At 35.0% G+C, this 56,859-nt stretch carries 60 protein-coding genes, 4 pseudogenes and 3 riboswitches (2 of these 67 running past the window's edge); of the genes and pseudogenes, 40 read left to right on the plus strand and 24 right to left on the minus strand.

All coding sequences use genetic code 11. The annotated features are described in order from the left end of the window. Positions 1-30, minus strand: the beginning of a protein-coding gene (locus ACM6HU_RS08315) for a nitroreductase family protein (RefSeq protein ID WP_016116139.1). 588 nt of this gene lie to the left of the window's left edge; only the first 30 of its 618 coding nucleotides appear in the window; its start codon is at positions 28-30; its stop codon lies off the left edge, out of view. Positions 31-395: 365 nt separating this feature from the next. Here ACM6HU_RS08315 and ACM6HU_RS08320 point away from each other — a divergent pair, with 365 nt between their 5' ends. The 4 genes from ACM6HU_RS08320 to ACM6HU_RS08335 all read left to right on the plus strand — a co-directional run bounded on the left by ACM6HU_RS08320 (position 396) and on the right by ACM6HU_RS08335 (position 4,131). Beyond that, on the plus strand, positions 396-1,688 hold the full coding sequence (locus ACM6HU_RS08320; RefSeq protein ID WP_033671492.1) for a GGDEF domain-containing protein: 1,293 nt from the start codon (positions 396-398) through the stop codon (positions 1,686-1,688). Positions 1,689-1,780: 92 nt separating this feature from the next. Continuing rightward, complete coding sequence (locus tag ACM6HU_RS08325) at positions 1,781-2,911, plus strand: serine hydrolase domain-containing protein (RefSeq protein ID WP_016116137.1); 1,131 nt, start codon at positions 1,781-1,783, stop codon at positions 2,909-2,911. Between the two features lie 4 nt (positions 2,912-2,915). Continuing rightward, the gene (locus tag ACM6HU_RS08330; RefSeq protein WP_003199866.1) at positions 2,916-3,794 is read left to right on the plus strand and encodes an NAD(P)-dependent oxidoreductase; all 879 of its coding nucleotides are present in this window, start codon (positions 2,916-2,918) and stop codon (positions 3,792-3,794) included. A gap of 4 nt (positions 3,795-3,798) precedes the next feature. Further along, positions 3,799-4,131 (plus strand): DUF3909 family protein, encoded by a 333-nt coding sequence (locus ACM6HU_RS08335; RefSeq protein WP_016116135.1) that lies wholly within the window; start codon positions 3,799-3,801, stop codon positions 4,129-4,131. Between the two features lie 138 nt (positions 4,132-4,269). Here the strand turns inward: ACM6HU_RS08335 and ACM6HU_RS08340 are convergent, their stop codons facing one another. From ACM6HU_RS08340 to ACM6HU_RS08365, 6 genes are all read right to left on the minus strand, one after another. After that, a complete protein-coding gene (locus tag ACM6HU_RS08340) occupies positions 4,270-4,545 on the minus strand; it encodes a hypothetical protein (protein ID WP_016116134.1) in 276 nt (91 codons plus the stop codon). 331 nt (positions 4,546-4,876) lie between these two features. After that, positions 4,877-5,389: a cupin domain-containing protein gene (locus ACM6HU_RS08345; RefSeq protein WP_016116133.1), complete on the minus strand. Its 513-nt coding sequence runs from the start codon at positions 5,387-5,389 to the stop codon at positions 4,877-4,879. Next, a complete protein-coding gene (locus ACM6HU_RS08350; protein WP_414848108.1) occupies positions 5,367-6,005 on the minus strand; it encodes a methylthioribulose 1-phosphate dehydratase in 639 nt (212 codons plus the stop codon). Before ACM6HU_RS08350 ends, ACM6HU_RS08345 begins: the two co-directional genes overlap by 23 nt. Beyond that, complete coding sequence (locus ACM6HU_RS08355) at positions 6,002-6,661, minus strand: 2-hydroxy-3-keto-5-methylthiopentenyl-1-phosphate phosphatase (protein WP_016116131.1); 660 nt, start codon at positions 6,659-6,661, stop codon at positions 6,002-6,004. Before ACM6HU_RS08355 ends, ACM6HU_RS08350 begins: the two co-directional genes overlap by 4 nt. Further along, entirely contained in the window at positions 6,658-7,902 is a 1,245-nt protein-coding gene (gene mtnW / locus ACM6HU_RS08360) for a 2,3-diketo-5-methylthiopentyl-1-phosphate enolase (protein ID WP_414848109.1), read from the minus strand. The genes ACM6HU_RS08355 and mtnW overlap by 4 nt, the downstream gene beginning before the upstream one ends. Positions 7,903-7,966: 64 nt before the next feature. Further along, positions 7,967-8,072, minus strand: a riboswitch (SAM riboswitch). 52 nt (positions 8,073-8,124) lie between these two features. Beyond that, a complete protein-coding gene (locus tag ACM6HU_RS08365; protein ID WP_414848110.1) occupies positions 8,125-9,315 on the minus strand; it encodes a pyridoxal phosphate-dependent aminotransferase in 1,191 nt (396 codons plus the stop codon). A 14-nt stretch (positions 9,316-9,329) separates the two neighbouring features. Between ACM6HU_RS08365 and ACM6HU_RS08370 the strand changes: the two genes are divergently transcribed. The 3 genes and pseudogenes from ACM6HU_RS08370 (at position 9,330) to ACM6HU_RS08380 (ending at position 11,251) form a co-directional block, all read left to right on the plus strand. Further along, positions 9,330-10,196, plus strand: coding sequence for a carbon-nitrogen family hydrolase (locus ACM6HU_RS08370; protein WP_033671490.1), 867 nt, complete (start codon positions 9,330-9,332; stop codon positions 10,194-10,196). A 74-nt stretch (positions 10,197-10,270) separates the two neighbouring features. Beyond that, positions 10,271-10,412: riboswitch (SAM riboswitch) on the plus strand. 90 nt (positions 10,413-10,502) lie between these two features. Continuing rightward, positions 10,503-10,907, plus strand: a pseudogene (gene mtnK / locus ACM6HU_RS08375) (S-methyl-5-thioribose kinase); the annotation flags it as partial. Between the two features lie 182 nt (positions 10,908-11,089). After that, positions 11,090-11,251, plus strand: coding sequence for a YvrJ family protein (locus tag ACM6HU_RS08380; RefSeq protein ID WP_414848111.1), 162 nt, complete (start codon positions 11,090-11,092; stop codon positions 11,249-11,251). A gap of 44 nt (positions 11,252-11,295) precedes the next feature. On the opposite strand, the gene ACM6HU_RS08385 is transcribed toward ACM6HU_RS08380, so the two are convergent. Then, positions 11,296-12,072 carry a 3-hydroxybutyrate dehydrogenase gene (locus ACM6HU_RS08385; protein WP_414848112.1) on the minus strand — a complete coding sequence of 259 codons (777 nt, stop codon included), beginning with the start codon at positions 12,070-12,072 and terminating at the stop codon, positions 11,296-11,298. Positions 12,073-12,250: 178 nt separating this feature from the next. Between ACM6HU_RS08385 and ACM6HU_RS08390 the strand changes: the two are divergent. Continuing rightward, positions 12,251-12,448: pseudogene (locus ACM6HU_RS08390) on the plus strand (hypothetical protein); the annotation flags it as partial. A gap of 150 nt (positions 12,449-12,598) precedes the next feature. Here ACM6HU_RS08390 and ACM6HU_RS08395 read toward each other — a convergent pair. Beyond that, positions 12,599-13,216: an ImmA/IrrE family metallo-endopeptidase gene (locus ACM6HU_RS08395; RefSeq protein WP_016116123.1), complete on the minus strand. Its 618-nt coding sequence runs from the start codon at positions 13,214-13,216 to the stop codon at positions 12,599-12,601. Between the two features lie 309 nt (positions 13,217-13,525). Here ACM6HU_RS08395 and ACM6HU_RS08400 point away from each other — a divergent pair, with 309 nt between their 5' ends. The 3 genes from ACM6HU_RS08400 to ACM6HU_RS08410 all read left to right on the plus strand — a co-directional run bounded on the left by ACM6HU_RS08400 (position 13,526) and on the right by ACM6HU_RS08410 (position 15,704). Then, positions 13,526-13,819: a DUF3928 family protein gene (locus ACM6HU_RS08400; protein ID WP_003199881.1), complete on the plus strand. Its 294-nt coding sequence runs from the start codon at positions 13,526-13,528 to the stop codon at positions 13,817-13,819. A gap of 119 nt (positions 13,820-13,938) precedes the next feature. Next, positions 13,939-14,388: an NUDIX hydrolase gene (locus ACM6HU_RS08405; RefSeq protein ID WP_016116122.1), complete on the plus strand. Its 450-nt coding sequence runs from the start codon at positions 13,939-13,941 to the stop codon at positions 14,386-14,388. 140 nt (positions 14,389-14,528) lie between these two features. Beyond that, positions 14,529-15,704: an acetyl-CoA C-acetyltransferase gene (locus tag ACM6HU_RS08410; protein ID WP_016133233.1), complete on the plus strand. Its 1,176-nt coding sequence runs from the start codon at positions 14,529-14,531 to the stop codon at positions 15,702-15,704. A 64-nt stretch (positions 15,705-15,768) separates the two neighbouring features. On the opposite strand, the pseudogene ACM6HU_RS08415 reads toward ACM6HU_RS08410, so the two are convergent. Beyond that, positions 15,769-16,170 (minus strand): annotated as a pseudogene (locus ACM6HU_RS08415) (AAA family ATPase); the annotation flags it as partial. A 233-nt stretch (positions 16,171-16,403) separates the two neighbouring features. On the opposite strand from ACM6HU_RS08415, the pseudogene ACM6HU_RS08420 reads away from it, so the two are divergent. The 3 genes and pseudogenes from ACM6HU_RS08420 to ACM6HU_RS08430 all read left to right on the plus strand — a co-directional run bounded on the left by ACM6HU_RS08420 (position 16,404) and on the right by ACM6HU_RS08430 (position 18,186). Continuing rightward, positions 16,404-17,142: pseudogene (locus tag ACM6HU_RS08420) on the plus strand (DUF4184 family protein). A gap of 25 nt (positions 17,143-17,167) precedes the next feature. Beyond that, complete coding sequence (locus tag ACM6HU_RS08425) at positions 17,168-17,920, plus strand: hypothetical protein (protein WP_033671444.1); 753 nt, start codon at positions 17,168-17,170, stop codon at positions 17,918-17,920. Positions 17,921-18,000: 80 nt separating this feature from the next. Then, on the plus strand, positions 18,001-18,186 hold the full coding sequence (locus ACM6HU_RS08430) for a hypothetical protein (RefSeq protein ID WP_016116117.1): 186 nt from the start codon (positions 18,001-18,003) through the stop codon (positions 18,184-18,186). Between the two features lie 41 nt (positions 18,187-18,227). Here ACM6HU_RS08430 and ACM6HU_RS08435 read toward each other — a convergent pair whose 3' ends face one another. After that, complete coding sequence (locus ACM6HU_RS08435) at positions 18,228-18,653, minus strand: DUF3997 domain-containing protein (protein ID WP_371388635.1); 426 nt, start codon at positions 18,651-18,653, stop codon at positions 18,228-18,230. A gap of 157 nt (positions 18,654-18,810) precedes the next feature. On the opposite strand from ACM6HU_RS08435, the gene ACM6HU_RS08440 reads away from it, so the two are divergent. The 3 genes from ACM6HU_RS08440 (at position 18,811) to ACM6HU_RS08450 (ending at position 20,219) form a co-directional block, all read left to right on the plus strand. After that, on the plus strand, positions 18,811-19,266 hold the full coding sequence (locus tag ACM6HU_RS08440; RefSeq protein ID WP_016116115.1) for an RDD family protein: 456 nt from the start codon (positions 18,811-18,813) through the stop codon (positions 19,264-19,266). A gap of 279 nt (positions 19,267-19,545) precedes the next feature. Further along, entirely contained in the window at positions 19,546-19,644 is a 99-nt protein-coding gene (locus tag ACM6HU_RS08445) for a hypothetical protein (RefSeq protein WP_016133232.1), read from the plus strand. Positions 19,645-19,709: 65 nt separating this feature from the next. Then, complete coding sequence (locus ACM6HU_RS08450) at positions 19,710-20,219, plus strand: SDR family NAD(P)-dependent oxidoreductase (RefSeq protein WP_016133231.1); 510 nt, start codon at positions 19,710-19,712, stop codon at positions 20,217-20,219. A 72-nt stretch (positions 20,220-20,291) separates the two neighbouring features. Here the strand turns inward: ACM6HU_RS08450 and ACM6HU_RS08455 are convergent, their stop codons facing one another. Beyond that, the gene (locus ACM6HU_RS08455) at positions 20,292-21,392 is read right to left on the minus strand and encodes an ABC transporter ATP-binding protein (protein WP_016116112.1); all 1,101 of its coding nucleotides are present in this window, start codon (positions 21,390-21,392) and stop codon (positions 20,292-20,294) included. 277 nt (positions 21,393-21,669) lie between these two features. On the opposite strand from ACM6HU_RS08455, the gene ACM6HU_RS08460 reads away from it, so the two are divergent. Then, positions 21,670-23,346 (plus strand): glycoside hydrolase family 13 protein, encoded by a 1,677-nt coding sequence (locus ACM6HU_RS08460; protein WP_016116111.1) that lies wholly within the window; start codon positions 21,670-21,672, stop codon positions 23,344-23,346. Between the two features lie 41 nt (positions 23,347-23,387). Here the strand turns inward: ACM6HU_RS08460 and ACM6HU_RS08465 are convergent, their stop codons facing one another. Continuing rightward, positions 23,388-25,148: an alpha-glycosidase gene (locus tag ACM6HU_RS08465; protein WP_016116110.1), complete on the minus strand. Its 1,761-nt coding sequence runs from the start codon at positions 25,146-25,148 to the stop codon at positions 23,388-23,390. Positions 25,149-25,465: 317 nt separating this feature from the next. On the opposite strand from ACM6HU_RS08465, the gene ACM6HU_RS08470 reads away from it, so the two are divergent. The 4 genes from ACM6HU_RS08470 to malR all read left to right on the plus strand — a co-directional run bounded on the left by ACM6HU_RS08470 (position 25,466) and on the right by malR (position 30,245). After that, positions 25,466-26,725: an extracellular solute-binding protein gene (locus ACM6HU_RS08470; protein WP_003199894.1), complete on the plus strand. Its 1,260-nt coding sequence runs from the start codon at positions 25,466-25,468 to the stop codon at positions 26,723-26,725. 77 nt (positions 26,726-26,802) lie between these two features. Beyond that, a complete protein-coding gene (locus ACM6HU_RS08475) occupies positions 26,803-28,104 on the plus strand; it encodes a sugar ABC transporter permease (RefSeq protein ID WP_016116109.1) in 1,302 nt (433 codons plus the stop codon). Continuing rightward, on the plus strand, positions 28,105-28,947 hold the full coding sequence (gene malD / locus ACM6HU_RS08480) for a maltosaccharide ABC transporter permease MalD (RefSeq protein WP_016116108.1): 843 nt from the start codon (positions 28,105-28,107) through the stop codon (positions 28,945-28,947). 275 nt (positions 28,948-29,222) lie between these two features. After that, positions 29,223-30,245, plus strand: a complete 1,023-nt coding sequence (malR, locus tag ACM6HU_RS08485) for a maltose operon transcriptional repressor MalR (RefSeq protein ID WP_016116107.1) — start codon at positions 29,223-29,225, stop codon at positions 30,243-30,245. Positions 30,246-30,258: 13 nt separating this feature from the next. On the opposite strand, the gene ACM6HU_RS08490 is transcribed toward malR, so the two are convergent. Then, the gene (locus ACM6HU_RS08490; RefSeq protein WP_003199898.1) at positions 30,259-31,422 is read right to left on the minus strand and encodes an aminotransferase A; all 1,164 of its coding nucleotides are present in this window, start codon (positions 31,420-31,422) and stop codon (positions 30,259-30,261) included. A gap of 101 nt (positions 31,423-31,523) precedes the next feature. Continuing rightward, positions 31,524-31,724 carry a hypothetical protein gene (locus ACM6HU_RS08495; protein ID WP_003199899.1) on the minus strand — a complete coding sequence of 67 codons (201 nt, stop codon included), beginning with the start codon at positions 31,722-31,724 and terminating at the stop codon, positions 31,524-31,526. Positions 31,725-32,034: 310 nt separating this feature from the next. Between ACM6HU_RS08495 and ACM6HU_RS08500 the strand changes: the two genes are divergently transcribed. Next, a complete protein-coding gene (locus tag ACM6HU_RS08500) occupies positions 32,035-33,309 on the plus strand; it encodes a sensor histidine kinase (protein WP_016116106.1) in 1,275 nt (424 codons plus the stop codon). Positions 33,310-33,607: 298 nt separating this feature from the next. Here the strand turns inward: ACM6HU_RS08500 and ACM6HU_RS08505 are convergent, their stop codons facing one another. Next, the gene (locus tag ACM6HU_RS08505; protein ID WP_003199901.1) at positions 33,608-34,351 is read right to left on the minus strand and encodes a DUF3967 domain-containing protein; all 744 of its coding nucleotides are present in this window, start codon (positions 34,349-34,351) and stop codon (positions 33,608-33,610) included. Positions 34,352-34,590: 239 nt separating this feature from the next. On the opposite strand from ACM6HU_RS08505, the gene nucA reads away from it, so the two are divergent. The 3 genes from nucA to ACM6HU_RS08520 are packed head-to-tail and all read left to right on the plus strand — an operon-like array spanning position 34,591 to position 35,642. Continuing rightward, positions 34,591-35,025, plus strand: coding sequence for a DNA-entry nuclease (gene nucA / locus ACM6HU_RS08510; RefSeq protein ID WP_016116105.1), 435 nt, complete (start codon positions 34,591-34,593; stop codon positions 35,023-35,025). 18 nt (positions 35,026-35,043) lie between these two features. Beyond that, positions 35,044-35,433: a competence protein ComJ gene (gene comJ / locus ACM6HU_RS08515; protein ID WP_033671489.1), complete on the plus strand. Its 390-nt coding sequence runs from the start codon at positions 35,044-35,046 to the stop codon at positions 35,431-35,433. Between the two features lie 44 nt (positions 35,434-35,477). Continuing rightward, positions 35,478-35,642 (plus strand): MFS transporter, encoded by a 165-nt coding sequence (locus ACM6HU_RS08520; protein WP_077293850.1) that lies wholly within the window; start codon positions 35,478-35,480, stop codon positions 35,640-35,642. A 107-nt stretch (positions 35,643-35,749) separates the two neighbouring features. Here the strand turns inward: ACM6HU_RS08520 and metE are convergent, their stop codons facing one another. From metE to ACM6HU_RS08535, 3 genes are all read right to left on the minus strand, one after another. After that, positions 35,750-38,038: a 5-methyltetrahydropteroyltriglutamate--homocysteine S-methyltransferase gene (gene metE, locus ACM6HU_RS08525; RefSeq protein WP_016116103.1), complete on the minus strand. Its 2,289-nt coding sequence runs from the start codon at positions 38,036-38,038 to the stop codon at positions 35,750-35,752. A gap of 128 nt (positions 38,039-38,166) precedes the next feature. Then, positions 38,167-38,356, minus strand: a riboswitch (cobalamin riboswitch). Positions 38,357-38,629: 273 nt separating this feature from the next. Next, positions 38,630-39,187, minus strand: a complete 558-nt coding sequence (locus ACM6HU_RS08530; RefSeq protein ID WP_016116102.1) for a PadR family transcriptional regulator — start codon at positions 39,185-39,187, stop codon at positions 38,630-38,632. A gap of 92 nt (positions 39,188-39,279) precedes the next feature. Then, positions 39,280-40,815, minus strand: a complete 1,536-nt coding sequence (locus tag ACM6HU_RS08535) for an MDR family MFS transporter (protein WP_016116101.1) — start codon at positions 40,813-40,815, stop codon at positions 39,280-39,282. Between the two features lie 437 nt (positions 40,816-41,252). Between ACM6HU_RS08535 and ACM6HU_RS08540 the strand changes: the two genes are divergently transcribed. Continuing rightward, positions 41,253-41,768 (plus strand): hypothetical protein, encoded by a 516-nt coding sequence (locus tag ACM6HU_RS08540; RefSeq protein WP_414848129.1) that lies wholly within the window; start codon positions 41,253-41,255, stop codon positions 41,766-41,768. A gap of 29 nt (positions 41,769-41,797) precedes the next feature. Here the strand turns inward: ACM6HU_RS08540 and ACM6HU_RS08545 are convergent, their stop codons facing one another. Then, on the minus strand, positions 41,798-42,031 hold the full coding sequence (locus tag ACM6HU_RS08545; RefSeq protein WP_016116099.1) for a phage holin: 234 nt from the start codon (positions 42,029-42,031) through the stop codon (positions 41,798-41,800). A 791-nt stretch (positions 42,032-42,822) separates the two neighbouring features. On the opposite strand from ACM6HU_RS08545, the gene ACM6HU_RS08550 reads away from it, so the two are divergent. Then, a complete protein-coding gene (locus tag ACM6HU_RS08550) occupies positions 42,823-43,641 on the plus strand; it encodes a peptidoglycan-N-acetylglucosamine deacetylase (RefSeq protein ID WP_016116098.1) in 819 nt (272 codons plus the stop codon). A 55-nt stretch (positions 43,642-43,696) separates the two neighbouring features. Next, positions 43,697-44,317: a YkyA family protein gene (locus tag ACM6HU_RS08555; RefSeq protein WP_044880878.1), complete on the plus strand. Its 621-nt coding sequence runs from the start codon at positions 43,697-43,699 to the stop codon at positions 44,315-44,317. Between the two features lie 30 nt (positions 44,318-44,347). Here ACM6HU_RS08555 and ACM6HU_RS08560 read toward each other — a convergent pair whose 3' ends face one another. Beyond that, positions 44,348-44,806: a YkyB family protein gene (locus tag ACM6HU_RS08560; protein ID WP_016116096.1), complete on the minus strand. Its 459-nt coding sequence runs from the start codon at positions 44,804-44,806 to the stop codon at positions 44,348-44,350. Positions 44,807-44,985: 179 nt separating this feature from the next. Between ACM6HU_RS08560 and ACM6HU_RS08565 the strand changes: the two genes are divergently transcribed. Further along, positions 44,986-46,524, plus strand: coding sequence for a Ppx/GppA family phosphatase (locus ACM6HU_RS08565; protein WP_016116095.1), 1,539 nt, complete (start codon positions 44,986-44,988; stop codon positions 46,522-46,524). Between the two features lie 114 nt (positions 46,525-46,638). Beyond that, positions 46,639-48,747 (plus strand): RNA degradosome polyphosphate kinase, encoded by a 2,109-nt coding sequence (locus ACM6HU_RS08570; RefSeq protein WP_016116094.1) that lies wholly within the window; start codon positions 46,639-46,641, stop codon positions 48,745-48,747. Positions 48,748-49,127: 380 nt separating this feature from the next. Here ACM6HU_RS08570 and ACM6HU_RS08575 read toward each other — a convergent pair whose 3' ends face one another. Continuing rightward, positions 49,128-49,349 carry a hypothetical protein gene (locus ACM6HU_RS08575; RefSeq protein ID WP_003208297.1) on the minus strand — a complete coding sequence of 74 codons (222 nt, stop codon included), beginning with the start codon at positions 49,347-49,349 and terminating at the stop codon, positions 49,128-49,130. Positions 49,350-49,448: 99 nt separating this feature from the next. Further along, on the minus strand, positions 49,449-50,306 hold the full coding sequence (locus ACM6HU_RS08580; RefSeq protein ID WP_033671486.1) for a metallophosphoesterase: 858 nt from the start codon (positions 50,304-50,306) through the stop codon (positions 49,449-49,451). A 454-nt stretch (positions 50,307-50,760) separates the two neighbouring features. On the opposite strand from ACM6HU_RS08580, the gene fadH reads away from it, so the two are divergent. From fadH to ACM6HU_RS08595, 3 genes are all read left to right on the plus strand, one after another. After that, positions 50,761-51,525 carry a 2,4-dienoyl-CoA reductase gene (fadH, locus tag ACM6HU_RS08585; protein WP_016116092.1) on the plus strand — a complete coding sequence of 255 codons (765 nt, stop codon included), beginning with the start codon at positions 50,761-50,763 and terminating at the stop codon, positions 51,523-51,525. 260 nt (positions 51,526-51,785) lie between these two features. After that, a complete protein-coding gene (locus ACM6HU_RS08590; protein ID WP_016116091.1) occupies positions 51,786-53,003 on the plus strand; it encodes an EAL-associated domain-containing protein in 1,218 nt (405 codons plus the stop codon). A 182-nt stretch (positions 53,004-53,185) separates the two neighbouring features. Next, positions 53,186-53,686, plus strand: a complete 501-nt coding sequence (locus ACM6HU_RS08595) for a DUF3993 domain-containing protein (RefSeq protein WP_016116090.1) — start codon at positions 53,186-53,188, stop codon at positions 53,684-53,686. A 12-nt stretch (positions 53,687-53,698) separates the two neighbouring features. Here the strand turns inward: ACM6HU_RS08595 and ACM6HU_RS08600 are convergent, their stop codons facing one another. Next, a complete protein-coding gene (locus ACM6HU_RS08600) occupies positions 53,699-53,941 on the minus strand; it encodes a glutaredoxin family protein (protein WP_016116089.1) in 243 nt (80 codons plus the stop codon). A 234-nt stretch (positions 53,942-54,175) separates the two neighbouring features. On the opposite strand from ACM6HU_RS08600, the gene ACM6HU_RS08605 reads away from it, so the two are divergent. From ACM6HU_RS08605 to ACM6HU_RS08630, 6 genes are all read left to right on the plus strand, one after another. Continuing rightward, on the plus strand, positions 54,176-54,412 hold the full coding sequence (locus tag ACM6HU_RS08605) for a YkuJ family protein (RefSeq protein ID WP_000055151.1): 237 nt from the start codon (positions 54,176-54,178) through the stop codon (positions 54,410-54,412). 214 nt (positions 54,413-54,626) lie between these two features. Beyond that, positions 54,627-54,776: a hypothetical protein gene (locus ACM6HU_RS08610; protein ID WP_077293847.1), complete on the plus strand. Its 150-nt coding sequence runs from the start codon at positions 54,627-54,629 to the stop codon at positions 54,774-54,776. A gap of 75 nt (positions 54,777-54,851) precedes the next feature. Then, on the plus strand, positions 54,852-55,370 hold the full coding sequence (locus ACM6HU_RS08615) for a ribonuclease H-like YkuK family protein (protein ID WP_016116088.1): 519 nt from the start codon (positions 54,852-54,854) through the stop codon (positions 55,368-55,370). An 80-nt stretch (positions 55,371-55,450) separates the two neighbouring features. After that, on the plus strand, positions 55,451-55,642 hold the full coding sequence (gene abbA, locus ACM6HU_RS08620) for an antirepressor AbbA (RefSeq protein ID WP_016116087.1): 192 nt from the start codon (positions 55,451-55,453) through the stop codon (positions 55,640-55,642). Positions 55,643-55,891: 249 nt separating this feature from the next. After that, positions 55,892-56,335 carry a cyclic-di-AMP-binding protein CbpB gene (cbpB, locus tag ACM6HU_RS08625; protein WP_003199926.1) on the plus strand — a complete coding sequence of 148 codons (444 nt, stop codon included), beginning with the start codon at positions 55,892-55,894 and terminating at the stop codon, positions 56,333-56,335. A gap of 244 nt (positions 56,336-56,579) precedes the next feature. After that, a protein-coding gene (locus ACM6HU_RS08630; RefSeq protein WP_229161854.1) for a LysR family transcriptional regulator crosses the window boundary here: on the plus strand, positions 56,580-56,859 show its 5' portion. 557 nt of this gene lie beyond the right edge of the window; the window shows 280 of its 837 coding nt (coding positions 1-280); its start codon is at positions 56,580-56,582; its stop codon lies off the right edge, out of view.

The following is a 56,859-nucleotide window of genomic DNA, read 5'->3' on the forward strand; positions in this document are numbered from 1 at the left end:
TAGAACAGTAAAGAAATCTTGCTGTGTCATAATATGCCTCCTAAGTTTTATGTGGATTTATAAAAAATACCATATGTAACAATTTTGTACTTACATTTTGTAAGTTATCACTGTAAAAGAATATAATATCTTTATTTTAATTGTCAAGTTGTTGAGAATAGAAGAAAAAGGGGACATTCGTACAATCGCTGTCATGCATGTAGTCATACAATAAAAAGATGATTCACAGATCAAGAAGAAATATGTAAAGTGAAGCTCCTGTCAGTGGGAGAGTTCTTTGTTCCTGCTGATGCTCAGCCCTCACCAATCGAGTTCTTTTGATAACGGCCCTCTTATAGAAAAGGAAAGTGAAGAATTCAGTAGAACAGGATATATGAAGTGAGTGAAGACCAGTGGTGAACATACTACATTTTTTATTAGAGAATACGGTTTTTCAAAATGTATTACAGGATCTCCATGTAAATGTACTTTATATAGAAGAAGGATGTAATCACCAGTATACGATTGATAATATACATCCAAAATGTATGTTTATAGCAAATAGTTTTGAAGAAGGGGAAATGTTATTTGAAAAAGTGCGACCACAAATTGTGATCATTTATGTGTCGAATGGTGCACAAGTAGAGTGTATAAAACACATATATAATTCGATGAGTTCTTTTATTGTTATCTGGGATCAGCCGGTGACTTCAAAATTTGTAGAGTTGCTTACAATAGGAGTACGAAATATTGTTATAGCTCCTGTTACACCACAGGTTGTGCTGGAAGAGGTAAACAAAAGTCTCTATCAATTATCACTATTGCAACAAGTGACTATTCAGCAAGAGCTTCTTCAAATGATGTTTGATTTTCAAAATGATTTATTATTCATTGTAGAAGATGATGAGATCGTCGACTGTAATACGAACTTTTTGAGTTTTTTTGGATATGAAAATTTATTTTCATATCATGAGAATCATATGGTATTTGCGGAACATTTCATTCAAGAACATGGATATTACGCAACAAATCACGATATAACTTGGCTTGATGATTCTTTAGCGCAAGCAAGAAAAATAAAAATGTATAGTCATGAAGGCGAAGCGTTTGTTTTTTTATTACGTGCTGCACCTGTACCAGAAGATTTGTCTAGGTTTATTGTTAAGTGTACAGATATTACTGAATTAGATGAATTATATCAAGAGCAAGAACAACTTGCTGCAATTGATTCTTTAACAGAAATATACAACCGTTTGAAGTTTCAACAATTATTGGAAGAAAAATGGAAAAGTGAGAAACGAGTAAATCAAACAATGGCGCTTATTCTTTTTGATATAGACGATTTTAAAAAAGTGAACGACATATATGGACATGATTTTGGTGATTTAGCATTAATTCAGTTAGCCGAACTTATGAAATCTAAAATAGCACCCCAACATATTTTCGCGCGGTGGGGTGGAGAGAAATTTATTATATTAGTAATAAATACAACGGAAAAAGAGGCTTTCCAAGTTGCTGAATCGCTACGTTTTTTTATTGAAACAAAGCAATTCTCTAGCATTTCAAAATTAACCGCAAGTTTTGGAGTTGCCTTATATGAGCAAGGAATGACAAAAGAAGAATTGATGCAGCGAGCAGATATTGCTTTATATGAAGCGAAAAAAAATGGAAAAAACCAAGTACGTTTATATAGAAAAGAAAAAATGTGATTTTTTCGCAACAAAGTGTTGCGATTTTTTTCTGTTACCCGATAATAGAAAGAGGGGGCCATTTATAAGGAAGTAACTGCGGAGGTTTTTGAATGATAAAAAAATTGATTATTATGGTCTTGATTTGCTTTATAGCATGTGGAAGTGTGTATTACTTTTTTTATATACCCAAGAAGCAAGAAGCATTAACTTCGAAGGCAACTTCTTCTGTCGAGTCTGAGTTACAGGATAATTTAGAAGAAAAAAAGGAACCGCCAATTGATTATGCTAGTGTGGCACAAAAGTTAGATCAATATTTAAAAGATAAAGATTTTAATGGAACGGTTCTTGTCACAGATAAAGATCGTGTTGTGCTGAATAAAGGGTATGGATATGCAGATGTTCAAAGTAAAATTGAAAATACACCACAAACAAAATATCGCATCGGTTCCATTACTAAGACTGTTGTGGCAACATCGATTTTACAGTTGCAAGAGCATGGAAAGTTAAATATTCAGGACAATGTGAATAAATATATACCTTTATTTCCAGCAGATAAAAATATCACATTATACCATCTTCTAACACATACTTCTGGTTTACCAGAGAAGGGAAAGGGAAAAGTGAATGCTGCATCACGTTTGAATTTGGTTACTTGGATTGGAAAGCAACAAGTAGCTTTTCCGCCAGGAACTGGTTGGAAATACAGTGACTATAATTATATGGTGCTTGCTTATATTATAGAAAATATATCTAAAAAGTCTTTGGGAGAATATGTAAAGGAAAATATATTTGCACGAGCGGACATGCATGAATCAGGTATGGGAAATATGGTGCCAGGAGAGCAACATTTCACGCAAGGGTATCAAAAGAAAGACAATGTACTTGTACCAGCGCCCAAATTAGCAATGAACTGGCTATATGGCTGTGGTGAGATGTATACTACAGTTGGGGATATGAAGAAGTTAGATGAAGCAATTATAAACGGAAAACTTCTTTCAGAGAAAAGTATACAAGTGATGTTTACACCATCATCAGAAAAGAAATATGCATTTAGTTTCTATATATATCCCGATTATTTTCATAACCATGGTGTAGTTGCTGGGTGGAATACATTTAATAACTTTAATAAAGATAAGGGAACATTTGTTATTTTATTCTCAAATGTGAAAAATGGCATAAATGATGATTTTAATAAGGAATTCCGGAAGATGGTAAGCAATTTATTAGAACAAAGGGGATGAGTAGATGAAACAAGTAATTTCATCAATTGGTTTTATCGGTACAGGTGTTATGGGGAAAAGTATGGTACATCATTTATTACAAGGTGGTTATACAGTATATGTGTATAACCGTACGAAAGAAAAAGCAACTTCCTTATTAAAAGAAGGGGCACATTGGTGTGATTCACCAAAAGAATTGGTGGAGAATGTAGATGTTGTTATGACGATGGTAGGATATCCGCATGATGTAGAAGAAATCTATTTTGGAACAGAGGGAATTCTGGAACATGCAAATGAAGGGACAATTGCAATTGATTTTACAACCTCTACACCGACGTTAGCAAAACGTATATATGAAGCTGGAAAGAAAAAGAGTGTACATACGCTAGATGCTCCGGTATCAGGAGGGGATATTGGAGCAAAAGAAGGCAGACTTGCTATTATGATTGGTGGAGAGCAAGAAGTATATGAAGTATGTCTCCCTTTGTTTGAAAAACTAGGAGAGAACGTTCAGTTACAAGGGCCAGCGGGAAGTGGACAGCATACAAAGATGTGTAATCAAATTGCAATTGCATCGAATATGATAGGTGTTTGTGAAGCGGTAGCGTATGCAAAGAAGGCAGGTTTAGATCCAGAGAAAGTACTACAAAGTATTTCAACTGGAGCAGCCGGTAGTTGGTCATTAAGTAATTTAGCTCCACGTATGTTAAAAGAGGACTTTGCACCAGGATTTTATGTGAAACATTTTATGAAGGATATAAAAATTGCGTTAGATGAAGCTGAAAAGTTAAAGTTACCTGTACCTGGGTTAGCTCTAGCAAAAGAGCTATATGATGAATTAATAGAAGAGGGAGAAGAGGATAGTGGCACACAGGTGTTGTATAAGAAATATATAAGGGGGTAATGTGATGAATTTAGAAAAGTTTGACGGGATGATCGATGTTGTACAGCGTGCGACTTGTATGCCAATCAATGATAAGCAACAAGCAGCATTTAAACAAAAGTATGATTTTGAGCCAACATTTGAATATGGACGTGATGAAAGCGGCCATTACGTGATTCGAACATCAAAGAAGATGTTAGAAGAAATGGAATTTTATTTAGCTTTAAAGTATGATCGGGAAGGTATTGACCTTTATATGCATGCTGAAATTGATGGAGTATGTTATGTATCTGTTAGCTACGGAGAAGATGCTCTTCACTTACAAGAACTATTTCAGTTTTTGGAAGATAATAAATAAAAAGTCCTCGTTTGAGGACTTTTTATTTTGTTTAATATATTTTTTTAGGAAAATTGGAAGCTAATTTTGACAAAGGTAGGTTGTATTAAGGTAGATGTATTGTGAGGATATAAAAATGTGAGATACAATGTAATGGGATTATAAGCTAGAAGCACGACGAGAGCGTTCGATTGGGAATGGAATGATTTTGGCCATATGATTGCGACTAAATTGCTTTGTACGAGCGTGACGTAATATATATAATGCAAAGAGAATAGCGACAGGTATAGCACCGTACAAACCAAAAAGTAAAGCGCTTACAGAAGATGCGACAAAACCTAACATACCGATTTCTAATTCCTCCATAATTGCCCCGAGAATAGCAGGAATAGCTCCACAAGTAACCCCAAGTATAAGTGCTATAATTAAATTCATGTTCTTCCTCCTCTTTTTGCGGTTTTCTGTTCAATTCATTTTCTATTATTTGTATTATATCATAATTTAAACAGAATTTTCAGAAAAAGTTCAAAAAATGTTCAAAATTTATTGAGAAACATACTTGATAAAATAAAAAATATCATGAGGAACCATTCGCCCTTGATGATGAATCCTCATCCATCAGGAGATATTGCAAGGAGAGAGAAAATAAAAAAGCAGGCTTATTTCATATTCGTGAAATAAGCCTGTTCCATAGGAGGATGTATATATGTAGAGTGAATAAAAGGAAGGAAAAGGGGATCCAATCCCTTTTATTCAACTAACTACCTTAATAAATAGGAACCCAGCCTTCTGTTGTAACGAAAATACGAATAGCTACAACTTGGCGATCATCTTGTAATGTGAAATAATGTCTTGCATTTTCAGGTACAGAAATTAGATCACCAGGCTCAAGTTCAACATCGAAGAAGCGACCATCCTTGTCTTGGATAGCAAAGATACCATGCCCACTGACGATAAAGCGAACTTCATCGTCAGTATGATAATGCTCTTGTTTAAAGTTAATTAATAACTCATCGAGGTTAGGTGTTGCATTTGAAAGGGAAATAACATCATGTACTTTATAACCTCGACGTTCTGAAACATCAGTGATTTCATTGGAAAATACTGTTAAAATTTCTTTTTTGTTTTCATCAGTTAAGAAGTAGTTTTCTTTTAAATGAGTAGGAAGTTTTGAAATATCCCATTTCTCATATAAAACGCCTTCTCCATGTAAAAATTGCTTTACTTCCTGTTCATTTTCAATACGGGTATTTATTTCATGAATACGAATTTGCGCCATGTGAAACGCCTCCTTGAATTGATAATAGTTTTATATGAAATTGGAATAAAAACTCATATGCTTCTAATCTTTTCTTTGCATCAAAGCTATCTTTTCCCCAAACGGTAATGCCATGGTTGCGAATCAATATAGCTCCAGCATCATCATGAATATGTTTTCGGAAATCTTCTCCTAACGTTGGAATATGAGCGTGATTTTCAATAACTGGAATTTTGATAGTGGCTCCTTCTTCCCATATATTAAGAGCTTTAATAATTTCTTGATTAGAAAATGAGATTTCTTTGTCGTATACGTTTGTAATTACATTGTTATCAATTGTATGGACATGTAAGACACATTCAGCTTCTGTATGATTGTAAATATGAGTGTGTAGCAATGTTTCTGCTGAAGGGCGTAAATCGGTTTCTAAAACAGCCTTTCCAGTTTGATCAACTAATAGAAAATCATCAGGTGTTGTTTTCGTTTTATCTCTTCCGCTTGCTGTAATAAGAAAGGTCATTGGAGTGTTACTCACTTTTATTGAAATGTTTCCACTTGTAGCAGGAAACCAGTTGCGATCCGTTAATTCTTTCTTTAATTTACTCAATTTTTCCCATTGACGAAAAAGTTGTCTCATTTTATCACCTCCAACAATTGCTGAACTTCTGTCTGTATGTCATAAAACGTTTCAAATGCTGTATAGGAAATTTGATGTTCTTGGCATTTTGTAATGAGAAAATCACGAGCGAATACTTTATCAGCAAGTTTTGCTGCTTGTAAATCTGTAATTGAATCTCCAATTACAATGTTAAAATCACCGTTTAAACTTAATTGCTGAATCAGTGTTGATTTGCAAAGACCGCATTTGTTTTTACAATGTTCATCGCAAGGATGAGGCCAGTTTACTTTAATTGTTTCCCCTGAAAAATCAGTCGTATTGCAATAAATATGATCTGGGCTGATTAGTCCTTTGAGAAGAGGATAGACGAAAAAATCCATTCCTCCTGATATAATATGAAGTGAAATCTGATTTATTTGGACAAACTGTGCAAACTCTTGGAATCCAGCCCGAATCACCGCTGTTTCTTTTATAAAAGTAGTGATGTCATCTTGTAAACTTGTAGGTAAAAGAGAAAACAATTCCCCTACACCTTCTTGAATAGAAAGTTCTTGTGATAGAATTTTTTGTTTAATCGTTTTGGCTTCTGGTGGAGCAAATTTTTCCATAATCGCAACGATATTATCATTGTTCGTAATCGTACCATCGAAGTCACAAAAAATTTGAAGACTCATTGTTTCACCCCACGTGATGGATTCCCCCATAATTGCAGTGCAGCATGTAAATCAGTGTTATCTACTTCATGCAATGGTGTTCTTTGCAAAGTGGCATCAATTGCTGCTCGAAATGCTCTTCCACCGCCTTGCGCTCCAGCTGGGTGACCATGAATACCACCACCTGCGTTAATGACAACATCCTTGCCAAAATCACGAAGGATAAACGGAACAAAACCAGGGTGAATACCAGCTGATGGAACAGGAAAGCTTCGTTTTAAAGAGTGATCTTTTTCAGTTAGTTTACTTGTAATAAGAAGAGCTTCTTTTTTTTCTAGTGCAACACTGCCGTATGGTGATGGAAATAAAGAGAAATCTGCACCAGCATAACGAAGTAGCTTTCCAAGTAGCAATGGATAAGAAAGTCCATATAATTCCGATGAAGCGTATGCGCCGCTTACAGCAGGATGTGCCATAATTGGAATCGATATATCATCATCTTCCGCAAGTGATTGCAATACATCTAATCCATACGAGAATACATTGAACAGAAGAATATCTGCACCAGCTGTGGCGGCACGTTTTGCATTTTCTTTAAGATCATATGTACGCCCTGTTAAATTCACTGCATATAAAGTCTTATGACCATATGTTTCGTATACAGACTGTAACACTTCTTTTCCAGAATGAATTCGTTTTGTGAGCGGTGTTAATGGATTTTCAAACAAAATCTCATCATCTTTTACAATATCTACACCACCAATTGCTTGATCACGGAGCTGTGTTTTTAAATATCCTATATTGCGTCCAAGCATTCCTTTGAAAATGCTCATCAGAAGTGGACGGTCGTGAATTTGTAAGAGATTTCTAATGCCCTCAATGCCAAATTTAGGGCCAGGGAAATGTTCTTTTAAGTCATCTGAAAATGTTAAATCAATCAGTTTAACTTCGCCATCTAGTGATAATTTTCCAAATGTTGTTGTCAAAATGGCTGGTAAATCAGGGCTGAAATTTAGTGATGGATAATGAATTTTAATGAGTCCACGTGTCGCTTTTTTTCCGAGATACGTATTTACATGCTCTTGTTCTTCTAATTGTTCTACATGAATGACATTGCCCTTATGTTGTTTTAATTGTTCTTGTAATAAGTGTGGTAAATGAGTCCATGAACCAATTGTTAAACCGAGAGCGATTTGTTCTGCTTTTTGGTTTAAATTATGAGAATCATCATGGATTAAATAGGTTGCTGTTATTCCGCTCATTTTTATAACCTCCTAGTTAAATAAAAAAACCTCTCAGCTAAGGAGAGGTTTTTTTACAACCAGCTCCTTATCTGTCAGCGTAATGCTGCGAGAATTAGCACCGTGCCTACAATTGTAGATCGGTTGCCGGGTTTCATCGGGCTCGTCCCTCCACCTGCTCTTGATAAGAAGTATTTAGAAATGTTTGAATTTTTACGATATCTGAATTTTGACAGAGTTTTTTTAGGATGTCAATGGTTTTTTGAAAATTTTTAATTTCTGGATTCGTTGAACAGCTTCTTGTAGTCGCTCTTCTGTATGTAATAATCCAATACGAACGTAGCCTTCGCCATGTTCGCCGAACCCGACTCCAGGTGCAACTGCTACATGTGCTTGTTCTAGTAATATATCGGCAAACTGTTCAGATGAAAAACCATCGGGAACGGGAAGCCAAGCGAAAAAAGAGCCTTTTGGTGCGACTACATTCCAGCCGATTGATTGACAAGCTGAAATAAGGGCATTTCTTCTAGATTCATAACGATCAACTAGTTCAGTTACACAAGATTGTGAACTTAATAGTGCCTCACGAGCAGCCTCTTGTACAGCGCCAAAAATGCTGACATACATATGATCTTGCAATAAATTGATTGTTTCAATTACACTTTCGTTACCGATAGCAAAGGCGATGCGCCAACCAGCCATATTAAATGTTTTTGATAATGTATAAATTTCAATGCCAACATCTTTCGCGCCATGTGCTTGTAAGAAGCTAGTTGGCTTGTTACCATCAAAACCAATTGCTCCATAAGCAAAGTCGTGAACCACTAAAATATTATTTTCATTTGCAAATGTAATTGTTTCCTCAAAGAACTCTTTTGATGCGACAGCACCAGTTGGATTGTTAGGATAATTTAAAAACATCAATTTCGCTTGTTTGGCAATAGTATCATCGATTTTAGTGTAATCTGGTAAGAAATCATTTTCTGGTAATAACGGCATCGTTTCAAATTTTGCTTTTGCTAAAGCGACACCTGATAAATAGTCAGGATATCCTGGATCGGGTACAAGAATTGGATCACCAGGATTTGTAAAACAAATCGGTAATTCAACAATCCCTGCTTTTCCGCCAAATAAAACAGCAACTTCTGTTTTAGGGTTTACTTTGACTCCATATTCACGTTCATAGAACGTTGCAACGGCTGTTTTTAAGTTTTCATGTCCGCGAAATGGCGGATATTTATGATGAATTGCTTTTTCTGCTGCACGTTGTAAAGCTGTTACGATATGCGGCGGTGTTGGTTGATCTGGATTGCCTTGCCCTAGATTGATAACATCGTGACCTGCTTCAACCACTTGGTTAACTTTTGCAACAAGTGAAGCGAAAAACTGTGTTGGTAAGGATGTTAAAATCTCGGAAGATTGAAAATATTTCATACTTTCCACCTCTTTTGAAAGTTGTTACAATTCTAGTGACAAATGATATAACCTTTCCAAGTTTTTGTAAAGAAAAAATAATTGAAAATGGGGCGGATAAAATGAAAGTCGCATGTATTCAAATGGATATTGCTTTTGGTGATGTGAGCACAAATATTGAAAATGCAAAGAAAAAAATAGAAGAAGCGATGCAAAGAAAACCAGACGTTATTGTATTACCAGAACTTTGGACGACTGGTTATGATTTAAAACGACTTCCTGAAATTGCAGATGAAGGAGGAATACAAACGAAAGAACTTCTATCAGAATGGGCGAAGCAATTTGCGGTGAATATTGTTGGGGGTTCTGTTGCAAAGCAAACAAAACAAGGTGTTACGAATACGATGTATGTTGTGAATCGCGAAGGTGAAGTGCAAAATGAATATAGTAAAGTACATTTGTTCCAGTTAATGGACGAACATAAGTATTTAATAGCTGGTGATGGAACTGGTGAGTTCACGTTAGATGATGTGCAGTGCGGGGGGACAATTTGTTACGATATTCGTTTTCCGGAATGGATGCGTGTTCATACTGTAAGAGGGGCAAATGTATTATTCGTTGTAGCAGAATGGCCGCTTGTTCGCTTAGCTCATTGGCGTTTACTTCTTCAAGCGAGAGCGGTAGAAAATCAATGTTATGTGGTTGCATGTAATAGAGCAGGAGAGGACCCGAATAATGTGTTTGCTGGACATTCTCTTATTGTTGATCCATGGGGAGAAATTGTAGTAGAAGCAGGAGAAGAAGAATCTATTTTACATGGGAAGCTAAATTTAGAAAAAGTTAAGGAGGTGCGTAAGGGAATTCCTGTCTTTACTGATCGACGTCCAGAATTATATAAATAAAAAATATTGACAAATGATTTTTATTCTTGTTATAGTCTGTAGCAGAAAGTTAAAAATTCAAATAAATCATGCAACTCTTATCAAGAGCAGGTGGAGGGATTTGGCCCGATGAAACCCAGCAACCGACCGTAATACCATTGTGAGATGGGGCGTTTATGCGCCAAAAAGGCACGGTGCTAATTCCAGCAGAAAGGATAGCTTTCTGACAGATAAGAGGGGAGAAGCTGAACTTCAAACCTCTTTCTTCATGGAAAGAGGTTTTTCTTATGATGAAAAACCTCTGAATTAAAAAAGGGGGATAAGAAAATGGGATATCGTTCATTAACAGAAGAAACAGCAGTTCAATATGTAAAAGAGCATGGATACTTTGAGAAAAAAGCAAAGGTAACTTGTCATGAAATAGGAGATGGAAATTTAAATTATGTATTTAGGCTCCATGATGGAGAACGCGGTATTATCATAAAACAGGCTCTTCCATATGCAAAAGTCGTTGGAGAAAGCTGGCCACTTTCGTTAAGAAGAGCCACAATTGAAAGTCAAGCATTACAAGTTTTTGCAAAATATGTACCAGAATATGTTCCGAAAGTATATGGTCATGATGAAGAGTTAGCTGTGACAGTAATGGAAGATTTGTCAACTCTTACAATTACTCGTAAAGGATTGAGTGAAGGGGAAGACTATCCGCCTATGGGTAGGGGCGGTCAGTTCCTTTTTTAGCCCCATACCATATGAAAATAGAAGGAGAAAATGAGTGGAGAACTTCTTTTGTTTTCATAACTGCGACTTATATGTCGGAAAATTAAAAGGGGTATATATAATATACAGTGGCTTGTTTTTTATTGCCCAATTTCCTTTCTTTTGCTTATTTATTTAAAAGAAAGGAGGGGAAATAGATGGGGGAATGGATATCTATGATCGGTAATGTTGGATTTCCAATTGTTGTGACATTATATTTACTGCATCGTATTGAAAGTAAATTAGATGGTGTAATTGTTGCAATTGAGAAATTACCACAACAGATGACAAGGTATGAAGATCCGCACGAAACAAAATGACAAAAGGCTTTGCTCTCAATGAGCAAAGCCTTTTGTAACAAAGATTATTGCGTCGTATAACCCCCATCAATAACAACTGCTTGGCCGGTTATTCCTTTTGCTTTTTCACTTGCTAAAAATAAAGCATAATCGGCAATTTCCTGAACAGCTAGCAATCGTTTTTGAGGTACGAGGGGATAGATGACATCCTCTAATACTCTTTCTAGTGGAACGTTTCGTGTTGTCGCTAAATCTTGGAGTTGATTCCTGACAAGAGGCGTATCAACATAGCCTGGGCAAAGAGCATTTACAGTAATGCCGTGTACAGCTCCTTCTAAGGCAGCAACTTTTGTTAAACCAATCACACCGTGTTTGGCACTATTATAGGCAGCCTTTCCAGCAAATCCGACAAGACCGTTAATAGATGCAATATTAATAATTCGTCCATACTTTTGTTTTTTCATAATTGGAAACGCATGTTTTATTGCAATGAACGGCGCAATTTGCATGATTTGAATAAGAAGTTCAAACTTATCGGTTGGAAATTCTTCAATTGGTGAGACGTGTTGCATACCAGCATTATTTATTAACACATCAAGTGAGCCGAAATTAGTAATAGTTTCAGAAATAGCTTCGGATATTTCTTGCTCAGATGTAACATCACATCTTAGACCGATTGCCTCATATCCTTCCTTGCGCAACTGTTCAGCAGCTTCCTTTGCACGATCTTCAAGGCGATCACTAATGACCACTTGTGCTCCTTCTTTTGCAAATACATTTCCCATTTCATAACCAATACCACTTGCAGCACCTGTTAAAAAGACAACACGATTTGTAACCACAATGAAAAACACCCCTTTATATAGAATTTATCCTATTGCTCTATTTAGAGGAAGTGTAACGAAAATCCTGCAAAGATTTTGGGGAAAATGTGGTTATCTATTTTGCATAACAGGATAGAGGGAGGATTTGGATCATGTCGACAAGTCAAATGCTGAAAGGGAGGGGGAGGCGCAAGTGATGATATCAACAGAAGCGCAGAATTTTTTGTTAAATATGAGAATCTTTTTGGCGGCAAAGGGTGTCAAAAAAAGTGATATCGAGAGTTTTTTAGAAGATGCAGAACTACACTTAATTGAAGGTGAGAATGATGGGAAAAGTGTAGAGGATATTTTCGGAAGCTCACCGAAAGTATATGTAAATGAGCTTGTTCGGATAGGGGTTATAAAATTAGCTATTTTATTTGTTCTTGTAATGATTCATACAAAATTAGAGACAAGAAAAGTGAATATATAGGATCGCCCTTTCTTTGTGGCTGGTATTGGGCATATAGACTGGAATATTTTATTTTAAACAGTAACGAATGGGTTACTGTTTTTCTTTGTGTAATAAAGAACTTTGTAAAGATAATGCTCGCTGTTCTTTTGTTAATAAAGAATCAATGTGTACTTGATCAGGACGAGGTACGATTGGATACATGAGATTTGTGGAAGAAGGGTGATGTTCAGAGCCGGTTTGCGAGTGAGGGTCAGCATGTGTAAGTTTCCCTTCTATACGTCGTGTGAATAAAATATGACCAATTTCATGAGCAAGCGTATATATATTTTTCATAGGAGAAGCGGCGTTAGTAAGGATGATATAACCTGTGAGGATTTGGTTTATAACAAATGAATAGGCACATGCAATTACGGACTGCTCTTTAAAATAATCGCTTCCAATATAACAAATATAAATATCACAATTTGGAACTTGTGATGAGCAAGTGTTAAAAAAAGAAGAAACTTTTGGTTGGATTTGGATAGAATCAATATAACTAATTTCACCATCGTGAAATCTAAATGATTCATTTAGTATAATAACGTCTTTAATTTGAAATGAAATTGGCTGCCATATTGATTCGGCGACTGCTAAGTCTTTTGCAATACGGTCGTCTGTAATATCGGAGCCTGGAGTAATGCAAATACATATATTTACGTATGGATCCATTAGAAACACCTCAAATGGAAAACAGTCTATTGCTATACTGTATGTGACGGGAAAGTACTATGTATGGATACAAACCCTATAAAGGGATGTATTTTAATAAATTGAAAAAAATCCAATATGTATATAAATTGAGAGAAGGTACATTGGTGTAATTTGTTTATTGATAACTGTTTTTTTGACTGACAAGCAAAATATAGATTAATGCCGAGCGGAATATAAGAATGAGTAAAAGAAGTCGGAAAATATTCATAGTTTAATTACATTATATGTTATTTATTCTGCTATAGTAAAAGAAAAGGGGGAGAATGTATGTATACATTAAAAATTGTATCAGACCGAGAAGCTGTTTACCAGTTTGCAAGTTATGTAAAGGTGGTTCAAGGGGTGAAGGATGTATATGTGGAAGTTGGAGAGTCTTTATATGAACATCCACTTATGAAATTTTATGTACAGGTAACGATTGAAGAGACATATGAACAGCAAAAAACATTACAAGAAATCGCTCGGTTAGTAGAATTAGGGCGCTTTACATACGTTCATTATCGAAATGAAGAGATTGAAAAAGCATTTGAAGCAGTTAAATATGAAAGTTTTCGAAAATAAATGTAATGAAAAGGGAGCGAATGCTTCCTTTTTTGTTAGTAGGAATATTTTTTTACATCACACAAAAAAACAAGGAATTTTGCTATGATAAGGAAGGAGAGGAAAGGAGAGTTTATATAATGGGGTATATTGAAGAATTACGAAAATCAGTCGGTACAAGGCCGCTCATTCTTGTAGGAGCAGCTGTGATTATTTTAAACGAAAAACAAGAGGTATTGCTTCAATATCGTTCGGATACATATGATTGGGGTGTACCAGGTGGCGCGATGGAACTAGGAGAAACAACGGAAGAAACGGCTCGACGAGAGCTATTTGAAGAAACTGGGTTAGAAGCGAAGATGTTGCAGTTTCTTGGTGTTCTTTCTGGGAAAGATGTATATTATCGTTATCCAAATGGGGATGAAATTTATAATGTGATTCATCTGTATCAGGCGCATCATGTGAGTGGAGAAATAGAGCTTGATGAAGAAGGATTGGATCTCAAGTATTTTCCTGCTGAAAAGTTGCCAAATTTAAATAAAACAACAGAGAAAATTTTACAAAAATTTTTATATGCGTTAACAGAATAGAAGGGAATATTCCTTCTATTTTTATTATATTAAATATTTTGATTTTTTAGTATGTTCGTAGTATGATAAATATAGATATACATCTTATGCTATTCCATCCAAAAACTTACTAGGGTACATAAGAGAGGGGCAAGTGCAAGATGCATAATGTTGTCATTACAGCTGCAGTTCGTTCGCCAATTGGAACTTTTGGAGGAGCGCTAAAAAATGTAACGCCAGTAGAATTAGCTGTTCCTGTACTTCAGGAAGCTGTAAAAAGAGGCGGAGTGGAACCACATGAAGTTGATGAAGTGATTTTAGGTCATTGTATTCAAAGAACCGATGAGGCAAATACAGCGCGAACAGCTGCATTAGCAGCAGGATTTCCAGATACGGTTACAGGTTATACGATCCAGCGTCAATGTTCTTCAGGTATGCAAGCGATTATGTCAGCGGCAATGCAAATACAATTAGGCGTAAGTGAAGTTGTTGTTGCAGGTGGAGTAGAAGTGATGAGCTCAAGCCCTTATGTATTGAAACAGCACCGCTGGGGACAACGTCTTCAGCACGGAGAAATTCGTGATACGGTGTGGGAAGTTTTAGAAGATCCGTTGCATCATATTATGATGGGCGAAACAGCGGAAAATTTAGTTGAACAATATGAAATTACAAGGGAGGAACAAGATGAAGTTGCGCTGCGTAGCCATCAATTAGCGCTTCAGGCAATTGAATCAGGCTATTTTGATGAGCAAATTGTTCCTATTACAATAAAAGAGCGTAGAAAAGAAGTAGTATTTTCAAAAGATGAACATCCACGTGCAGATATTACAGCAGAAAAATTGGCGGGGCTAAAGCCAGCATTTCGTAAAGGTGGATCAGTAACTGCAGGGAATTCCTCGGGTATTAATGATGGAAGTGCAGTTTTAGTATTAATGAGTGAAGAAAAGGCTAAGGAGAAAGGCTTACAACCATTAGCTAGAATTGTTGGTTATTCTGTAGCTGGGGTAGATCCGAAGATTATGGGGATTGGTCCAGCACCAGCAATTCGTAAAGGTTTAGAGAAAGTAAATTGGTCATTAGAAGATGCTGATTTATTGGAAATCAATGAAGCCTTTGCTGCACAATACTTAGCGGTTGAGAAGGAACTTGGCTTAAATCGTGAGAAAGTAAATGTCAACGGAAGTGGTGTTGGACTTGGACATCCAATTGGTTGCACAGGTGCACGTATTACGGTAAGTTTAATTCACGAATTAAAAAGACGAGGTTTAGAAAAAGGAATTGCATCTCTTTGTGTCGGTGGTGGCATTGGGGTAGCGTTATTTATAGAAGCACTATAAAAAAGAAGGAGCAGCGAGCTGCTTCTTCTTTTTTTTGTATCGACGAGTAATATTACCTTTTGCTTTATGATTGGAACAAATGATGAAACAAGCGATCTCGATTCTCAAAAAAGAGTTTCATCGTTTGATAATGCTCAGTTTCCTCTAGGATTGCTTCTGTGATTCCTTCTTGTGAGAAAGAATATATATTGGACTCTGGATAAGCCATCAAAATAGGAGAGTGAGTTGCGATAATGAATTGTGATCCTTTCTCTGCTAATTCATGCATACGAATGAGCAGAGAAAGCTGCCTCATTGGAGATAAAGCTGCTTCAGGCTCGTCTAAAATATATAAGCTTTGTCCTGCAAAACGGTTCATAAATAAAGAAAAAAATGATTCACCATGTGATTGATTGTGTAAGGAAATACCACCATATGAATCAATAACCTTACCTCCCAAAAATTGTTCAGAATCAATTTCATCGATAGAAAAAAGCCTATATACGTGGTTATAAAAAGTTCTAATAGAATAAGGAGGAAGACAAATATTAGGGACAAAATGATATCACTTCTATTTCCTAAGTATTACATTTGGATTGTGTCATGTAAGTTGTAGATATTCCAATGTCAAAATAAGTATTGCATATCAAGAATCGATATCGTTATGATAGAGGGTGTCTTACATAGAAATATTTTTTTAGTTTCAGAAGGGAGTAACATATGCTGTTTACATTTGCGCATCCTGCTGCTGTCATTCCTTTTTGCAAGAAACAACGATATGTTTCAGTAACAGCGCTAGTATTAGGAAGTATGGTACCCGATTTTGAATATTTTTTGCATTTTCGACCATACGGTGTCACTGGACATACATTTAGGGTTCTTTTATTTGAACTTGCCGCTCGTTTTTAGTCTGGCGTATATGTATCACTATATTTTAAAACGACCATTTATAAAGCATTTACCCCGACCGTTTTCAGTCTACTATCGTTATGTAGCATCTATTCCATGGAGGCTTACTCCAGGGAAAGAAATTTTTGTTTTTCTCTATTCTGCATGATTCGGTATGCTTACACATGTCGTTTGGGATGCGTTTACCCATAAGACGGGTTATTTTTTTATGAATTTACCATCTCTACAACAACGTATATATTCCATGCCGATATATAAATTCATGCAGCACGGGAGTACATGTCTTGTTTTTTTGCTGCTTATATATGTTGTTCTATGGAAACATCGAGATTTTCAAACAAAAGTAAATATAGTTTCAGCAAGAGAGAAAAGGAAATGTTGGGGATGGCCGATGATTAAGGCGTTAGTAGTGTTTACTATGCACGCGTTGCTAGACCCCTATTTTCAAATTTTACAAATAGGGAGTATAATAGTTTCTGGATTTACAAGTGTTTTTTGTGGTCTATTCATTGTTTCCGCAATATACGAAACAAGAGAAGAATCGAGTTAGTATGAATGAGAGTGTTAGGAGTAAGATGATGAAAGTATGGAAAAGTGTTTGTATTTTATGTAGTTCTATCGTTTTGCTAAGCGGTTGTTTTCAAAAGGAAGAAAAAAAAGAAGTAAAGAAAGAATCTATTCCAGAAACAACTGAATACGGTGGCAAGGAATTAAAGAAAGTTGGACAAGTTGTAAAAGAAAAAGGATGGGGAACATTTAAATTAGAAAAGTTAAAACATGTTAATCAAACGTTTGAAGTAGCTCCAATGAAAATTCATGTACAAGATGTAAAGGTTATTGCATTATCACAAATGAGTCAAGATGCAAAAGATACATTGAAAGTATATACAGCATTAAGTCCAGAAGAAGTGCAGCGTAGACTTGGAGACAAAGTCAATCGAGAAGATGCTGAGTTGTACGCTTCGTTAAGTGGAAAAGACATTGGAGATAAAGTGCGTTATGTTGAAATTACATATAAGGTAGAAAATAGTGGAGATAAAGACATGCAGTTTTTCTCTATGAATGATATTACTATTAATGAAACGCAGCAATTTAATGTCCCAAAACAAAACTTTTTATATGAGGAGGATACGCTTGTAGGTACAAAAAGTGTTACAAGAGAAGAGTATAAACCAGGCGAGACGAGGGAAGGGATAATTGGATTAATACTCGAGGATGAGAAAAAAGAGATTAATCAAATCTCATTTACAACAGATGTTCTTGCAACGGGTGATACACATGAAACGGTTACAGAACCGCAAACATTTAACATCTCACTGTCTAAGTGAGATGTTTTTTGTATAGAAAAAGAACAGGAAATTTGTCAAATCAAAGCGAATGTATTATAAAGTGCAAAGGGGGAAGAAAAATGGAAAAAAGATGTTACGAATGCGGTAGTAAGGAGATAGAAAAAGGAACGATAGCACCAGACCAAAAAGGTTATCTTACTTTATTTGCACAGGCAGTCGCAGAGGTAGAAATTTGTAAAAAATGCGGTACTGTTATCGCGATAACAGGGGAACATCCAAGTTATAAAAATCAGCAAATGGACTGAAAAAATATACTATTTTTGGTTCTTGAAATAAACAGCCGTTATTAGGCGTTTGCTGACTGTTTGTTTTGCTCATTTAAATAGGTTTCTACGGTTTGTAATTGTTCAGAAATTCGAAATGCTTCTTTTTGTTCCTGAAATTGTTTCTCATTATAAGGACCAAAACGACGATTGTTGTTCATATCAATAATCCAGTAATGTTCGCTCCGTTTATTTGTAATACTAGATTCTGGGTTATTGGGATCGGATTTTTCTTCAATTTGTTTTGCAATAATATATATATCGTCCCAGGCAATTTCTACAATTTTAGCTGGGACATATTGTGTAGCATATACAGCGTCTTGTTTTGGAAAAAGTTCAAATGCATTTCCGGAAGTATTTATTAGTTCATATTCTTCATTGATGGTGTAAGCTGAATGGCTAGAGTTTGCTGTGCAACCAGTCAAAAGTATAATGGCAATTACGGTCATCAATCGCTTCAATATGAGACCCTCCTTATAAAATGCTTGTGGTAAACATATTGTACAAGAAAAGGAAAAGAAACGCCAATATATGAGTTGTTTACAATGGTTTTTAGAAATGGTACGATGAGACAGGTAAAGAAGGATACAAAGGAGTCGACATAAAATGAAGTTAAAGATGCATCGTCCAGCGGTAGTAATGAATCGCATAGGTGCTTCCATTATCGATATGTTTTTAATCTCGGTTATGTACGGTGCTGTTGTGGCAGTTGTAACGGGGAATTATGGAGCCATTTTCAATCGTTTTAATATAAGCTTAGGTGATTATCGATATGATCTTGCGCTTGTTTTTATATTAATGGCTATCTATTTTATTTTTGTTCCATTTATATGGAATGGCTGTACAATTGGTAAAAAAATAACCCGAACAAGACTTGTATCATTAACAAGTGAAAAGTTAACAATTCAAAGGCTAACAGTACGGTTCTTTGTATTGTTATTACCAAACATATTGTTGCTTGGAATTCCATCTATCTGTAACGTATATATGATGTTGTTCCGTCACGATAATTGTGGGTTCCATGACTTAATTATGAAAACGAAAGTGATGAGTCTCGTTTAAAGAATACTAGGATAGAATGATAAAGAGTTATATTTAGGACGTATTAAAAAAATATATGTACCCTTAAATTTTTACAAAGTTCGATAAATTTAATTGGTATAATGGAGTTCATATAGGGCGGACATCTCCTATAGAGTACCCTCCATATTGATGTAGGATGTGTTAGAAAGTAAGCAAAAGCAAACTTTTAACATATCCTATTTTTTTGTTAATTAGATTGAAAATTAACAAAATGATATAATGAATGAAATAAGTGTGTTATATAACAAGGGGGACGAAATGACAGAAAGTAGCTTAATTTTTGGGAGGATACTTATTTTTATCGGTCTAGCTTTTGATCAATACAATAATAAGAAAAAAGGGAAAACAAATAAGTGAACGTTTACAAATGGGAGTGTTGGCTTTTCCTGCTTGCAGAGCTACGGGCGAAAGGAGTATACTGAATGACGGTAAGACTTACAAAAGGGGTAATGACGATGAAGCTTGCAGGAAAAGTTGCCGTTGTAACTGGCGGTGGCATCGGTATTGGACGTAGTACAGCTCTTTTGTTGGCAGAACAAGGTGCAAAAGTAATTGTGACGGATATTGATCAGGAAAATGGACAAGCCACGGCGGAGGAAATTATAGGTTTAGGTGGTGAAGCACTTTTTGTTACCCATGATATGGCGAAACAAGGAGATTGGCAACGTGTCATTGAAGTTGCTATTGATGCTTATAATCGTATTGATGTGCTCTTTAATAATGCGGGGTTATATAAAATAGATTCTATTTTCTCGCGCCAACAAGAGAACGATTCCAATGCGCTTTGTATTAATGACGTTTGGATAGAAATAAAACAATTGACGTCATCTTTTATGAAACACCAAGAAGAAGTAATGTTAACGGATTTACCTATTTTCGGTATTATTAGTGCAAAAGAACAGTCATTTCATACAGTAGGAACCCTAGTATAATAGTAGGAAACCGCCCAAAATACATATGTGGACGGTTTTTTGTATCTGTATAACGTAAAGAAAAGCGATACTTTAGCGAATACGTATTTCTGTTTTACTATCAAAGAAATGTGCTTTATTCATATCAAATGCAAGTTTAATTTGGTCACCATGTGCAAAAGTATGTCTTGCATCAACGCGCGCTGCAAAATCTTGATTTCCAAGTTTCGTATATAAAATAGATTCTGCGCCTAATAGTTCTGCAACTTCAATTTGAGTTGTAAATGTTGTCCCTTGTGAAGCCTCTAAAAATAAAAGTTCATCATGAATATCTTCTGGACGAATCCCTAGTACCACTTCTTGATTCACATAACCTTGTTCACGTAACAATTTCATTTTGCCTTCAGATACTTTGATTTTTACCTTATCATCTATAACAAAGTCTTGTTCTGTTAATTTACCACGGAAGAAATTCATTGCAGGTGAGCCAATAAATCCACCAACGAAAATATTTTCTGGTGTTTCATATACTTCTTTTGGTGAGCCAATTTGTTGTATTTTTCCGTCTTTCATAACGACAAGGCGTGATGCCATTGTCATTGCTTCTGTTTGATCATGTGTTACATAAATTGTTGTTGTCCCAAGTCTTTGATGTAGTTTAGAAATTTCTGAGCGCATCGCTACACGTAATTTTGCATCTAGATTTGATAGCGGCTCGTCCATTAAGAAAACTTTTGCATCACGGACAATCGCACGACCTAACGCAACACGTTGTCGTTGTCCGCCAGATAAAGCTTTTGGTTTTCGATTTAAATATTCCTCAAGCCCTAAAATCCGAGCTGCATCCGTCACACGACGATCGATTTCGTCTTTTGGTATTTTACGAAGTTTTAAGCCGAATGCCATATTATCATAAACACTCATATGTGGATAGAGCGCATAGTTTTGGAAGACCATTGCGATATCTCGATCTTTTGGAGGAACATCATTCATTACCTTACCATCAATTGAAAATTCCCCTTTTGAAATATCCTCAAGTCCAGCTACCATTCGTAATGTTGTTGATTTTCCACATCCTGATGGACCAACGAATACGATAAATTCTTTATCTTGAATGTGTAAATTAAAGTCTGTTACTGCTGTTACGTTATTATCATAAATTTTATAAATATTTTCTAACTTTAGTTCTGCCATGATTTTTCCCCCTAGAGAAATTGTGCAAACGTTTTCTTTGTGTTCATTATAAACGAATGTATTTGAAAAATAAATAAAAATGATACAAAAAAATAAAACGTTTTCATAAATGGAGGGGGGATATTTAATAAATAAAGCCTCTTCTCTGTGAAAATGGGCTAAATTAAAACAGAAAAATGTAAGCGCTGTTTTCATTTGTTTTAAAATCTGTTATCATTCATTAATGAAAACGTTTGCGCCTGGATTTTTCGATTTAAAAATGAAATGAGGTAGCATGATGGAAAAACAATGGTGGAAAGAAAGTGTTGTATATCAAATTTATCCACGTAGCTTTATGGATAGTAATGGTGATGGAATTGGTGACCTTCGCGGAATCATTTCAAAGCTTGATTATTTACAAAACTTAGGTATAGATGTAATTTGGTTATCACCAGTCTATGAATCTCCCAATGATGATAATGGCTATGATATTAGTGATTATCGTAATATTATGGATGAGTTTGGAACAATGAACGATTGGGACGAATTATTAAGTGAAATGCATCAACGTGATATGAAATTAATGATGGATTTAGTTGTTAACCACACTTCTGATGAACATAATTGGTTCATCGAATCTCGTAAGTCAAAAGATAACCCGTATCGAGATTACTATATTTGGCGTCCTGGGAAAGATGGAAAAGAGCCAAATAACTGGGAAGCGGCTTTTAGTGGATCTGCTTGGCAGTATGATGAAGCGACAGATGAATATTATTTACATTTATTCTCTAAAAAGCAACCAGATTTAAATTGGGATAATGAAATAGTGCGAAAAGATGTTTATGAGATGATGGAGTTTTGGCTTGAAAAAGGAATCGATGGTTTTCGTATGGATGTGATTAATTTTATTTCTAAAACAGAGGGATTACCAACTGTGAAAACGGAGAAAGAAGGTTATGTATCAGGCCATCAATACTTTATGAATGGACCAAATATTCATGCATACTTACATGAAATGAATCAGAAAGTATTGTCGAAATACGATATTATGACTGTTGGTGAAATGCCGGGTGTAACAACAGAGGAGGCTAAACTGTATACAGCTGAAGAGCGTCAAGAATTACAAATGGTATTTCAGTTTGAACATATGGATTTAGATTCTGGAAAAGGAGGAAAATGGGACGTAAAGCCATGCTCACTCTTAACGTTAAAGCGTAATTTAACAAAATGGCAGAAAGCGTTGGAACAAACAGGATGGAATAGTTTGTATTGGAACAATCATGACCAGCCCCGTGTTGTCTCACGTTTTGGTAACGATAAAACATACCGCATAGAATCAGCGAAAATGTTAGCGACGGTACTTCATATGATGAAAGGTACTCCTTATATTTACCAAGGAGAAGAAATTGGGATGACAAATGTTCACTTTGATTCGATTGATGAGTACCGAGATATTGAAACGCTGAATATGTACCGTGAAAAAGTAATAGAGCGTGGTGAAGATGAAGAAAAAGTAATGCAATCGATTTATATAAAAGGACGAGATAATGCTAGAACGCCAATGCAATGGGATGATGGAAAGCACGCTGGATTTACAGCTGGAGAACCATGGATTGCATTAAATTCTAATTATAAAGAAATTAATGTGACACAAGCGTTGCAGGATAAAAATTCTATTTTTTATTACTATAAAAAATTAATTGAACTTCGTAAAAAACATGAAATCATTGTGTATGGAACATATGATTTAATTTTTGAAGACCATCCATCTGTTTTTGCTTATATGCGGACATGGAAAGATGAGAAAGTACTTGTCATTGCGAACTTTACTGAGAATGAGTGTGTATTTGAAATGCCAGAAGAGGTAAATTATAATAGTTCAGAATTATTGATACACAATTATGATGTACAAAATGAAACAATTAAGAGTATCGATTTACAGCCATATGAAGCGAGGGTATACAAGTTAAAATAATGAAAAGCCTTGAGTCAGAAATGACACAAGGCTTTTATATTTTACCATTTCAAAATTGAAAATCCATATGGTGGAAGTGCAACCTGTAATGAGTCTGCTTCTGCTGAAAATTCTTCGTTTGTATATAAATTTATAATTTTTTTACCGGCGATATCAAAAGGTATAGGAGCTGAAATCTCTTGGTTTGTTGGATTTAAAACAAAAAATATCGTTTCTTCTCCGTATATTTTCGTATAAGAAATGTAACCTTGTTCATCGTTTGCTTCAATACATTGGAATAATCCATGTCCACCAAATGCTTTATATTGTCTTCGTAATGAAATTAATGTTTGTATATGCTTAAATAATACTGTATCTTGCTTATCTTCATCCCAGACCATACATTTCCGGCACCCAGGATCCATTCCGCCATCCATACCGATTTCATCACCGTAATAAACGCATGGTGAACCGATGAAAGAAAGATGGAATACATAAAGTAGTTTTACTTTATTTTTATTTCCTTTACAGGTTGTTAAAACTCTCGGTGTATCATGACTGTCTAATAGATGAAAAGCAGCTTCGTTTACGTTCATGGAATAAGAGTGAAGAGAAGCTGTAATTTGTTCCATAAATTCACTTGCCCCAATTGTTTCGTTTGCAAAGTAAGAAAGCAGGGCATTTGTAACAGGATAGCTCATGACGGCATCGAATTGATCACCTTGTAACCATGGCTGAGCATCATGCCAAATCTCTCCTAAAATATAGACTTCAGGGTTAATTGCTTTTATTTCACTACGGAATTCTCTCCAAAAGCTATGATCAACTTCGTTTGCTACATCGAGGCGCCAGCCATCAATGTGAAACTCTCGCACCCAATAACGCCCTACTTTGAGTAAGTATTCTTTTACATCTGGATGGGCTGTATTTAATTTAGGCATATATGGTGTAAAGGCGAAGGTATCGTAGTTCGGAAGTGGCTCTGTTACAATTGGAAATTCGTGAATATGAAACCAGTTGGTATAGCGAGATTGCTTTCCTTTTTTGAGAACATCTTGAAATTTATCAAAGAAATATCCGCTATGATTAAAAACGGCATCTAGCATTACTTTTATACCTCGCTTGTGGCAGGCGTTAACAAGTTTTTTAAAAGTTTCCTTCGTCCCAAATTGCGGATCAATTTCCATGTAATCAATTGTGTCATATTTGTGATTAGAGTGTGCTGTAAAGATGGGAGTGAAGTAAATTCCGGAAATACCAAGCTTTACAAGATAATCAAGGTGCTGGATAACTCCAGCGAAATCTCCACCAAAAAAGTTAGTAGTTGTTGGATCAGTGCTCCCCCAAGGAAGAGTATCTGCTGGATTACATGAAGGATCTCCATTAGCAAAACGTTCTGGGAAAATTTGGTACCACACTGTATCTTTTATCCATGAAGGAGTTCTAGAAACATCCTGTTCATGAATAAATGGAAAGCAAAAAAAGTTGCCAACATCATCATTAGGTGTTTCAGGGAAAAAGCCGCGTTCTGTATAGACGATCGTTTCCGTATTATTTTTTAGTTCAAATCCATATCGTAAGCGCTTAAAGTTCGGTTCGATTGAAACGAACCAATAATCAAATAAATCTGTTGAGCCGCTTTTTTTCATCGGTATGTTTGCTGTGATCCATTTCCCATCTTGCCATTCATAAGGATCGCCATGAATGAGTGAGGCGATATCTACATCATTTTTTTTTGTACGCAATCGAATATGGAGCGTTTTTTCATCGTAAGCGTATGCGTAATTATCTTTCGGTCTATGGTATATTGCTTCTTTAAACATATAGAAAATCCCCCTTTGATATCTCTATAAATAATAATATATTGCAAACGATTGCTTTTTATATAACTTCAATATTGCTTATAAGGGTAGTATTCATTTTACATAAAGTCAATGGATATAAAGAAAGACTTCATAAATTTTTTGAAAAATACATAAAGAAAATATTTGCAAAATATATAAAAGAATGTATAATGATAGACAAATAGCGCAAACGTTTTCATAGATTGGAAGATTGTTTGCGCTTCTATAAAACTTGTAAGTGCAAACGTTTTCATTTTAGTCGATTATTACATATATAACTTAGGGAGGTTTTGAGGGTGAAGAAAGCATTATCATTATTAACAGTTTCAGCTTTGACAATTGGTATGTTATCGGCATGTGGTCCGAAAGATTCAGGGAAAAAGGAAGCGAGTAAAGAGAAGAAAGATTATGACCTTCTTGTTTGGGAAGATCTTAAAAAAGGTCCTGCATTAGAACCAGCGGTAAAGAGCTTTGAAAAGAAATATAACGTGAAAGTAAAAGTGGCTGAAATTCAAATGACGGATCAAACAAAAAAACTACGTCTCGATGGTCCAGCAGGTACAGGTCCTGACGTTGTAACATTACCGCATGATCATATTGGAAATGTTGTTACTGAAGGTTTAATTGATGAAGTAAAAGTTGATGATGCTGTGAAGAGCAAATTTACGGACTTATCTATAGAAGCTCAAACATATAAAGGGAAATTATATGGTTTGCCAAAGGCGATCGAAACACCTGTATTTATTTATAATAAAAAGCTTATGCCAAAGGCACCAGAAACAATGGATGAATTATATAATTTCTCGAAAGATTTCACAAAAGATGGTAAGTACGGATTTTTAGCACTAGGAGATAATTTATATTTTGCAAATGCATTTATGGCTGGTATGGGAGGATATATATTTGGTGAGAAAGATGGAAAACCGAATACAGCCGATATCGGATTAAATAGTAGTGGCGCGGTACAAGGGATGGAATATATTCAAAAATGGTACAAGGAGAACTTGTTCCCAAAAGGTATTATTGGTGAATCTGGTGGGGCAGCTGCAGATGGATTGTTTAATGAAGGAAAAGCTGCATCCATTATGAATGGTCCATGGGCATTTCAAGCTATGGAGAAAAACGGAATTGATTATGGTGTAGCACCGATGCCAAAATTACCAAATGGTCAACCGATGAAAACTTTTGTTGGTGTAAAAGGTTGGCATGTAACAAGCTTTTCAAAAAATAAAGATTTAGCAACGAAATTTGTTGATTGGGTAACAAATGAAGAAAATGCAAAAATTCGTTATGAAAAATCAAAAGAAATTCCGCCTGTAAAATCATTAATGGAAGATCCAATGATTAAAGACAGTGAAGCTGCAAAAGCAATAACGAAACAGGCTGAGACAGGTATTCCAATGCCGAATATTCCAGAAATGCAAGAAGTATGGGAGCCTGCAAGATTTGCATTAGAGTTACTTGCAGCTGGAAAACAAGAACCAAAACCAGCACTTGATGAAGCTGTGAAACAAATTAAAGGAAATATTGAAGCAAACCATAGTAAGCAAAAATAAGACGGAATTCGTATCTCTTATAAAGAAGGGATACGAATTCTCCTCCTTCCAAGGGGAAGAAAAAAGGGGGAAGAAATATGCAAGCATCCATTGAACCAATGCAAGAGGTAAATGGTTCAAAACACCGCAAAACAGCCGCGATGTTGTCAATCATTCCAGGTATAGGTCAAATATACAATAAACAATATGTAAAAGCTCTTATCTTTCTTGTATTAACAGGTTCATTTATCGTAGCATTTGCGGATTTGTTAAATATGGGATTGTGGGGAATTGTTACGCTTGGTACAGAGGTTCCTCGGGATCATTCTATCTTTCTATTAGTAAAAGGTATTTTAGCACTAATTGTTATTGCATTTGGACTAGGAATATATGCTTTTAATTTATATGATGCTTATCAAAATGGGAAAAAACGTGATATAGGAATACCGTTAAATTCTGTGAAAGAACAATACCGTAATTTATTAGATCAAGGTTTTCCATATTTGATGGTTTCTCCAGGATTTCTGTTATTAATTTTTGTAGTTGTGTTTCCAATTATTTTCGTATTCTTAATTGGATTTACAAACTATGATTTATATCATTCACCACCTGCGAAACTAGTAGAGTGGGTTAGTTTTAAAAACTTTGTTGATATTTTCACTTTACCAATGTGGAGAGATACATTTTTAAGCGTATTCTCTTGGACTGTGATTTGGACATTTGTTGCAACGACATTGCAAGTAGCACTTGGTATTTTCTTAGCAATATTAGTGAATCAGCCTGGTATTAAAGGGAAAGCAGTGATTCGTACAATCTTTATTTTACCGTGGGCAGTTCCAGCATTCGTATCCATTCTTGTCTTTGCTGGTATGTTCAATGAATCATTTGGAGCAATTAATAATCAAGTGTTAGCATTATTTGGGATTGAAAAAATTGCTTGGATGACAGATCCGTTTTGGGCAAAAATCGCTTTGATTTTTATTCAAACATGGCTTGGTTTCCCATTTATTTTTGCAATGGCAACAGGAATACTGCAATCGATTCCAGGAGAATTGTATGAAGCAGCTACAGTAGATGGGGCAACTGCATGGCAACAATTTCAAAAAATTACATTGCCGCTTGTTTTGTATGCAACAGCGCCAGTCTTAATTACACAATATACGTTTAACTTTAATAATTTCAGTATTATTTATCTATTTAATGGCGGGGGGCCTGCTGTTTCAGGACAAAATGCAGGTGGAACAGATATTTTAATTTCCTGGATCTATAAATTAACAATGACATCAGCGCAATACGGAAAAGCAGCGGCACTTACGATGATTTTATCGTTAATTGTTATTTCAGTGGCGTTATGGCAATTTAAAAGAACAAAATCATTCCAAGAAGAGGATATGATGTAAATGAATATAAAACGACAGAAGATGTTACGTCTTTCATTAAGTTATTTCGTCATTTTCATAATGTGTGTCATTATTTTCTATCCATTATTATGGATTGTTGGCTCATCGTTTAATCCAGGAGATAGTTTATCAGGATCAAGTATTATTCCGAAAAATGCAACGCTAGATCATTATCGAGACCTACTTAATCTTGATAAGAGTAATTATTTACTTTGGTATAAAAATACACTGAAAGTCAGTGTATTAACGATGATTTTCTCGGTACTATCCATTAGTTTCACTGCTTATGCTTTTTCAAGGTATCGTTTTGTCGGAAGAAAGAATGGATTATTAACGTTTCTAATTCTACAAATGATACCGAACTTCTCAGCGTTAATCGCACTCTATGTATTAGCGCAGTTGACTGGATTAATTGATACACATCTTGCATTAATTTTAATTTATGTCGGTGGAGCAATTCCGATGAATACGTGGCTTATGAAAGGATATTTTGATACGATTCCAAAAGAATTAGATGAGTCGGCTCGTATGGACGGAGCAGGGCACTTCCGTATTTTCTGGCAAATTATTATGCCGCTCGCAAAACCAATTGTGGCAGTTGTAGCTTTATTTACGTTTATCGGTCCGTTTACAGATTTTATTTTAGCAAGCATCATTTTACGCACACCAGAGAATTATACGTTAGCGGTTGGGTTATATGAAATGGTAGCGAAAAAATTTGGTAATGAATTTACAACATTTGCAGCGGGTTCGGTATTAATTGCTATACCGATTTCAATTTTGTTCTTATCATTGCAAAAATATTTTATTTCTGGTTTAACAGCTGGAGGTACGAAAGGATGAAAATGGGACATTATGTCCCATTTCTCTTTTTAGGGAGAATTTCGATTCATATGACATTGTAAGGGGAAAGATGTGAAAAAAATAGTATATTATAGTATAGGAAAATAAGCTTGTATCCCTTACAATACATGAAGAGGGAGAATATTAGTTTACATTAATATAATTTTTTGAGGAATGAAATAAAGTAATGGCGGCTTTCGTTTTCTCCTACTACCTGTAGAACTGCAGGATAAAAATAGATATGAATGAAGAATTAGAAGAGAGGAGGAGATTTTATGACAGTTACAATTAAAGATGTAGCGAAAAAGGCAAATGTTGCACCTTCCACTGTGTCTCGTGTAATTGCTGATAATCCAAGTATAAGTGAAAAAACAAAGCGCCGTGTCCGTAAAGTAATGAGCGAACTAGGGTATCATCCAAATTTAAATGCGAGAAGCCTTGCGAATCAAACAACAAAAACAATCGGTCTTGTTATGCCGAGTTCTGCAAGTAAAGCATTTCAAAATCCATTTTTCCCAGAAGTAATTCGAGGGATTAGCTCGTTTGCACATGTCGAAGGTTATGCGTTGTATATGTCAACTGGTGAAACAGAAGAGGAGATTTTTAATGGCGTTGTGAAGATGGTACAGGGTCGTCAAATCGGCGGAATTATTCTTCTTTATTCACGTGAGAACGATCGTATTATTCAATATTTACATGAACAAAATTTCCCATTTGTTTTAATTGGAAAACCATACGAAAGAAAAGATGAAATTACATATGTAGATAATGATAACTATACAGCTGCAAGAGAAGTAGCGGAATACTTAATTTCACTTGGACATAAACAGATAGCGTTTATTGGCGGTGGTTCTGATTTACTTGTTACGAAAGATCGTTTAGCTGGAATGAGCGATGCTTTAAAACTAGCTGACATTATGTTGCCAGATGAATATATTTTACATTTTGATTTTTCAAGAGAGGGTGGTCAGCAGGCTGTAGAAGAGTTAATGGGACTTGAAAAGCCGCCGACGGCAATTATGGCAACAGATGATTTAATCGGTCTTGGGGTGTTAAGTGCGCTTGCCAAAAAAGGGCTTGCCGTACCAAAAGATGTTTCAATCGTGAGCTTTAATAATGCTTTATTATCTGAAATTGCGAGCCCACCGCTTACAACTGTTGATGTAAATATTTATCAATTAGGGTATGAGGCTGCAAAAGCGTTAGTTGATAAGGTGGAGCATTCCGAATCCACTTCAAAATGCATTATTATTCCGCATAAATTACTGAAGCGCCAAACTTGTGATCATGATGCGTAAAAAGCTAAGAGTGTTATCTCTTAGCTTTTTGTTTTAAAAATTCTTCTAAACGATCGCAGCCTTCTTTTAGTGTTTCCATACTATAAGCGTATGAAAGACGAATATACCCTTCACCATACTCTGAAAATGCTGTTCCCGGAACAACAGCGAGTCTAGCTTCTTTAACAAGATCAATGGCAAAATCAAATGATGAGGATGTAAGATTTCCAACGTATGGGAATAAATAAAAGGCACCAGTTGGCTTCTCAACAGTTAAGCCCATTTGAATCAGTCTGTTGTATACGTAATCACGGCGTTTTTTATATTGATGACGCATCATTCGCGGTGCATCTTTTGCTGCTGTTAACGCTTCGATTGCAGCGTATTGTGCGATTGAAGTTGCACATGTAACGTTGTATTGATGAACTTTCAAAATATGCCCTGCTAAATAGCTTGGAGCAAATAAAAGACCGATGCGCCAGCCTGTCATTGAATGTGATTTTGATAGTCCATTAATGACGATTGTTTTATCACGCATTTCTGGAAAATGAGCGATGGATGTATGACTATCTTCATATACAAGCTCGCTATAAATTTCATCAGAAAGAACGAAAATGTTTTTATCTTTTAAAACAGATACAATATCTGTTAGTTCTTCTTTTGACAGTGTAACACCAGTCGGATTAGAAGGATAAGGTAAAACGATGCATCTTGTTTGATCTGTAATTGCATTTTGAATCGCTTCTGCTGTTAATCGAAATCCAGTTTCACGAACATCTACAAACACAGGGATTGCCCCGCACAGTCTAATAATGGGTTCATAGCCTGGATAAATAGGAGCTGGTAAAATAACTTCTGTTCCAGGTTCTAAAATAGTACGAAATGTAACATCGATCGCTTCACTAGCACCGATTGTAACGATGGTTTCGTTTTCAGGTGAATAGTGTAAATCGTAATTTTCCTTTAGAAAATGACAAGCTGCATTGCGTAATTCTAATAGGCCGGCGTTGTGTGTATAGCTCGTATAGTTTTCTGTAATCGCTCGTTTAGCAGCTTCTTTGACTAAAGAAGGAGTTGGAAAATCAGGTTGTCCAATTGTTAAAGAAATGAGATTATCATAGTTTTGAATCATATTAGAGAATTGACGAATACCAGAAATTTGGATATCCTTCACTCTAGGATTAATGAATTGTTCCATTTTGTCTCCCTTTCTTCCGCTTACAAAATTTCTTTTATTTTATCATAAATTTTATATTTTCGCTTTGGAGCGCAAAAAAAAAAGCCGCTTAAAGCGACTTTTTAATACCCATATTCCCAATCTATTTCATCTTCATTCCAAAGAACTGAAGACACTTTTCCAAGGTGTACCACAGATTCATTCACAGCGCATGTGCAATTTTCTTCCCCAGCTTTGTCTTGCAATTCTTCGTATACTGATTTATCCACATTTTCGAGAACGACCAAATTCTCCTCTTTTAAAACAAGCGTAGTTCCTGTCATAGTTATCATCCTCCTACTAAAATAATAATCACTTCTTTGTACACGTAGATAGTATGGATTATATGCTGTATGTTATTATAGTTGTCTGTTTATTGGACTATGTTTTATTTTATTTGTTAACCCGTATTCATTGTATACTGCATCATGGTAGTTTGGTACAGGGTTTACAATCATTTCGGAAAGTTGTAACATTTCTTAACGTTTATTCACAAATAATTTACAAATACGTTAAGAAAAATCTAAATTTTAAAACAAAAGCAACTGTAAAATGATATAATCATATCAAAATACATATAGGGGATGAGAGGCTATGGAGCTAATTCGTGACTTAATGATCCAAGTCGCGATCATTATTTTGCCACTGTTTTTATATGAAGCGATTCGTCTAAACCGTTATCAAGATATGCTTCCAAAGCCCAATCGCTATTTTATTATGTTCTTATCTAGTATTACGCTTGTTCTCTCTATGACGTATCCGATTTGTTTTGTCGATGTTTGTAGTTACAATTTCCATGCGATTCCGATTATGAGTGCTTTTTTGTATGGTGGGATTGTAGGGATTATCCCAGCTTGTATTTTTATTGTATACGAATGGTTTTTGAATGGTTTACAGTGGTTTCGGGTAATAGAAGTTTTATGTCTTGCAATCATTCCTTTCCTGCTATCAAAAAAGTGGCCTGTTTTTCCGAGAGAAAAAAAACTTATTGTGGCCCTTATTATTTCATCTTTGTATGTTCTTGTCGGTTTAGTGTGTAGTATGTTTGGGATTTTACTGAGAGTAGGCTTTACGCCACCTATGTCGCATTTATATAGTGGATACATATTTGCTTCCTTTATTATGGTTATGACAATGGTATTTCAAGTGTATTTAACAGAGTATTTAAATGAAAATGCATTGTTACGTACAGAAATGCAAAAATCTGAAAAGTTAAACATTGTAAGCGAGCTAGCGGCAAGTGTAGCACATGAGGTGCGAAATCCCCTCACAGTTGTTCGGGGGTTTATTCAGCTATTAGAAAGTACAGAAGATATGAAGAATAAGGACTATATGCGTCTTGTACTAGCTGAGCTTGATCGAGCCGAACAAATTATTTCGGATTACTTAAATTTAGCTAGGCCGCAAATTGAAAAAAAGGAACATATATGTTTATCAGCGCAGCTCATAGAAATGACTACTTTAATGTCTTCATTTGCAGCTATGCAAGGCGTTTATTTACAAGTTGAAATTTCTGAGAACCTTTATACAATTGGTGATAAGACAAAGTTAAAGCAAGCAATTATGAACATCGTTAAAAATGGAATTGAAGCGATTCAAGAAAACAAAGGGTATTTAAAAGTAACCGCCATTCAAAAAGATGATGTGATTATAGTGCGAGTAAAAGATAGTGGCGTTGGAATGACGAAAGAACAGCTAGCAAGGCTTGGACAACCGTATTATTCATTAAAAGAAAAAGGAACGGGCCTAGGGCTTATGGTTACCTTTAGTATTTTACAAGCACATAATGGTATGCTGGAATATAAAAGCGAGAGTGGAAAAGGAACGGAAGCAATTATTACATTACCAGCAGTTAGAAATAAGGAATAAAAGTTACCGATATAAGGTAACTTTTATATTTATCTATATAAATTCAAGTTGAAAAAACGACATAAACTCCTTCATTTTAGTTGGGAGAGAGGATCCAGCCATGCATAGAAGCAGTCAGAGCCTTTTCCTGCCCCATGCCAAATAAAAATAGAAAGAGAAAACAACTAACGGTTACTTTTTCTGCTTCGCGTGAGCGACTTATATGTCGAAAAACTAAAATAGATTTATATACGTGAAAATGAAAGGCTTATAAAGCTTCTACCTTGGATGATGAAAAGCTAACGATGAAGGTTTTCTTTTATTCATTTGTTTTTTCTGGTTTGACTCGAATAAATAAATTTTTAAATGATTGAAATAAGCTTTGCTCCTTTGAGGCGGCGATTAGTCGTTTTGTTTCTTGAATTTCACGAATGACTTGCATAAGCTGTGCATCTCGATTGTTGTCTTTATTGTAAACGTGATTGACAAGCTTGTTCATTTTTTCTTCTTGCTTTGATTCACGCTTATACATATGATTCATCAATAAGTCCATTTTTTCTTTTTGTAGGGCATCTGTTTGAGCTGCGTGATCAATAAGCTCTTGCAGCATTTCTTCTTGTGTACCTTCTTTTACATAAACTTGTTGCATTAATTCATCTAGTTTTTCATCTTTTAAGCGGTTTTGTGTAATTAAGGTAGAGTTTTGATGAATAATTGCTTCGTTTAATTGGGCGAGCATCTCAAGTTTTAACATGAATTCTTCAAAGTTTCGGTCTTCTTCTTTCGCATGTACTTCTTGATTTTGTTTTAACATCGGTACAGGTGGACTGTCTTTTTCTTTTAAAATGATAGGAATTGTTTCTGTAATATCTTCTTGCAGTGTGGCTGCTCGTTCGTGAATTGATTTTAAAAGCTTCATATCATCCATTTTATATATACGAGCATCAGCGGTTTTTGCAATCATATAACCATGTTGTTCTAAAAGTTGACTATATTTTCGAACTATGTGTTTCGGGATTCCTGTTTTATTTGTAACATCCTTCGTTTTATATGTCGCCTCCATAACATTTCCTCCCCAAAAAGTATCGTATATACAAATTCCATCTTTTATTTAGACTTCCTTTGAAAAAGAATGTCGGAAGTCTAGAAGTTTTCTACATGATTAGCAAAAAGTTGCATAAAAATGAATGTTTTTGGCGTAAAGGGGAGGAAGGGATAAAATAATGTCTGAAAACATATATGGAGGAAGTTTGTTATAATAGCCTAGGAAAAGAAATTGGGTCGAAAAACGGAGGTACATATATGAAACAATTAAAAGGCATTATCATTTCAATTATTGCTATTCTTTCTATTTTAGTTGCTGTCTATGAAGCGTTTATACCAGCAGAACCAAAGAGTAAGAAAGAAGTTACATATGATCAAGTTCTAGAATTTCCAAAAGAACGTTATCCAGAGACGGGGAAACATATTGCAGATGCGATTAAAGAAGGGCATTCTAAAGTATGTACGATTGATAGAAGTGGTGCAGCTGATAGAAGAAAGTTGTCTCTAGCTCCATATCCAGCAAAAAAAGGGTACGATCGTGATGAATGGCCAATGGCAATGTGCAAAGAAGGTGGAAAAGATGCGCATATTGAATATATTAACCCTGCTGATAATAGAGGCGCAGGTTCATGGGTGGGAAATAAGCTAGATAAGTACCCAGATGGGACACGTGTGAAGTTTGAGGTTAAGTAGTAGAAGGGAATGGTGCTTGTGGAATTAACAATTTCCTACTCACAATTAATCGTGATGAATTATGATGGGGAACAGCCTTATGTAGACTGGACGAATGAAGATTTTGAGAGAGGATACGCTGAAGCAGAAGGAGTAATTATTTTTGAGGCACTTTCTGATTATACGTGTGAAATCAAAGCAACAGTTGGGAAGCGTATTGAGAAAGAAGAGACAATGAGAACGATATCAGTCCCTTTTAGGGTGGGGGACGAAGGAGTTTTTGTAAGGAGTATTTTTTCTGACAAATTTCCTATTTCAATTCCAAAAGGTGATTATCTGTTGGTACTACAAGCAATACCGCTTGAGGAACCAACAGATGATGAATTGTACAAGATACAATATGAATTGTTTTTTGAAGAGAAAGAGTAAAAAAAGCTACGGTATCGTGGCTTTTTCTTTTAAACTTCGTTACAATGAAGAACGGAAGAAGGTGTAAATATACGCCAAGTTTGCGGCGTAATCTTATCGTTTATTGGATCGGCTGCTTTTCAAAATCGTGCGGATTAAGTTTGGTTATTCTATTTATGTCTCTTTATATAGAAGAACTAGGAATTGATGATGTGAATAAATTAGCGTAATTGTCAGGAAGTTCATTTTATTTTTATTTGTACCACCTTGTTATTGGCGATGAACGCTAGTTGAAATATAGAATAAGGGTATCCTTTTAAAGGACACCCTTATTTCCTTATGCGTTTGTTTTTAGAAGAGAGCGGGCCTCTTTAGCAGCTTGAACCATATGCTCTAAAGCAGGTATAACTTCTTCTGTTCTTCTTGTTTTTAAACCACAGTCTGGGTTAATCCAGAAGTATTTTGGATCACATACTTTTAAGGATTGTTCTACAATTGTATACATTTCATTTTTACTTGGAACACGAGGGCTATGAATATCATAAACTCCTAAACCGATCCCTTTTTCATATGTTGTATGTTCTAATGTATGAATAAATTCGCCATGACTTCTTGATGTTTCGATAGAAATAACATCGGCATCTAATGCACGAATTGCATCTACGATATCTTCGAAGTTACTGTAACACATATGTGTGTGAATTTGTGTTTCATTCGCTACAGAAGAAGTTGCTAGAAGGAATGATTGAACAGCCCATGTAATATATGCGTTCCAATCTTTTTCTTTTAGCGGCATTCCTTCGCGAAGTGCTGGTTCATCGACTTGAATAACACGGATACCGGAAGATTCAAGCAATTTAATTTCATGACGAAGTGCTAATGCGATTTGGTAAGAAACTTCTTTTCGTGAAATATCATTCCGAACGAATGACCAGTTTAGAATGGTCACAGGACCTGTTAACATGCCTTTTACAACTTTATCTGTAAGGCCCTGGGCATATGCGGTTTCTTTAATTGTCATCCCATTAATAAAGGCAACATCACCATAGATTACAGGTGGTTTTACACAGCGAGAACCGTATGATTGAACCCAACCATTCTTAGTGAAAGAGAAACCAGCAAGTCTTTCGCCAAAGTATTCTACCATATCAGTTCGCTCAAATTCACCATGAACGAGCACATCAAGGCCGATTTCTTCTTGATATCGAATCCATTTTTCAGTTTCTTTTTCAATAAATTGTTCATATTGTTCATTTGTAATGTCACCGCTTCGCCATTGTTTACGCGTTTGACGAACTTCAGTAGTTTGCGGGAAGCTACCGATTGTTGTTGTTGGAAGTAGCGGTAACTGTAATGCTTCTTGTTGCAAAGCATAACGTTGTTCAAATGGAAGAGGACGAGAGAAATCCTCTTCTTTAAGGGTTGCTCTTGCTGTTTGTACATCTTCACGATTACGTGCAGCTGAAGATCGAATTGCTTCATGAGCGCTACGGTAAGTAGCTAATTCCGTACTAACACTTTCTGCACCCTCAGAAAGCGCGCGTTTAATAAGTGTAAGTTCTTCTAGTTTTTGATTTGCAAATGCAAGGGCATCAAATAGTTCTGTTGATAAGTGTGTTTCTTCCGTTTTATCAATTGGAGTATGTAATAAGCTACATGAAGGCTGAACGATCCATTCTTTCGGTGTAATGTGATCTTGTAATGTTTTAAATAAAGAAAGGACTTCGTCAAGATCAGCTCTCCAAATGTTACGGCCATCTATACAACCGACTGCTAAAATTTTATCGGATGGGAATCCATACTCTAAAACTGTGTTTACATTACCTTCTTTACCGTGAACAAAGTCCAATCCAATGCCGGATACAGGAAATGTAATAATTTCTTCATAGTTCTCTTCTACACTATCAAAATAAGTTTGTAAGACAAGAGTTGCATTTGGAACGCTTTTACGAATTGTCGCGTAAAGTTCTTTCGCCTCTGCTATTTCTTCTTTTGTTAAAGATGCAAAAATTGGTTCATCAATTTGGATGAGTTTTGCACCAGCTTCGTGTAATTCAGTTAATAGCTGTACATAAGGAGCAACTAGTTGATTTAAAATAGTAGCAAATTGCTCTTGTTTATATCCTTTTGCTAATTTTAAGAATGTATAAGGTCCTAATATAACTGGTTTTCCATCAACGCCTAATTCTTGTTTTGCTTCTTCGTATAAGCGAAGTGGTCGATTGTCTTTTAAAGAAATCTCCAATCCTTCTTCATATTCTGGAACAATATAATGATAGTTTGTGTTAAACCATTTTGTCATTTCGGAAGCAACGTGATCTTTAGAGCCACGTGCCATTGCAAAATATACATCAAGATAAGAAGTGAACTCTGAAAAACGAGATGGAATAAAGCCAAGCATGTAGGCTGTGTCCAGCACATGATCATAATATGTAAAGTCGCCAATTGGAACTAAATTGATTCCTTTTTCTTGCTGAGCTTTCACATGTTGAAGACGAATTTCTTTCATTGTTGTTGAAAATTGCTGCTCATCAATCTTATTTGACCAAAAAGCTTCCAACGTTTTTTTCCATTCTCGGTGTAATCCAATTCGTGGATACCCTAAATTACTTGTTTGAATTGCCATTTAAAATTCCTCCCTAATTGAAAGTAAGCATTTCCGTTTACTCGGAAATACATGTAACGAAAAGTATAAAGGTACAGAAAATAGCCCTCTCTTCTCGTTCATAACACCTAATCATCATCCGTGAGTCTATCAGTGTTGTTAAAATAGGCAGGTCTCTTGGCTTATGCTTCATATGACTTCTTTCACCTTCCCGTTTTCACAGTGGTATAGAAAAGAAGTCTCTGCACTTACAGTGGCGGGACCGCGTTGGAATTTCACCAAACTTCCCTTTTCAACACGAACTCAGAAATGTCGTGTACCTATTTTCCTTTTGAAAGGAATTTAACAAGCGAATATGATATTGAAACAAATTCTAACATAATTTTTTGAATTTTGTCTACTGTTTTAAAATAAGAATATTCATAAAATCATGACTTTCATCATTATGAAAATTATGATTTTATAAATGGGATGGAATCAAAGGTTCTATGTTTGTTTTCAACATGAATGATGAGGATTTATGTCTAAATAAGAGAGAAGAAATAATAAAGAGCATAAGGCGGTGGATGGTAGGGAGAATGATCAGTGAGGAAAATCCCCACTGATCAAGTGTCAATTTACATTCATTCCTATTTCTGAAAGGCGACCAGCACTTGCATCTTTATGGAGTTCATTTAACCAACGTAATTCAACAGTAATATGTTCAATAACACTGTTGAAAATATAAAGCTGTGCACGCGGAACATTTTCCTTGCTATGTTCGTATATGGATTGCATCGTATGTAAATATTGAATCGTGTCATCTCTCTTTTTTTCTAAAATAGGAATGATTGTTTTTTCATCACCAAAATGAGAGAAGGATAGTGCTGAATAGATTGGTTTATATATTTGGTTTTTTGCCTCGAATTGCTTTAAAAGCAGTGTATGGAAAAGTTCTCTTCCAGTTTCAGTTATATGGAAAATTGTCTTATCTGGTCGATTTGTATCTCGTACAACATTTGTAACCGCAATTGCCCCGTGTTTCTCCAATTGTTCAAAGGCGTAATAGAGGGATCCTTTTGCGTATTTAATATAACAATTCATTTGTCGTTCTTTCATTATGTGCTGCACTTCATATGGATGTTTATCTCCTTCGAGTAGCAAGCCGAGAATGACTAATTTCATGCTCACGCTGTCTCAACTCCTGTAATATAAACTTTATACATATTATAAACGGTATATCTCTTTATCGAAAGAGATATACCGTTTCATTTTGGCGTGTATTAACTTACTTGTTTCTGTTTTTTCTTTGTTCCCGTTAAGAGACGTTCTTTACCCATCAGTATAATACAGATAATACTTAGAACAGCTGGGATAAGCGCCCAGAAAAATGTATCGGCAATAGATGTCCCAAGTGCTTGTTTAATTCCATCCAATATTTGAGGTGGAATTTTTTCAGTAGCATGTGGTGACAATAAAAAGCTTGTGTCTCCACCTTTTGGTACCATTTTTGCTAATTCTGGAGGGAAAACAGCTTTTAATTTATCAGTGAAAATCTGATTTTGAATTGTACCGAAAATTGTCACACCAAGAGTCATTCCAAGAGAACGGAAGAAAGAGTTTGTTGATGTAGCAGAGCCGCGATCTCTCATTTCTAAATTGTGAATAGAAGACATACTTAAAACAGAGAATGAGAAGCCAACTCCAAGCCCAGTTAGAATCATAAAGATTGTTACGAGTGTCCGTGATGTTTCTAGTGTTAATGTGCCAAGTGAATAAATCCCAAGTACAAAGAAAATTCCAGATACGATCATAATGTTACGGTAACTTGTTCGAGACGCCAATTGTCCACCTACTTGACTTCCGACTACAGAACCGACCATCATTGGTGTTAAAATTAATCCTGCATTAGATGCTGAACCGCCAAGAACGCCTTGGACAAAGATTGGAATGTAAACTGTACAAATAATAAAAGTTGCTCCATAGAAAAAGGCAACACCTTGGCTCGCTGCAAATAAACGCTTTTTAAATAAATGGAAAGAAATAATTGGCTCTGTTGCTCGTCTTTCTACGAAGAAGAAGATAATAAGCATAATAGCAAAAGTAGCAAATAAGCCAAGAATCATATTAGAATTCCAAGCATATTCCTTACCACCAAGTTCTAGAGCAAACATTAAGCAAACAATGCTTATTACAAGTGTAATGGCACCAGTCCAATCGATTTTTTGTTTTCTATATTGTAGAGATTCTTTGTAGTACTTCGAGATGAAGAAGAAGGAAATAAGCCCTAATGGAATATTGATATAAAAGACCCAGTGCCAACTTATATAATCAGTAATATAAGCACCTAATAAAGGACCGAATACGCTTGATGTTCCAAAAACTGCTCCAAATAGTCCAGTCATTTTCCCTCGTTTTTCCGGCGGGAATATATCATACATGATTGTGAATGCAATTGGCATTAAAGCGCCGCCACCAATTCCTTGAATCGCTCTATAGATACTTAACTGTTCAATACTTGCTGCTGTACCGCAAAGAATAGAACCAAGCAAAAAGAGAAGCAACCCACCGATATAAAAACGTTTACGTCCATACATATCAGATAACTTCCCGAAAATCGGCATCCCTGCCATTGTTGCTACCATATAAGCTGATGTGACCCAAACAAATTTATCAAATCCTCCTAGGTCTCCAACAATTGTCGCCATGGCAGTGGCAACGATTGTATTATCCATTGCTGCCATTAAAATACCAAGTAACAATCCAGCAACAACAAACTTTGTTTTACTTACTTTGTTTTGAGATGCTTGTTCTTGCAAACATATTCCTCCTTTTATATAAGATCAACTGTTCTGTAGGAAAATCTTATTGGTAGTTCGTACTTTAGCATGTCTTTATGTATGACTATGATTTCACTATTTCTTTTATAAGAGAAGATAGTGCCATAAAGAAAAGCATAAATCATATTATAGTCAAATTTGACTAAAAGGCAAATTTTTTACTTTCTAGTTTTTAATATTGAAGAAACAAAAGGAAGTTATTGAATGATAGAGTGATAGCTATTTAAAATGGTTTTTTAATCACGTTGTCGAATAAGATAAAGAAGAAAGATAAAAATGTTGAAGACGTATATTTTTATTGGAATAAATAAGGGAATGCTTTAAGGTGAACGAATTGGAGAAGGGTGGTTTATTATTTAGTGAAGCAGAATAAATTTGTACAGATAATACCATCTGGAATGAGGTGAATTGTGATTGTGAAAATGTGGGAAATAAGTCTAGATAAAGAATTGTTTCCGTGGTCTTTACAACCTGTTATGTGGATGGAAGGTGGTTCTAAAGAAGTTACGAGCAAACAGTCTAATCCAAATGTAGCAGTAATATTACAAATTCGCAGTAAAAAAGAAAAGTGTTTTTCACAAGAAGTTGTTTATGATGTACATGAAATTCTTTTTATTCAATTAGAAGTTGAAAACATAGGAAACGAAGAAATTTCTCGCGTAATCGTTAGTCATATGATTCGTGATCATTTTGCATATATCCCTAATACATTACAAACGAGTAAAGGGACGGGAGAGTTTTTATTCCAACTTGTAAGGTGGAGGATTGATGAATTACTACCAGGTGAAAAAGCTCAATTAATCTGTCAGGTCAAAGCATCACGTATACAAATCCCGTCTCATATTTCGTTACGTGCTACATACACATTTCAGCAGAAGGGCCGATTATATGGACCACTTCAAACAAAAGAAGCAATATTGATACAACAATAAAAAGGAATCCCGGGACGTGGGTTCCTTTTTTAATGCAAATTATGCTTCTTTAGTAATTCTTTTTGTTCTAGGCCTTTTTTTCCTACATAGTTATTTTTATATCCGAAGTATAAAATAAATAAGAAAGAAGCAACATTTATGATAGCATCAATTTGGTCATTTGTAATAAAAGAAAGCCCGAATGATTCAAATAATAGCTTTAATGATAAGAGAAATCCGGCTAAAAAACGAATGACGTCTGGAATATTTTCTCTTTGTAACATCTTTTTCTCCTTTCGGTAATGGATATATATTATATAAATACAAATTGAAAGACCGACATAAAACCCTTTTTAGGTGGGAGAGAGCATCTGGTCATGCAGACCCTTTTCCTGCCCCATACCAAGTTAAAACAAAGAGAGAAAACAAGTAGCGGTCACTTTTCGTTCTCCATAGCATCGATTTATATGTTGGAAAATCAAAATAGATATATACTATATATATGAAATAGAAAAGAAAATGAATACAAGTTTAAGAGAGAAAATGTACGGAAAATACGTACATTTTTGTTTTGTAAAAAAATATTATTGATATAGAAGCATACAGTATGATTAGTAATGCAAGATGTATAGATGCTCAATCCTTTTTGCTTTACTTATAATTTATATTATATAAAAGGTATTCAATTATTATTTTAGACGGTAACTTATCCGGGAGAGCGAAAATCATTAGAAGAGCTATGAAATAAAGTGAGAACTCAATCGTATAACATAGAGATTTAATAAATAGAGAATTATAAAAGTTTTTTCGTAACAATTCCATCTCTTTTGTTACAAAAAAATGATATATTGTAACAAAAGTCTTTAAAAATAGATTTAAACATCATATAATTGTAATGGATGTGTCAATACATTTTGCACAATGTTTTTTTATTTAAAAGTGTAGGGGAAACAATCTCTACACTTTTCCTTTTGAGGGAACAAAAAGAATATTTGTAAATTGTTGCAAGTGAACCTTTACACTGTGTAAAATGAACAAGAAAAGATTGATAGAAAGAGAGAAAGGGAATGGTAGAATGATAGACGTGAGGAGCCGACGATCGCCTTTGATCAGGTGGCTAGTTATAATTGCTATTGCAACTAGTGCTATCGCGGCGGGGTTTTTCATATTTCAATCCTTTACATCACCTGCAAGAGCTGTAGCCACTCAGGTAAACCCAATCCAGCTTGCTAGTGAACAGGTAAAAGTTGAGTTGGATAAAAAAGCACCGGTGAAATTTAATGGGGAAGTACGCAAAGTTGCATACTTAACTTTTGATGATGGGCCGAGTGAATTTCAAAAAGAAATTTTAGATATCTTAAAGAAAAATGAAATAAAAGGAACATTTTTCATGATTGGTGGAAACATCCCTTCTCATACAGAGAGTGTGAAACGTTTAGTAAAGGAAGGACATTATCCAGGTGTTCATAGCATGACACATGATTATGCCAAACTGTATAAACAAGGACAGTTTGTAGAAGAGATGAAACAAGCGCAGAAAATTGTGAAAGATGTTACAGGGATGGAACCTAAGCTTGTTCGTTGCCCGTACGGAAGTATGCCAGGGCTTAATCAAGCATTGCGGGACCAAATGGCAACAGTAAATATGAAAGAATGGGACTGGACTATTGATTCTTTAGATTGGAAATTACCAGGGAATCCAAATGGTGTAGTACAAAATGTCATTTCAGGGGCTAAACAAGAACGTGAAGTCATTTTAATGCATGAAAAAAAACAAACTGTACAAGCATTGCAAACAATTATTGATGATCTTCGTAAAAAAGGGTATGAGTTTGAAGTGTATGAAGAAGCTGCTCATTTTCCATTGAATTTTTGGCATGATGATCGTATATAAGTAGGAGGAAAAGAAGTTGAAGTATAATAAAATAGCAATTGTAGCGGCTTTATCTATGACATTATTAGCTGGTTGTTTCGGACCAAAACCAGAAGAGGAATTATATGTAGCATTTGAAAATGCTGCGAAGCAAGAAAAGCCAATGTTTGAAGACGCGAAAAAATTAGAGGCATTAGAAAAAGAAGGCCAAACATTATACGGTCAAATCGTGCAAGAAGGAAAAGATAATAATCAAGCTGTGAAAGAAAAATTAGATCAAGCAATGAAAAATACAGCAGAACGTAGAAAAGTAATTGATAAAGAAAAAGAAGCATTAAACAAAGCACAAGAAGAAGTGAAGTCGGTTGATAAATATGTGAAAAAAATCGAGAATGGTAAGCTAAAAGAACAAGCAGACAAAGTAAAGAATACTTACGAAAAACGATATGAGTCTTTTAAGAAGATGTATGACAACTATAGTAAATCATTAAAGTTAGAAAAAGAATTATTCACAATGCTTCAAGATAAAGGAGCAAAATTAAAAGATATTAGTGAGAAAGTAAAAACGGTGAACCAATCTTATAAAGATATTGATGCTGAAAAAGATAAGTTCAACGAATATACAAAATCATATAATACAGAAAAAGTAGCATTTTATAAACAAGCGAACATTAAAATAAAAGAAGAGAAGAAATAAAGCAGGTTGGCCATTATGGCCAAGCCTGCTTTATTTCTTTGTATACGTACGCCGATACCAAGGAATTGGTTCGCTTAATTTTTTTTCCTGTTTTAGCGCTTCCGGCCCAATATAATCTTGAAGCGCTTTTTTTGCTACTGCTAAAGAAAGAGTTGTTTTGGGGTTTCTATAGGAAGATTCAAGGCTACCGAGATGTGGGAGAGTACTGAAATCATCTTTTGTAGGAGGGATATGGAAAAAATAGTCACCTAACCGAACGAGAACATCTGATTGTTGCTGACTAAAACGTGGATTCCTAGAGAAATGTAATCCTTCTTTTATTGCTTTCTTTTCACTAATTAAACGTTCTAAAGCAATCTTTTTCAACCAATATAAATATTTAGGATTTGTAGCAGCTTTGGCATGCCGGTTCACAATGAAAATAGATTGAGCCAATTGATCAATAGAATATTGTTTGTGTGATTGAGACTGTGGTTGTGAAGGTTTCATAGTGGGACCCCTTTCTAGTTTTTCAATATTATAGCATAAATAAAAGTAGTTTTTATTATATACAAAAAATGATTGTATACATTTTCAATATTAAAGCAATATTGTTACAAAAAACAACTATTTTGTATAATAGTGATAGGAATGATTTCTAGAAATTTGATAATGAAAGAGTGAGAAGTGTGAAAGATATATTGAAACAGCAATATGCCATTATTGATATTGGTTCAAATACAATGCGATTGGTGATTTATGAAAAACAAAATGGAGGCTTTTATAAGGAAGTTGAAAATACAAAGGTTGTTGCACGATTAAGAAATTATCTAATAGATGGTGTGTTAATACAAGAAGGGATGGATATACTGCTGCAAACATTACTTCAATTTCAAGAAAGTACAAGGTATCACGGATTACATAATGTGCTTTGTGTTGCGACAGCAACAATTAGACAAGCAAAGAATCAAGAAGAAATAAAAAAACTTGTAGAAGGAAAAACTGATTTTGTGCTTAGGGTGTTATCTGAATATGAAGAAGCACGCTATGGTTACTTAGCTGTGATGAATTCAACTTCTTTTACAGAAGGAGTTACTGTCGACATAGGTGGGGGAAGTACAGAGGTTACATATTTTCGGGACCGAGAAATTGTAGAATATTATAGCTTTCCTTTTGGAGCGCTTTCTTTAAAACAACAATTTATTCATCGTGAGACACCAACCACAGAAGAATTAGAAGAATTAAGAAGATATCTATGGTATCAATTTCAAACGTTACCTTGGTTAAAGGAAAAAAGACTACCTCTTATTGCTATAGGTGGGAGTGCTCGAAATATGGTGAAAATTCATCAAAATGCAATTTCTTATCCGATAGCAGGTTTGCATTTATATAAAATGAAGGAAGCAGATATAAGGGATGTGAGAGAGGAACTAGAAAGTCTTTCTTTTACAGAATTACAGAAGTTAGATGGGTTAGCAAAAGATCGAGCTGATACAATTATTCCAGCGATAGAAGTATTTTATATGCTAACAAATATTATACAAGCCCCGTCATTTGTATTAAGCAGAAAAGGGTTACGAGAAGGTGTTTTCTATGAGGAACTTACAAAAAAATTAGGTATTTCTTATTATCCAAATGTAGTAGAGGAAAGTTTACACTTATTGTCCTATGAATATGAAATGGATATGAAATTTGTCGTTCAACTTATTAAGCAAGGAACGTTAATTTGTACACAACTTGAAGAGTCTGAAATTATTTATTTTTCAGAAAAAGATTGGGGTATATTTTATCAAGCTGCCAAAGTATTTAATATCGGGAAATACATAGATACAGAAGCAAGCCGTCTGCATACATTCTATTTATTGGCGAATAAAACAATCGACGGCATGATGCATAAAGAACGTATTAGACTTGCACTCATCGCATCTTATAAATCGAAAATGCTATTTAAACAGTACTTAGCACCATTTGAAGGTTGGTTTGATAAGAGTGAACAGAAAAAAATTCGATTGTTAGGGGCAGTTTTACAATTTTCAGCTGCTTTAAATGTGAGACAAAGGGCGCTTATTGAAAAGATTAACGTGGAAAAAAATAAAGAGAAGCTTGTATTCCGCATTGTTTGTAAACAATCAGCTTTAGCAGAAAAGGTACAAGCAGAAAAGCAGAAAAAGCAGTTAGAAAAAGCATTGAAGATGAATATTGATTTAATATTTGAAGAGGAATATTAAGTTGTACGGATGTCTTTACAAAAGTTTTACACTTTAATAAATTGGAATTTGATACAATAAATGTAACTAAATTATATTGAAAAAGTTTCAAGGGAAGTGTGAGGGGAAATGGAATTGGAATTGATGAAGGAAAGCCCTGTAAATTTGAATGATACTGCTTACTATAATAACCGTGAATTAAGCTGGCTTGCTTTTAATGAACGTGTGTTACAAGAGGCACAAGATGAAAGTAATCCACTTTTAGAAAGATTAAAGTTTATTAGTATTTTTAGTTCAAATTTGGATGAATTTTTTATGGTACGTGTTGCTGGATTAAAAGATCAAGTAAAAGCGGGCTTCAATCAACCAGAAAATAAGGCTGGATTAACACCAAAACAGCAGCTAAATAAAATTGCTACGAAAGCTCATGAATTGATGACAGTTCAGTATAATACATTTAAAAATACTGTGCTGCCAGCGCTTGAAATGGAAGGTATTGAGCCGTTAATATTTCAAGATTTAACGAAAGAGCAACGTGAGTTTATTGAAGAATATTTTGACGAACAAATTTTCCCAGTCTTAACGCCTGTAGCGATAGATGCATATCGTCCGTTTCCGATGCTTTTAAATAAAAGTTTAAACTTAGCTACTATTCTCTATGATGAGAAACAGGTAGAGGAAGAGAACAGAACAAAGCTTGGTATTGTCCAAGTGCCTTCATTACTCGAGCGTTTTATTTTTTTGCCAAGTGAAGATCAAAAGCATAAATTTATTTTATTAGAAGACGTAATTAGTAGTTTTACTCATAAATTATTTACAGGATATAAAGTATCCTCGGTCACTCGTTTTCGTATTACGCGTAATGCGGATTTGACAATACATGAAGAGGGTGCACGTGATTTATTGAAAGTAATTGAAAAAGAGTTAAAAAAACGTAAGTGGGGGGCGGCTGTTCGTTTAGAAATTGGAAAAGAGCATGTAGATGAAAGAGTTTTAGCTTTATTATATGAAGTGTTAGAGGTAAAGGATGAAGATGTATATATGATGGAGGGACCATTAGACTTAACATGTTTATTTTCCTTATATAAAAAATTAGCACCTTTATATGAACATCTTGTTTATCCAGCTCTTATTCCGCAACCGCCTGAAGATTTAGACGATGAAGAAGATGTATTTGAGAAAGCAATTGAGCACGATATTTTATTGCATCATCCATTTGAATCTTTTCAGCCAGTTGTTGATTTTGTGCGTGATGCGGCAGATGACCCGAATGTGCTGGCTATAAAACAAACGTTATATCGTGTAAGTGGAGATTCTCCGATTATTCAGGCATTAAAGACCGCAGCGGAGAAGGGGAAACAAGTAACAGTGCTTGTTGAATTAAAGGCTCGTTTTGATGAAGAAAATAATGTCCATTGGGCAAAGGAACTTGAACAAGCGGGTTGCCACGTTATTTATGGTGTAAGTCATTTGAAAACACATAGTAAAATTACACTTGTTGTACGGAGAAAACACGGAAAAATTGAAAGATTTGTACATTTAGGGACAGGAAACTATAATGATGCGACTGCAAAGCTATATACAGATTTTGGCTATATTACATCCCGAAAAGATTTTGGAGTAGATGCAACAAATTTCTTTAATTATTTGAGCGGTTATACAACGAAACCTCATTTTCATCATTTGTCAGTGGCTCCTTTTGATATACGTCAGCAATTTATGGAGCTAATAGATGAAGAGATTCGCTATCATAAGCAATATAGTAATGGACACATTATTGCTAAGATGAATTCATTAACAGATAAACCGTTGATTCAAAAGTTGTATGAGGCATCGCAGGCTGGAGTGAAGGTGGAACTTATCGTGAGAGGAACATGTTGCTTACGCCCTGGTATTCAAAATGTAAGTGAAAATATTAGGGTGATTAGTCTTGTTGGGCGCTACTTAGAACACAGCCGTATTTATTATTTCCATCATAATGGAGATGAAAAAATTTATTTATCTTCCGCTGATTGGATGACAAGGAATATGGAAAAGCGAGTAGAAATATCTTTTCCAATTCTAGGTCTTGAAATGAAAGCAAGAATAAACGCAATATTACAGCTTATTTTAGCAGATAATGTAAAAACGCGTGAACAAAACAAAAATGGTGAATACTATTATGTAATCAATAATAGTTCGCAAGAGATTGATAGCCAAGTGAAATTATTTAAGATGGCTTATCAAAATACTGATGTAGAGTAATGTTTTGTATATATGAAATAGTTAATAATAACTTATGAGTAAGTACCTAGTACTAAGATTATAAGGATATTATATATGAATACAAATTGAAAAAAACGACATAACTCCTTTTTTTAGGTGGGAGAGAGCATCCAGCTATGCATAGGAGCGGTCAATCCCACTTCCTGCCCCGTGCAACGGTAAAACAAAGAGAGAAAACGAATGCAGATCACTTTTTGTTCTGTATAGCAGTGGATTACATATTGAAAAATCAAAATAGATTCATATAGAAAAAATGATTGATGATAAAAAAGATGATCAAATAAAATTTCAATTAATAGAAATGAATGAAAAAAGCCTCTTATATAAATAAGGAGCTTTTTTCATAGTTTTTGTTTATATCAATAATAATACGGCTGGCATGGCCCTCCGTAACAAGGAAACGGTGTTGGCGGATATGGAGGATAGTAAGATGGTCTAGGACCGAATGCTAATGCTCCGCCAAGTAAACCGCCAGCAAGTCCTGCTAAGAATGGAACACCGAAGAAGGGTAAGAAGCGTGAGTCACTTACTGGGCCAATGGGTCCTGAACGAACTAGATAGGGCTGAGGATATGGGTACATGTACAAACCTCCTTTATTGGACTCATTGTTATCATATGGTGAAAAAGTATGGATGAGCGAGTACAAGAAAGGATATATGAGAAAATAGGCAATTATAGGTTACAGGTGCTGAAGGGTGAATACTGTAATTTCAGGCCTGGACAAAAAACGAAATGGAACACGTGTCCTTCCAAGACCGCGATTTACATAAAGGAGTAATTCTTGAATATGATAAAATCCCTCAATGTAATGTTTTGCTAGTGCTGGGGTAATGATCGCTCCTAAAAAGGGAAGTTGTACTTGTCCACCATGACTATGTCCAGAAAGTTGGAGGTTTACTGGGAAGTTTGCAATTTTAGGTGCTATATCAGGTTCATGTACGAGCACAATTGTATATAGCTCTTTTTGCACATGGTGTAATGTTTCCTCGATTTCTGGTTTGCCAAGAAGCATGTCATCGATTCCGAAAATAGAAATTTCACTATTATCGAATAAACGAATACGTTTTTCGGTATTTTGTAATACTTCAAAACCTGCATCACTCATAATTTGACTATAGTATTCGGTTCCATACCCACCATGATCATGGTTTCCATAGATTGCAAATTTACCAAAGGGTGCACGAATATTTCGCAAAATTGAAGAAACAAAAGGAGTTTCGCTATATGTTTGGTAGTCATCGATTAAATCACCAGTAAAAAGGACAATATCAGGCGCAGCACTATTTATTTTTGAAACGATTGTTGAAAGGTGTTGGAGAGAAAAATAGTACCCTAAATGTAAATCACTAAATTGGACGATTTTCATACCGTGAAAGTTTTTGGGAATAAGTGGAGAACGAAGGGTGTGATGTGTGAAAGAAAGAAAGTTCGGCTCTATATATTTTGCATAGTAATAGCCGAGACCAGCTGTAATACAAGTATAGAGACAAGTGCGTATTCCTGTTTTTATAAAGTTTCTTCTCGTTATTTGTTTCATAGGAATATGAGCGAACCTATAGTATACAAAAGGAAGTTTATAAGATATACAGGCATTATAGGTCACTTGGCTCTCCTTTCCGTTTATTTCTTGTTCTAGAATTATATTTTGAGATATCGAAAAGTAGTATATATAAATACAAATTGAAAAACCGACAAAAAACCTAATCTTTAGGTGGGAGAGAGCATCCGGCCATGCATAGAAGCAGTCAGATTTTTTTCCTGCCCCATGCTAAGTGAAAACAAAGAGAGAAAACAAGTGCGGATCACTTTTTGTTCTGCATAGCAGTGGATTATATGTCGAAAAATCAAAATGGATTTATAGAGATTATAAGAAATATGGCAATGAAAGTGATTTACTTATCTAAAGATATCAGAAAAATTTAAAAATATAAAGATTTCTATGAAATAAAGTGGTAAAATGAATATGTATTCATTTTTGGGGAGGGGAAACTTTGAAAGAAAAAGTAGCGATTATAACAGGTGGTTCAAGCGGAATGGGAAAAGGGATGGCAGCTCGTTTTGCAAAGGAAGGAGCACGCGTTGTTATTACAGGGCGTACACAAGAAAAGCTGGAAGAAGCGAAAAAAGAGATTGAGCAATTTTCAGGACAAGTATTGACAGTACAAATGGATGTTCGAAGTATAGAAGATATAAAAAATATGATTGAATATGTTGATGAAAAATTTGGACGCATTGATATTTTAGTAAATAATGCAGCAGGTAATTTTATTTGTCCTGCAGAAGATTTATCGATTAATGGTTGGAATGCGGTTATTAATATTGTGCTTAACGGAACTTTTTATTGTAGTCAAGCAGTAGGGAAGTATTGGATTGAGAAGGGCATAAAAGGAAATATCATTAATATGGTAGCAACGTATGCATGGGATGCAGGACCGGGTGTCATTCATTCTGCTGCGGCGAAAGCAGGTGTGTTGGCAATGACAAAAACGCTCGCTGTTGAGTGGGGGCGTAAATATGGTATTCGCGTCAATGCAATTGCTCCTGGACCAATTGAACGAACAGGTGGTGCGGATAAATTATGGATTTCAGAAGAGGCAGCCAATCGTACACTGCAAAGCGTCCCGCTTGGTCGGCTTGGTACGCCAGAAGAAATTGCGGGTTTAGCTTTTTATTTATGCTCTGATGAGGCAGCATACATAAATGGAACGTGTATGACAATGGATGGTGGACAGCATTTGCATCAGTATCCATTTTAAAGGGATTATATAAAGTGAAACGTGGTACTGCCCATGAATGCGAGGTAAAATGTGACGGATTTGTGACATATGAAAGAAAAGTGTTTACAATAGGTTTTTTATAAGGTATATTTAAGACCTCTTTTTTCTTCATAGTAGAATTGCTAATTCCCCTTAGCATTTTACCCCTCTAATCCCTTCAGGAAAACTGAAGGGATTTTTTATTATTTTTCTATACATACGGTGTTATAATTTTTGAAAAGTAAAGGGAGGGAAACATTTTGGTAGATGCATTAGATGTGATGAGTAATTTAGATAAAGTCCTTCCTTATTATCAAGCTATTTTTAGTGCTGATGAGCATACAGTAATTGGATATGAGGTAGTAGGACGTATCCAAACGGAAGAAGGGATACAAAGTCTTTCTTCTTTTTTTCATGATGATTCCATTCCAGGTGAATTTCAACTAGAGGTGGATAATGTCATAGTAGAAAAAGCATTAGAACGTTACTTGGAAACAGATCAAAAATTTTTATTGTTTATACATCGGGGTGCGAACATATTAATGAATGATGAAGATGAAAGTTTACTTCATTTGCTATTAATGTATGAAAAAAAAGGATTGAATTTAGGGAATATCGTTTTAGAAATAACAGAGCATGATTGTAAGGAAGATATAGAACAATTTAATCACTTACTTATGTATTACCGTACATATGGCATTCAAATTTCAATTAATAAAGTAGGGACAGGTACGAGTAATCTAGAACGAATTAGTGTGCTGGCACCTGATATTTTAAAGGTGGACTTAACGAATTTAAGACAAACTGCACTTTTACAATCTTATCAAGATATTTTATATTCTTTGTCTTTATTAGCGAGAAGAATTGGTGCGACATTATTATATGAAGAAATTGATGCTTTTTACCAACTGCAATACGCTTGGAAAAATGGTGGAAGATATTATCAAGGGAATTATTTAAAAAAATGTTTACCTGATTTTATTGAAGCGGATATTTTAAAAGAACGTCTGGGTAATGAATGTCATCAATTTATTCAACATGAAAAGAAAAAACTACAAAAAATTTATCAATTAACGGAAACATTGCGTGATCAAGTTGGGAATGTTTTATCTAAGCAGAAAAAGAATGAAGACGTTAATAATTGGTTATTGCATTTTAGTCAACATGTATCGCATTATAGTTTTCGAATCTTTATTTGTAATGAAGACGGCTTTCAGCAATCAGGAAACATTATGAAAAAAGATGGTGAATGGATTGTTATGCCAGAGTATTATATGAAAAATTGGAGCTGGCGTCCGTATTTTTTAGAAAATATAATGAAAATGAGATTTGAAAATAAAGCAAGACTCTCTGATTTATATGCAGATATAGAAACAGGAGAGATGGTACGAACGTTTTCCTTTCCAATTGATGATGAACATTTTTTATTTATTGATTTGTCCTATGAATTTTTATACGAAGAAGATGTTTTATTTTAATGCACGAAGCAATTCGTGCATTTTTTTGTTTGTTTTTAGCATAAATTGGTAATAGTGAAAAAGATGGCAAAAATGCTGTCTATCATTGTAAAGATTTTACGAACGAAACCATCCCTTTCTTTACATAATCATTGTTACAATGAATACTACAAAGACAAGCTCTGTTAAAGGAAGGTGAAAAAATGAGGAAATATGGAATTTGGTTTGTTCTATTTTTATGTGTTGCCTTTCTAGTTGGGTATAGTGTTACAACGGTTCTTGGTAAAGAAGAAATAAAAGTGGATCGAAAAGAAGTGTTTACAACCATTCAAAAGGGATATGAGGTACAATTTTCAATTCGTGGGAAGCATTTATCAATGGGGAAGATGTATGATGTACTATCACCTTATTTTACAAATAACTTTCTTCAAGTCTTTACAGATGAAAATAGTAACGGTGACAAACAAAGCGGTGAACATTTACTTCCTACAAAAGAAGCTCCTTTTTCTTTTACTTCTCAAACAAAGTTAGCATTTGACGAAGAACATGGGCTTTTATACGTATATGAATGGGTGAAAAATGAACAATATCAAATTATTACGTTGCAAAAGGAAGAAGGAAAATGGAAATTAGCTGGTTATCATGAGAGTCAGGAGCTTTTAATAGAAATGAAAAAATTACAAGAGTTGAAAGAAAAGGAATAGGTGAATCATTGCCTATTCCTTTTCTAGATTTAGTAACTGTTGTAATTTTTCAATTTGAAAACCAGAGACAACTTCCCCATCAATGACAACGGTTGGAGTTGAGTATGAGTTATAGTCATATAAAAGACGGTTGCGAGCAGCGCTATCCTTTTTGACATCAAATTCCTTGTATGTTATATTGTTGTGTTTTAAGAATTCTTTTACAATGGTACATGGTGGGCAATCTGGTTGTGTATAAACCTCTATTTTTTTCATTATAAATCCTCCTCTTTTTCTGCTTTTTATTATATTCCGCAGCTACAAAAACCGCAATAAAGGAAGAAAAAAGATTTCCTTTTTGCTTTTTACTTCTTTTTTCGACAAATTTTAGTTGAGTTTCTCGTCAAGAAGCTTTATCCTAGAGTGTGGAACATTTTTTCTGTTATGACGGATAGAATGAGTATAGCTGTAAAACCTATTGATAGGAAGATTAGAGAAAGGGGAGATTTCATGTCTCTACTCCAAGGAATTTTAACTCGACTTGTTAGTCTACAAGAACAAGCTGAAAGCGGTGAAGTAGCACAACGCTATTTTGAAGTGAACGGTGAACGCAAATGTAGCGTGAAATTTTTCGATAAAAGTGAAATGTATGAGTTAGAAGTGTATCAGCAAGGCGAAAAGCCACAAGTGTATCAATTCGATAATATTGATATGGTTGCAATTGAGATCTACGATATTATTTCTTGATACATACAAAAAAGGTACCGCGAGAAGCGGTACCTTTTTTGGTGATTTTAATAATAACTTCATTCTTCATTAATGGGTAGTAAGAGGATAAGGAATTAAAGAAGATATGTGGAGATAACGATCTGTAAAAGCTTAATGGAAGTTTCACTTTATATGTATAAGATTTTTTGGTTCTTCCTACACTGGTATTAAAAGTTTGAAGGGAATGTGGAGTGTGGAACGATTACCAATTGTTGTTTGTCCAAAATGTCATATGTCATTTGAAATTGATCGTGTGCTAACAGCTCAGTCTAATCAGAATGTAATTTATACTTGTCCAGCATGTAAGTATTCCATCCGAAATATAGAAACAAGTAAAGGATAATAAAGTCATATTTTCCTCTTTTGTCCCATACAATGAGAATGCAAAAAGTCTGTCTAATCGAAGGGACGTGACTATGTGGACGGTGAGCATCCATTTTATAATGTATCAGAGAGGAATATGAATTTTGAAACGGTGTTCTCACGCATCTGTAATTTTATTAAAAGAGATCCACGCAATTTATATCGACTGTCTATTGGAACTGATTCACAAGCACATCAAAAATATACTCGTTTTATTACGGCAGTGCACATTCATCGTGTTGGGAAAGGAGCATGGGGATGTTTAAAACATAAAGCAGTACATAAAAGACCACCTACCTTACGTGAGAAAATATATTTAGAAACACAGTTTAGTCAAGAAGTCGCCTGTTTGTTTACACCGGAACATATAAGGCGGGTATGGGAGATTTTACATCCATACGCTCATGAAGGAGCTGGATTTGTAATGGAAATTCACTTGGATATAGGAAATGATGGATTAACAAAAGAATTTATTTCGGATATGACAATGAAGGTGAAGGCGATGGGGCTGACTGCAAAAATTAAACCTGATGCTTATGCAGCTTTTAGTTATGCAAATCGATATACAAAGTAAAAAACTGAATTTTTATCTATTAAACTAAGCAGATATTTTATATAATAAATAATAAGAAAAAAGCATAAGGAGAGGAGTATATGCAGACGAAAGTTACTTTAACAAACGAAGAAAAAAGCTTGCTGTTAGATATTTTATTTCGTCAAAACTACGCTACTGAAATTCTAGCTGTTGAGCTTACAGATATTGAAATTGGTTTAAAAAAAGCGGATATTTCCCAATATAGAAGAATTACAAGGTTGTTTAATCGATTAAAAAATGAAGGATACTAAGAGCTACCATAAAGGTAGTCTTTTTTTTGTGTTCTATGGTAAAATGAACTGTGTATCATTATTTTTTGTTGTAATAAATAAGGACAAAATAATAATATGAAAACGCTATCATAAGATATGAGTAGAAATGGGAAATAAAGTGAAACTTTTAGCCGTGGATATGATTAACTTCGAACAGTAAGGTTCTTATGAATAGTCTATTGGAGATCATGTTAGCAGGAAAAAGGGAGAAAAAGTGGGGGATATAAAATGATTAGTATTCCGAAAGATGAGTTTCAACAAGTTCTTGTAAAGGATTTAATGATTTCATCAGAAAAAGTTGCACATGTTCAAATTGGAAATAGCTTAGAACATGCTTTACTTGTTCTTGTAAAGTCTGGATATTCTGCAATTCCTGTTTTAGATCCCATGTATAAATTGCATGGATTAATAAGTACTGCGATGATTTTGGATGGTATTTTAGGGTTAGAACGCATTGAATTTGAAAAGCTTGAGGATATGAAAGTGGAGAATGTAATGAAAAAGGACATTCCGAATCTTGGACTTGAAGATTCATTTGCTAAAGCGTTAGAAATGACAATTGATCATCCATTTATTTGTGCTGTAAACAATGACGGGTACTTTGAAGGAATTTTAACAAGGCGTGCTATTTTAAAATTGTTGAACAAAAAAGTAAGACAGTATAATCGATAAAGAAGGGTAAGCGACTTCGAATAAAAAAGAAGTCGCTTTTTTATCATGCGTCTCTTTTCCATTGTGTATAGGGAACAGCGTCAACAAGTATAAAAGGTTAAGTGAAATGCCAATTTATCCAAGCTTCTTAAAAATAAAAATTAAATATCGCATGTTAGAGAATAGTGCAACATATATATTGAGGTTAGATGGTTACATGTAAGATAAGGAAAGAGGGAGAAAGTTGCAAATTGATGATTTTCAAATGATGGTTGTTTTAGCACAGGAATCCAATATGAGAAAAGCTGCGGAGCGCTTATTCGTTTCACAACCTGCACTCAGTCAACGATTACAATCAATGGAAAAACAGTGGGGAATGAAATTTTTTATCCGTTCTCAAAAAGGCCTGACAATTACACCAGAAGGGGAAAAAGTGGCCAATTATGCGAAAGATATGTTGCAAAGGGAAGAGGCAATTAAAAGTGAATTAGCAATCTATCGTACGGAAACATATGGGACATTAAAGATAGCTGTGGCATCTGTGA

This window comes from Bacillus sp. IT-79MI2 (genome assembly GCF_949768135.1).
Lineage (GTDB): Bacteria > Bacillota > Bacilli > Bacillales > Bacillaceae_G > Bacillus_A > Bacillus_A pseudomycoides.

Excerpts from the sequence above, each read along its gene's own strand:
- nucA (WP_016116105.1), top strand. The coding sequence starts at position 34,591 with ATGAAACAATTAAAAGGCATTATCATTTCAATTATTGCTATTCTTTCT.
- ACM6HU_RS08465 (WP_016116110.1), bottom strand. The coding sequence starts at position 25,148 with ATGTTTAAAGAAGCAATATACCATAGACCGAAAGATAATTACGCATAC.
- ACM6HU_RS08460 (WP_016116111.1), top strand. The coding sequence starts at position 21,670 with ATGGAAAAACAATGGTGGAAAGAAAGTGTTGTATATCAAATTTATCCA.
- ACM6HU_RS08340 (WP_016116134.1), bottom strand. The coding sequence starts at position 4,545 with ATGAATTTAATTATAGCACTTATACTTGGGGTTACTTGTGGAGCTATT.
- ACM6HU_RS08555 (WP_044880878.1), top strand. The coding sequence starts at position 43,697 with ATGACATTATTAGCTGGTTGTTTCGGACCAAAACCAGAAGAGGAATTA.
- ACM6HU_RS08560 (WP_016116096.1), bottom strand. The coding sequence starts at position 44,806 with ATGAAACCTTCACAACCACAGTCTCAATCACACAAACAATATTCTATT.
- cbpB (WP_003199926.1), top strand. The coding sequence starts at position 55,892 with ATGATTAGTATTCCGAAAGATGAGTTTCAACAAGTTCTTGTAAAGGAT.
- ACM6HU_RS08400 (WP_003199881.1), top strand. The coding sequence starts at position 13,526 with ATGTATACATTAAAAATTGTATCAGACCGAGAAGCTGTTTACCAGTTT.
- ACM6HU_RS08550 (WP_016116098.1), top strand. The coding sequence starts at position 42,823 with ATGATAGACGTGAGGAGCCGACGATCGCCTTTGATCAGGTGGCTAGTT.
- abbA (WP_016116087.1), top strand. The coding sequence starts at position 55,451 with ATGCAGACGAAAGTTACTTTAACAAACGAAGAAAAAAGCTTGCTGTTA.
- metE (WP_016116103.1), bottom strand. The coding sequence starts at position 38,038 with ATGGCAATTCAAACAAGTAATTTAGGGTATCCACGAATTGGATTACAC.
- ACM6HU_RS08520 (WP_077293850.1), top strand. The coding sequence starts at position 35,478 with ATGAAGAACGGAAGAAGGTGTAAATATACGCCAAGTTTGCGGCGTAAT.
- ACM6HU_RS08365 (WP_414848110.1), bottom strand. The coding sequence starts at position 9,315 with ATGAAATATTTTCAATCTTCCGAGATTTTAACATCCTTACCAACACAG.
- ACM6HU_RS08445 (WP_016133232.1), top strand. The coding sequence starts at position 19,546 with ATGACAGAAAGTAGCTTAATTTTTGGGAGGATACTTATTTTTATCGGT.
- ACM6HU_RS08410 (WP_016133233.1), top strand. The coding sequence starts at position 14,529 with ATGCATAATGTTGTCATTACAGCTGCAGTTCGTTCGCCAATTGGAACT.
- ACM6HU_RS08325 (WP_016116137.1), top strand. The coding sequence starts at position 1,781 with ATGATAAAAAAATTGATTATTATGGTCTTGATTTGCTTTATAGCATGT.
- ACM6HU_RS08395 (WP_016116123.1), bottom strand. The coding sequence starts at position 13,216 with ATGGATCCATACGTAAATATATGTATTTGCATTACTCCAGGCTCCGAT.
- ACM6HU_RS08355 (WP_016116131.1), bottom strand. The coding sequence starts at position 6,661 with ATGAGTCTTCAAATTTTTTGTGACTTCGATGGTACGATTACGAACAAT.
- ACM6HU_RS08455 (WP_016116112.1), bottom strand. The coding sequence starts at position 21,392 with ATGGCAGAACTAAAGTTAGAAAATATTTATAAAATTTATGATAATAAC.
- ACM6HU_RS08600 (WP_016116089.1), bottom strand. The coding sequence starts at position 53,941 with ATGAAAAAAATAGAGGTTTATACACAACCAGATTGCCCACCATGTACC.
- ACM6HU_RS08430 (WP_016116117.1), top strand. The coding sequence starts at position 18,001 with ATGGAAAAAAGATGTTACGAATGCGGTAGTAAGGAGATAGAAAAAGGA.
- ACM6HU_RS08330 (WP_003199866.1), top strand. The coding sequence starts at position 2,916 with ATGAAACAAGTAATTTCATCAATTGGTTTTATCGGTACAGGTGTTATG.
- ACM6HU_RS08405 (WP_016116122.1), top strand. The coding sequence starts at position 13,939 with ATGGGGTATATTGAAGAATTACGAAAATCAGTCGGTACAAGGCCGCTC.
- ACM6HU_RS08505 (WP_003199901.1), bottom strand. The coding sequence starts at position 34,351 with ATGGAGGCGACATATAAAACGAAGGATGTTACAAATAAAACAGGAATC.
- ACM6HU_RS08435 (WP_371388635.1), bottom strand. The coding sequence starts at position 18,653 with ATGACCGTAATTGCCATTATACTTTTGACTGGTTGCACAGCAAACTCT.
- ACM6HU_RS08605 (WP_000055151.1), top strand. The coding sequence starts at position 54,176 with ATGTCTCTACTCCAAGGAATTTTAACTCGACTTGTTAGTCTACAAGAA.
- ACM6HU_RS08380 (WP_414848111.1), top strand. The coding sequence starts at position 11,090 with ATGGGGGAATGGATATCTATGATCGGTAATGTTGGATTTCCAATTGTT.
- ACM6HU_RS08545 (WP_016116099.1), bottom strand. The coding sequence starts at position 42,031 with ATGTTACAAAGAGAAAATATTCCAGACGTCATTCGTTTTTTAGCCGGA.
- malD (WP_016116108.1), top strand. The coding sequence starts at position 28,105 with ATGAATATAAAACGACAGAAGATGTTACGTCTTTCATTAAGTTATTTC.
- mtnW (WP_414848109.1), bottom strand. The coding sequence starts at position 7,902 with ATGAGCGGAATAACAGCAACCTATTTAATCCATGATGATTCTCATAAT.
- ACM6HU_RS08500 (WP_016116106.1), top strand. The coding sequence starts at position 32,035 with ATGGAGCTAATTCGTGACTTAATGATCCAAGTCGCGATCATTATTTTG.
- ACM6HU_RS08350 (WP_414848108.1), bottom strand. The coding sequence starts at position 6,005 with ATGAGACAACTTTTTCGTCAATGGGAAAAATTGAGTAAATTAAAGAAA.
- ACM6HU_RS08475 (WP_016116109.1), top strand. The coding sequence starts at position 26,803 with ATGCAAGCATCCATTGAACCAATGCAAGAGGTAAATGGTTCAAAACAC.
- ACM6HU_RS08345 (WP_016116133.1), bottom strand. The coding sequence starts at position 5,389 with ATGGCGCAAATTCGTATTCATGAAATAAATACCCGTATTGAAAATGAA.
- ACM6HU_RS08580 (WP_033671486.1), bottom strand. The coding sequence starts at position 50,306 with ATGAAACAAATAACGAGAAGAAACTTTATAAAAACAGGAATACGCACT.
- ACM6HU_RS08425 (WP_033671444.1), top strand. The coding sequence starts at position 17,168 with ATGATGAAAGTATGGAAAAGTGTTTGTATTTTATGTAGTTCTATCGTT.
- ACM6HU_RS08440 (WP_016116115.1), top strand. The coding sequence starts at position 18,811 with ATGAAGTTAAAGATGCATCGTCCAGCGGTAGTAATGAATCGCATAGGT.
- ACM6HU_RS08595 (WP_016116090.1), top strand. The coding sequence starts at position 53,186 with ATGAGGAAATATGGAATTTGGTTTGTTCTATTTTTATGTGTTGCCTTT.
- ACM6HU_RS08495 (WP_003199899.1), bottom strand. The coding sequence starts at position 31,724 with ATGACAGGAACTACGCTTGTTTTAAAAGAGGAGAATTTGGTCGTTCTC.
- malR (WP_016116107.1), top strand. The coding sequence starts at position 29,223 with ATGACAGTTACAATTAAAGATGTAGCGAAAAAGGCAAATGTTGCACCT.
- ACM6HU_RS08450 (WP_016133231.1), top strand. The coding sequence starts at position 19,710 with ATGACGGTAAGACTTACAAAAGGGGTAATGACGATGAAGCTTGCAGGA.
- ACM6HU_RS08575 (WP_003208297.1), bottom strand. The coding sequence starts at position 49,349 with ATGTACCCATATCCTCAGCCCTATCTAGTTCGTTCAGGACCCATTGGC.
- ACM6HU_RS08335 (WP_016116135.1), top strand. The coding sequence starts at position 3,799 with ATGAATTTAGAAAAGTTTGACGGGATGATCGATGTTGTACAGCGTGCG.
- ACM6HU_RS08490 (WP_003199898.1), bottom strand. The coding sequence starts at position 31,422 with ATGGAACAATTCATTAATCCTAGAGTGAAGGATATCCAAATTTCTGGT.